49 protein-coding genes are annotated in these 51,559 nt (G+C 39.7%); 11 read left to right on the forward strand and 38 right to left on the reverse strand.

What is annotated here, in order from left to right; all coding sequences use genetic code 11:
• Positions 1-270: 270 nt before the first annotated feature.
• Positions 271-426 (forward strand): hypothetical protein, encoded by a 156-nt coding sequence (locus GHI45_RS11300; RefSeq protein WP_187230117.1) that lies wholly within the window; start codon positions 271-273, stop codon positions 424-426.
• A gap of 92 nt (positions 427-518) precedes the next feature.
• On the opposite strand, the gene GHI45_RS09510 is transcribed toward GHI45_RS11300, so the two are convergent.
• Positions 519-944 (reverse strand): universal stress protein, encoded by a 426-nt coding sequence (locus GHI45_RS09510; protein WP_147780552.1) that lies wholly within the window; start codon positions 942-944, stop codon positions 519-521.
• Positions 945-1,110: 166 nt separating this feature from the next.
• Between GHI45_RS09510 and GHI45_RS09515 the strand changes: the two genes are divergently transcribed.
• Complete coding sequence (locus GHI45_RS09515; RefSeq protein ID WP_147780551.1) at positions 1,111-1,818, forward strand: response regulator transcription factor; 708 nt, start codon at positions 1,111-1,113, stop codon at positions 1,816-1,818.
• Positions 1,805-3,370 carry a cell wall metabolism sensor histidine kinase WalK gene (locus GHI45_RS09520; RefSeq protein WP_147780550.1) on the forward strand — a complete coding sequence of 522 codons (1,566 nt, stop codon included), beginning with the start codon at positions 1,805-1,807 and terminating at the stop codon, positions 3,368-3,370. Before GHI45_RS09515 ends, GHI45_RS09520 begins: the two co-directional genes overlap by 14 nt.
• 32 nt (positions 3,371-3,402) lie before the next feature.
• Here GHI45_RS09520 and glmS read toward each other — a convergent pair whose 3' ends face one another.
• From glmS to parE, 10 genes are all read right to left on the reverse strand, one after another.
• Complete coding sequence (glmS, locus tag GHI45_RS09525; RefSeq protein ID WP_147780549.1) at positions 3,403-5,217, reverse strand: glutamine--fructose-6-phosphate transaminase (isomerizing); 1,815 nt, start codon at positions 5,215-5,217, stop codon at positions 3,403-3,405.
• A gap of 169 nt (positions 5,218-5,386) precedes the next feature.
• Positions 5,387-5,830 carry a divergent PAP2 family protein gene (locus GHI45_RS09530; RefSeq protein WP_147780548.1) on the reverse strand — a complete coding sequence of 148 codons (444 nt, stop codon included), beginning with the start codon at positions 5,828-5,830 and terminating at the stop codon, positions 5,387-5,389.
• Entirely contained in the window at positions 5,831-6,697 is an 867-nt protein-coding gene (locus tag GHI45_RS09535; protein WP_147780554.1) for an RluA family pseudouridine synthase, read from the reverse strand.
• Between the two features lie 226 nt (positions 6,698-6,923).
• The gene (gene lspA / locus GHI45_RS09540; protein WP_147780547.1) at positions 6,924-7,388 is read right to left on the reverse strand and encodes a signal peptidase II; all 465 of its coding nucleotides are present in this window, start codon (positions 7,386-7,388) and stop codon (positions 6,924-6,926) included.
• Positions 7,389-7,432: 44 nt separating this feature from the next.
• Positions 7,433-7,843, reverse strand: a complete 411-nt coding sequence (locus tag GHI45_RS09545) for a methylated-DNA--[protein]-cysteine S-methyltransferase (protein ID WP_147780546.1) — start codon at positions 7,841-7,843, stop codon at positions 7,433-7,435.
• A 1-nt stretch (position 7,844) separates the two neighbouring features.
• Positions 7,845-8,360, reverse strand: coding sequence for a methylated-DNA--[protein]-cysteine S-methyltransferase (locus tag GHI45_RS09550; protein ID WP_147780545.1), 516 nt, complete (start codon positions 8,358-8,360; stop codon positions 7,845-7,847).
• A gap of 105 nt (positions 8,361-8,465) precedes the next feature.
• A complete protein-coding gene (gene parC / locus GHI45_RS09555) occupies positions 8,466-10,937 on the reverse strand; it encodes a DNA topoisomerase IV subunit A (RefSeq protein ID WP_147780544.1) in 2,472 nt (823 codons plus the stop codon).
• An 80-nt stretch (positions 10,938-11,017) separates the two neighbouring features.
• Entirely contained in the window at positions 11,018-11,464 is a 447-nt protein-coding gene (locus GHI45_RS09560; RefSeq protein WP_147780543.1) for a GNAT family N-acetyltransferase, read from the reverse strand.
• A gap of 11 nt (positions 11,465-11,475) precedes the next feature.
• Entirely contained in the window at positions 11,476-12,300 is an 825-nt protein-coding gene (locus GHI45_RS09565; protein ID WP_147780542.1) for a PolC-type DNA polymerase III, read from the reverse strand.
• 304 nt (positions 12,301-12,604) lie between these two features.
• Positions 12,605-14,539, reverse strand: a complete 1,935-nt coding sequence (parE, locus tag GHI45_RS09570; RefSeq protein ID WP_147780541.1) for a DNA topoisomerase IV subunit B — start codon at positions 14,537-14,539, stop codon at positions 12,605-12,607.
• 215 nt (positions 14,540-14,754) lie between these two features.
• Between parE and plsY the strand changes: the two genes are divergently transcribed.
• The 5 genes from plsY to nrdF all read left to right on the forward strand — a co-directional run bounded on the left by plsY (position 14,755) and on the right by nrdF (position 19,756).
• Positions 14,755-15,393, forward strand: a complete 639-nt coding sequence (plsY, locus tag GHI45_RS09575) for a glycerol-3-phosphate 1-O-acyltransferase PlsY (RefSeq protein ID WP_147780540.1) — start codon at positions 14,755-14,757, stop codon at positions 15,391-15,393.
• 212 nt (positions 15,394-15,605) lie between these two features.
• Positions 15,606-15,824: a glutaredoxin-like protein NrdH gene (gene nrdH, locus GHI45_RS09580; RefSeq protein WP_147780539.1), complete on the forward strand. Its 219-nt coding sequence runs from the start codon at positions 15,606-15,608 to the stop codon at positions 15,822-15,824.
• A 3-nt stretch (positions 15,825-15,827) separates the two neighbouring features.
• Positions 15,828-16,268 carry a class Ib ribonucleoside-diphosphate reductase assembly flavoprotein NrdI gene (gene nrdI, locus GHI45_RS09585; protein ID WP_147780538.1) on the forward strand — a complete coding sequence of 147 codons (441 nt, stop codon included), beginning with the start codon at positions 15,828-15,830 and terminating at the stop codon, positions 16,266-16,268.
• 127 nt (positions 16,269-16,395) lie between these two features.
• The gene (gene nrdE / locus GHI45_RS09590) at positions 16,396-18,564 is read left to right on the forward strand and encodes a class 1b ribonucleoside-diphosphate reductase subunit alpha (protein ID WP_147780537.1); all 2,169 of its coding nucleotides are present in this window, start codon (positions 16,396-16,398) and stop codon (positions 18,562-18,564) included.
• Positions 18,565-18,778: 214 nt separating this feature from the next.
• Positions 18,779-19,756 (forward strand): class 1b ribonucleoside-diphosphate reductase subunit beta, encoded by a 978-nt coding sequence (nrdF, locus tag GHI45_RS09595; protein WP_147780536.1) that lies wholly within the window; start codon positions 18,779-18,781, stop codon positions 19,754-19,756.
• Positions 19,757-19,836: 80 nt separating this feature from the next.
• On the opposite strand, the gene ftsX is transcribed toward nrdF, so the two are convergent.
• From ftsX to queG, 5 genes are all read right to left on the reverse strand, one after another.
• Positions 19,837-20,769 carry a permease-like cell division protein FtsX gene (gene ftsX, locus GHI45_RS09600; protein ID WP_147780535.1) on the reverse strand — a complete coding sequence of 311 codons (933 nt, stop codon included), beginning with the start codon at positions 20,767-20,769 and terminating at the stop codon, positions 19,837-19,839.
• A complete protein-coding gene (gene ftsE / locus GHI45_RS09605; protein WP_147780534.1) occupies positions 20,762-21,454 on the reverse strand; it encodes a cell division ATP-binding protein FtsE in 693 nt (230 codons plus the stop codon). The genes ftsX and ftsE overlap by 8 nt, the downstream gene beginning before the upstream one ends.
• A 218-nt stretch (positions 21,455-21,672) precedes the next feature.
• Positions 21,673-22,773, reverse strand: coding sequence for a peptide chain release factor 2 (gene prfB / locus GHI45_RS09610; RefSeq protein ID WP_147780533.1), 1,101 nt, complete (start codon positions 22,771-22,773; stop codon positions 21,673-21,675).
• A gap of 60 nt (positions 22,774-22,833) precedes the next feature.
• The gene (locus GHI45_RS09615; RefSeq protein ID WP_147806228.1) at positions 22,834-23,142 is read right to left on the reverse strand and encodes a hypothetical protein; all 309 of its coding nucleotides are present in this window, start codon (positions 23,140-23,142) and stop codon (positions 22,834-22,836) included.
• Between the two features lie 50 nt (positions 23,143-23,192).
• Positions 23,193-24,248 (reverse strand): tRNA epoxyqueuosine(34) reductase QueG, encoded by a 1,056-nt coding sequence (queG, locus tag GHI45_RS09620; protein ID WP_147780531.1) that lies wholly within the window; start codon positions 24,246-24,248, stop codon positions 23,193-23,195.
• A gap of 169 nt (positions 24,249-24,417) precedes the next feature.
• Between queG and GHI45_RS09625 the strand changes: the two genes are divergently transcribed.
• Positions 24,418-25,308, forward strand: coding sequence for a phosphoesterase (locus GHI45_RS09625; RefSeq protein WP_147780530.1), 891 nt, complete (start codon positions 24,418-24,420; stop codon positions 25,306-25,308).
• Positions 25,309-25,436: 128 nt separating this feature from the next.
• Positions 25,437-25,967 carry a DUF402 domain-containing protein gene (locus tag GHI45_RS09630; RefSeq protein ID WP_147780529.1) on the forward strand — a complete coding sequence of 177 codons (531 nt, stop codon included), beginning with the start codon at positions 25,437-25,439 and terminating at the stop codon, positions 25,965-25,967.
• 31 nt (positions 25,968-25,998) lie between these two features.
• On the opposite strand, the gene GHI45_RS09635 is transcribed toward GHI45_RS09630, so the two are convergent.
• The 4 genes from GHI45_RS09635 to GHI45_RS09650 form a co-directional block, all read right to left on the reverse strand.
• Positions 25,999-27,069, reverse strand: a complete 1,071-nt coding sequence (locus tag GHI45_RS09635; protein ID WP_147780528.1) for a 6-phosphofructokinase — start codon at positions 27,067-27,069, stop codon at positions 25,999-26,001.
• Positions 27,070-27,079: 10 nt separating this feature from the next.
• On the reverse strand, positions 27,080-29,149 hold the full coding sequence (gene ppk1, locus GHI45_RS09640; RefSeq protein ID WP_147780527.1) for a polyphosphate kinase 1: 2,070 nt from the start codon (positions 29,147-29,149) through the stop codon (positions 27,080-27,082).
• Between the two features lie 139 nt (positions 29,150-29,288).
• Positions 29,289-30,983: an ABC transporter permease gene (locus GHI45_RS09645; protein ID WP_147780526.1), complete on the reverse strand. Its 1,695-nt coding sequence runs from the start codon at positions 30,981-30,983 to the stop codon at positions 29,289-29,291.
• A 50-nt stretch (positions 30,984-31,033) separates the two neighbouring features.
• Positions 31,034-31,933, reverse strand: coding sequence for an ABC transporter ATP-binding protein (locus tag GHI45_RS09650; RefSeq protein WP_147780525.1), 900 nt, complete (start codon positions 31,931-31,933; stop codon positions 31,034-31,036).
• A 206-nt stretch (positions 31,934-32,139) separates the two neighbouring features.
• On the opposite strand from GHI45_RS09650, the gene GHI45_RS09655 reads away from it, so the two are divergent.
• Positions 32,140-32,697, forward strand: coding sequence for a TetR/AcrR family transcriptional regulator (locus tag GHI45_RS09655; protein WP_147780524.1), 558 nt, complete (start codon positions 32,140-32,142; stop codon positions 32,695-32,697).
• A 39-nt stretch (positions 32,698-32,736) separates the two neighbouring features.
• Here the strand turns inward: GHI45_RS09655 and whiA are convergent, their stop codons facing one another.
• The 18 genes from whiA to GHI45_RS09740 all read right to left on the reverse strand — a co-directional run bounded on the left by whiA (position 32,737) and on the right by GHI45_RS09740 (position 51,320).
• The gene (gene whiA / locus GHI45_RS09660) at positions 32,737-33,660 is read right to left on the reverse strand and encodes a DNA-binding protein WhiA (RefSeq protein WP_147780523.1); all 924 of its coding nucleotides are present in this window, start codon (positions 33,658-33,660) and stop codon (positions 32,737-32,739) included.
• A 55-nt stretch (positions 33,661-33,715) separates the two neighbouring features.
• On the reverse strand, positions 33,716-34,699 hold the full coding sequence (gene yvcK, locus GHI45_RS09665; protein WP_147780522.1) for a YvcK family protein: 984 nt from the start codon (positions 34,697-34,699) through the stop codon (positions 33,716-33,718).
• The gene (rapZ, locus tag GHI45_RS09670) at positions 34,696-35,595 is read right to left on the reverse strand and encodes an RNase adapter RapZ (RefSeq protein ID WP_147780521.1); all 900 of its coding nucleotides are present in this window, start codon (positions 35,593-35,595) and stop codon (positions 34,696-34,698) included. Before rapZ ends, yvcK begins: the two co-directional genes overlap by 4 nt.
• A gap of 57 nt (positions 35,596-35,652) precedes the next feature.
• Entirely contained in the window at positions 35,653-37,023 is a 1,371-nt protein-coding gene (locus GHI45_RS09675; protein WP_147780520.1) for an RsmF rRNA methyltransferase first C-terminal domain-containing protein, read from the reverse strand.
• Positions 37,024-37,057: 34 nt separating this feature from the next.
• On the reverse strand, positions 37,058-38,509 hold the full coding sequence (gene cls / locus GHI45_RS09680; RefSeq protein ID WP_147780519.1) for a cardiolipin synthase: 1,452 nt from the start codon (positions 38,507-38,509) through the stop codon (positions 37,058-37,060).
• 114 nt (positions 38,510-38,623) lie between these two features.
• Positions 38,624-39,544: an ATP-binding cassette domain-containing protein gene (locus GHI45_RS11305; protein ID WP_147780518.1), complete on the reverse strand. Its 921-nt coding sequence runs from the start codon at positions 39,542-39,544 to the stop codon at positions 38,624-38,626.
• Entirely contained in the window at positions 39,545-40,612 is a 1,068-nt protein-coding gene (locus GHI45_RS11310) for an ABC transporter ATP-binding protein (RefSeq protein WP_147780517.1), read from the reverse strand. It lies immediately after the preceding gene.
• A gap of 9 nt (positions 40,613-40,621) precedes the next feature.
• On the reverse strand, positions 40,622-41,557 hold the full coding sequence (gene oppC, locus GHI45_RS09690) for an oligopeptide ABC transporter permease OppC (RefSeq protein WP_147780553.1): 936 nt from the start codon (positions 41,555-41,557) through the stop codon (positions 40,622-40,624).
• Positions 41,558-41,562: 5 nt separating this feature from the next.
• On the reverse strand, positions 41,563-43,056 hold the full coding sequence (locus GHI45_RS09695; protein WP_147780516.1) for an ABC transporter permease: 1,494 nt from the start codon (positions 43,054-43,056) through the stop codon (positions 41,563-41,565).
• Between the two features lie 84 nt (positions 43,057-43,140).
• Positions 43,141-45,147 (reverse strand): peptide ABC transporter substrate-binding protein, encoded by a 2,007-nt coding sequence (locus GHI45_RS09700; RefSeq protein ID WP_147780515.1) that lies wholly within the window; start codon positions 45,145-45,147, stop codon positions 43,141-43,143.
• A gap of 228 nt (positions 45,148-45,375) precedes the next feature.
• Positions 45,376-45,534: a hypothetical protein gene (locus tag GHI45_RS09705; protein ID WP_153497444.1), complete on the reverse strand. Its 159-nt coding sequence runs from the start codon at positions 45,532-45,534 to the stop codon at positions 45,376-45,378.
• A gap of 67 nt (positions 45,535-45,601) precedes the next feature.
• A complete protein-coding gene (locus tag GHI45_RS09710) occupies positions 45,602-45,793 on the reverse strand; it encodes a hypothetical protein (protein ID WP_147780514.1) in 192 nt (63 codons plus the stop codon).
• A 28-nt stretch (positions 45,794-45,821) separates the two neighbouring features.
• Positions 45,822-46,028 (reverse strand): hypothetical protein, encoded by a 207-nt coding sequence (locus GHI45_RS09715; RefSeq protein ID WP_147780513.1) that lies wholly within the window; start codon positions 46,026-46,028, stop codon positions 45,822-45,824.
• Entirely contained in the window at positions 46,015-46,257 is a 243-nt protein-coding gene (locus GHI45_RS09720; RefSeq protein WP_147780512.1) for a hypothetical protein, read from the reverse strand. The genes GHI45_RS09715 and GHI45_RS09720 overlap by 14 nt, the downstream gene beginning before the upstream one ends.
• A 96-nt stretch (positions 46,258-46,353) precedes the next feature.
• Positions 46,354-48,270 carry a fructose-specific PTS transporter subunit EIIC gene (locus GHI45_RS09725; protein ID WP_147780511.1) on the reverse strand — a complete coding sequence of 639 codons (1,917 nt, stop codon included), beginning with the start codon at positions 48,268-48,270 and terminating at the stop codon, positions 46,354-46,356.
• A gap of 18 nt (positions 48,271-48,288) precedes the next feature.
• Positions 48,289-49,206 carry a 1-phosphofructokinase gene (gene pfkB / locus GHI45_RS09730; protein ID WP_147780510.1) on the reverse strand — a complete coding sequence of 306 codons (918 nt, stop codon included), beginning with the start codon at positions 49,204-49,206 and terminating at the stop codon, positions 48,289-48,291.
• A 142-nt stretch (positions 49,207-49,348) separates the two neighbouring features.
• Complete coding sequence (locus GHI45_RS09735) at positions 49,349-50,032, reverse strand: DeoR/GlpR family DNA-binding transcription regulator (protein WP_153497445.1); 684 nt, start codon at positions 50,030-50,032, stop codon at positions 49,349-49,351.
• 142 nt (positions 50,033-50,174) lie between these two features.
• Positions 50,175-51,320: an amidohydrolase gene (locus tag GHI45_RS09740; RefSeq protein WP_147780508.1), complete on the reverse strand. Its 1,146-nt coding sequence runs from the start codon at positions 51,318-51,320 to the stop codon at positions 50,175-50,177.
• Positions 51,321-51,559: the final 239 nt, after the last annotated feature.

Genomic DNA, 51,559 nt, shown 5'->3' on the forward strand with positions numbered 1-51,559 from the left:
AAAAACGACTTCGAATGAAGTCGCTCGTATTGAAACTTGGATGAATCACTATCCAAGAAAAATGTTCAAGTATCAGACACCTTTTCAGATGTTACAGGGTGGCTAGATTAAATTTGCAATTTGCCTAGATATTTAAAATATAAAAATAAAAAAATTTTTTTCGAGAAATTATTATTGCATTTTCATATCATATGTGTTACTATATAGAGTAGGAATTTCGTGAACATCGTTATGGTCCTTTCGTCGAGTATATAAGAAAGGAGAATGCACATGACATTCACAAATAAAAATAAATTTTTCGAGTATAAAGTAAGCCTGAATACAGCAAATAATGTTTTCGAGGCTCAATTGGTTACTGACGCAAGTATTTTTGCGACAGGTGATTCTATTGAAGAAGCTGTTTATAACTTGGAAAAAATCGTATAAGGAGACTAGCATGAGCGCGCCTCAGATAGAATAAAGACATCTGCTTTATAAAAAGTAGATGCCTTTTTTATTGTCAGAGCTGACAGAATGCACTATTTAACAACCATCACGTTGCATGGCGCATGACTGACCACATAAGTACTGGTTGAGCCAAGTAAGAACCGATCCAATAAATTTTTACCGTTTGAACCAATCACAATCAAATCAATCTGATGTTCCAAAGCAAAATCAATGATTTCTTTTTTCGGAAGACCTGTGTAAGCATGATATTCTACGGGGACTTCGCCAGCAACAAGCTCTTTCACTTTGTCATGAATGGCTTTGGCTTCTGCCTCTAGATTTTCGATAAAGAGTGGCATGGCATAAGGCGTTCCACTCAAGCGGGTTTCGTCTTTGACGTGCAAAACAAAGAGTGAAGTTTGGTTTCTTTTGGCAATGGCAACTGCTTCTTGCACTGCTGCTTCAGATTGCTTTGACTGGTCAACGGCAACTAAAATTTTTTTATAAATTTCTCTCATTGTAAGCGCCTCCTTTACTGATATTATATCTTTTTTACGTTTTATTTTCAAGCGAAATCTTTGGACAATCATTTGATTTTTTCAAGAATTGTAAACAAAATGTAAATAGATTAAAAATGCCTAAACAAATTGAGGTGAACGGGCATTTTTTTGATATAATAAAGCTATGAAAAGAATTTTAATTGCTGATGATGATCGGTCAATTTTGACCCTTCTCTCCTTTAATTTCAGACAAGATGATTTTGAAGTCATGACAGCAGCAAATGGGAAGCAAGCTTTGGATATTGCCAAGAAAAATCCATTTGATTTGATCTTGCTTGATTTGATGATGCCAGAATATAACGGCATTGAAGTCACTGAAATTTTACGAAAAAAAGAAAACTATACGCCCATTTTGATTTTAACCGCTCGAGATGATGATGAAGTAAAACTCCGTGGTTTTCAAGCGGGTTCTGACGAATATCTTGATAAATCCACACCCATGAAAGAAATTTTGGTACGCGCAAACGCCTTAATTCGTCGCTCTCAAATGTACAATAAAGTTGCCAACATTGACAACTCACAAGAAATGAAAAGCGAAGTCAATTACCAAAACGGCGAATTGTTGGTCGATTTTCAAAATAAAGAAATTCATTTCAAAGGTCAGCCATTGGATTTGACCAAGCGAGAATTTGAGATTTTGGAATTGCTCATCCACCGAAAAAATGAGGTTGTTTCACGCGCCGAGTTGTTGAAACACTTTTGGGGGATTTCAGATGCTGCAGAGACGCGAACCATTGATGTCTTGATTTCAAAAATAAGAAAAAAATTGGACAACCAATACATTAAAACTAAACGAGGATTTGGGTACACTTTTAAGGATGAAGAAAATTAAATTACGCAATGTTTTAATCTTGAGCATGGTTTATGTTGTTGGCCTTGTGACCTTAATCTTATTGGTCAACCAACACCTTTTGGACAGTGACACCAATCGTGCATTGGACAATTCAAACCAGGTGCAACTCTTTTTAGAAAAGCATCCTGATGCTGCGCTACCAGGTGCTTACAAACTTCTAGACAAATCTGTTGTCAGCTCTGACACCAAAAAAATTGCTGAAGGTGCTGCTTATTCCAGGCAGTTGACCGGTAGTGATATCAGAGTGACTTCTCCTATCTATCTTGACGGACAAATTCAGTCCTATTTGCAAGTCACGCAAGAACGAACACAGACTGTCTTTATTGACACAGCCATGTTTATTTTTGGCTTACTGATTTATTTGGCGATTGCTTTTATCAGCATTGGACGGCAACGTCGAAACTACATTTTTACGCAAAATACCATCGCAAAAATCAAGAATATTGAACGCAGCCCTTTGACCCAAAGTTATTTGATTGGTGAGGACACCGACAAAATCAGTGTGGCGCTCAATAGTCTTGGCGAAAGCATTCAGAGGCAATTATTATCTCACTCTGAAAAGAAAGAAAATCTTTATGAATTTATCGAGTTCTTCTCTTTTCCGATTTTTGTTTTCAATGGAAAAGGCAGTATCAGACGTACCAATGCTGCTTTCAAAAATGATTTTGCGGACACGCAGAATTTAGATATTTTTAGTCCTTATTCCGAATTTTTACAATTTCTGGTTGATAAAATGTTGCACCCAGACATTCAAGAAAAAGTTTTCTTTTTCGAGGCCCTTTCTGCCTATTATCAAATCCGAATTACCCCGCTGCCTGAGCTTGACAATCGATTTATCGTAACCATGATGGACATTACCCGTTATCAAAAAACGCTTGACGCTCACAATGCCTTTATCGCTAACGTGTCTCATGAACTTAAAACACCATTGATTTCAATCAAAGGCTTTGCCGAATTGCTCGAAAATGGGCAACTTGACCCGAACGAAGCACACGATTTTGCAGCCATTATCAATAAGGAAACAACACGCTTGACCAATTTGGTTCAAGATACCCTTCTTTTGACCAAACAAAATCATCGGATTGAAAAGAAAAAAATGGATCCCGCCCGTACCATTCAAGAAATCATCGAGCGTTCCTTGCCACAAATCCGAGAAAAAAATCTCCAGTTGGATACCCAAATTTCTTCCTTCACATTCAAATCCAACCAAGGCATGCTGCATAGTATTTTTGAAAATCTGATAGAAAATGCCATTAAATACACGCAAGACAATGGGAAAATCTTTGTCAGCTTGGACAATGTCCGTGGACGCTTGATATTCTCCGTTGCGGATAATGGTTTTGGACTGACAGAAATTCAAAAGGAACGCATTTTTGACCGCTTCTATCGTGTTGATGAAAGCAGATCAGAAGTGCCTGGAACAGGACTTGGCCTTGCCATTGTCAAGAAAAACGTTGAAGATCTCGGCGGTATCGTTGATGTGGTTAGTATTCTTGGGAAAGGAACAACCTTTACCGTCAGCATAAAATAAAAAAGAACTTTCAAATTGAAAGTTCTTTTTGTTTATTCAACAGTAACTGCTTTTGCCAAATTTCGTGGTTTGTCCACATCAAGTCCTCTTTGGAATGATGTTTCGTATGCCAAGAGTTGTGTTGGCACAACCATTGAAATGGCTGACAGGTAAGGATGAACGGCATTGACAATGAGGTCGTCGTCAGCTCTGGCAGCTCCTTCTTCAGCGATGACAATGGCAGAGGCACCGCGCGCCACCGTTTCCATAACATTCCCACGTGTATGAAGGGCAACTTTTTCATTATTTGAAATCAAAGCAATGACTGGCGTTCCTTTTTCAATCAAAGAAATGGTACCATGTTTCAATTCGCCTGCTGCAAAGCCTTCGCATTGGACATAGGAAATTTCTTTTAATTTTAGACTGGCTTCCATGGCAACATAATAATCTTGTTTGCGTCCGATATAAAAAGCGTTGCGTGTCGTCAACAGATTTTCTTTGACAAGCGCTGCTATTTTTTCTTTCTCAGAAAGACTTGCTTCGATGGATTGTGCCACAAGTGACAATTCTTTGACCAAATCAAAGGCTTCAGAAAGTGGGTTATGGTCTGCTTGTCCAACAGCTTGAGCAAGAAAGGCAAGGGTCGCAATTTGTCCAGTATATGCCTTTGTTGAAGCGACAGCAATTTCAGGGCCTGCTCCGATAAGCATGGTGTACGTCGCTTCGCGTGACAAAGTTGAACCTGGCACATTTGTAACTGTCAAACTTGGATAAGCCAACTCATTGACTTTGACCAAGACTTGACGTGAGTCTGCCGTTTCACCAGATTGTGAAATGAAAATGAAGAATGGCTTTTTGCTCAAGAGTGGCATATCATAGCCCCATTCGGACGCTACGCCAACTTCAACCGGAGTATTGGTCAAATCCTCCAGCATTTTCTTTGCACCAAGTCCAGCATGATATGAAGTTCCAGCCGCAATGATATAAATGAGGTCAGCTGCTTGAACCGCGCTTGTAATGGCAGAATCAACAAGAATTTTTCCATTTTCATCCGTATATGTGGAAATAAGACGACGCATCACTGTTGGTTGTTCATCAATTTCTTTGAGCATATAGAAAGGATAAGTTCCTTTTCCAATATCCGACAAGTCAAGCTCTGCTGTGTATGAACCACGTTCAATGACTTTCCCTGCATAATCGGTAACTGTCACGCTCTCCTTTTTGAGAATGACCAATTCTTTATCGTGAATTTCCATGAATTCAGAAGTTTCGCGAATCATGGCCATGGCATCAGAACATACCATGTTGTAACCATCGCCAAGACCAATCAACAATGGTGATTTGTTTTTTGCCACATAGAGTGTCTCCGCATCTTCAGCATCCATCAGAGCGAAGGCGTATGATCCTTCGATAAGTTCAAGTGCTTTTTTAAAGGCTGAAAGTGTATCAAGACCATCAACTTCGGCAAATTTGGCAATCAAATGCACCGCAATTTCAGTATCGGTTTGACCTTTGAAGCTATCGTTTGCCAAATATTCGTCATGCAATTCTACGAAATTTTCGATGACCCCGTTATGTACCAAGACAAAACGTCCTGAAGTTGATGTATGTGGATGGGCATTGTCTTCTGTTGGTTTACCATGTGTTGCCCAACGGGTATGACCAATGCCAGCCGTTCCTGCAACATCAATGCCGATTTTTTCACGTAAGGCTGAAATACGTCCGACAGATTTAATCAAACTTGCTTTTTTTCCAGTGGTTACAAAAATTCCTGCTGAATCATAACCACGATATTCCAATTTTTCAAGTCCTTGCATTAAAATATCTGTTGCGTTCCGTGAACCAACAACACCAACGATACCACACATATGTCTTCTCCTTTTATACCATTTTTAAATATTGGTATAGTTCAATTTTATTTTGTTTTTTAACTACAAATAGCATTATACAACCATTGTTTTGATTTGTCAATTATAAAAGAATGAATTGGTATAACCAGTTTTTGCGCACAAAAAAACATTTCTTGCGAAATGTTTTCTAGTTCATGACTAAGGCCACTACAACACCGAGTATAAACCCACCAATCACTTGAACGGGAGTATGTCCCAAAAGTTCTTTGAGGTTTTTGTCTAATTTGACCCCCGTATTTTCTATATTTTCCAGCATGACATTGATGACATGAGCTTGCTGTCCCGCCTGACGGCGAATGCCCTGCGCGTCATACATGACGATAAAGGCAAGCACCGTTGCAATCGCAAAATAAGGCGAATAGAAATGATAACGTAAGCCAATCGCAACCGCTAGTGAAACCACAATGGACGTGTGCGAACTTGGCATTCCACCAGTCGCTGTCAAAAGTTGCCAGTTAATACGATGCGTTTTAAAACAATCAATCAGGATTTTAATGGCTTGAGCCAATGCCCAAGCCACTATTGCAGTCCATAAGACACGATTTTGACTAATTTCTGTAAAGAAAATCATTTAATTTCTCAATCTTTCGAGTGTTTTTTGAAAAATCTCAGGAAGCTCAGCTTTAAATTCCAGCCATTCTCCTGTTTTTGGATGTTCAAATCCAAGTGTTTCTGCGTGTAAAAATTGTCCTTTATTGGGAACCAAAGTGTTCTTCGGCCCATAAAGTGGGTCTCCCGCAACAGGATGACCAATGTAAGCCATATGAACACGGATTTGATGCGTCCGTCCTGTTTCCAATTCGAGCGCAAGCAAAGTATATCCCGCGAAACGTTCCACCACTTCAAAATGTGTTACTGCAGGCTTTCCGTCAGCGATGACCGCTTGTTTTTTACGGTCTTTTGGATTTCTTCCAATTGGTGCTTCAATAATCCCACGATCATTTGGCATTTCCCCATGCACAATCGCCAAATAGCGCCGTTTATTGGTTTTTGCCTTTAATTGTGCTGCAAGACTTTCATGCGCCTGATCATTTTTGGCAATCATCAAAAGGCCAGATGTATCTTTATCGATACGGTGAACAATACCTGGACGAATGGTGCCATTGATGCCACTCAAATCATCAATGTGATACATGAGTGCATTGACCAAAGTGCCATCTGCATGGCCTGCAGCAGGGTGAACCACCATGCCTTGAGGCTTATTGATAACCGCAACATCAGCATCTTGATAAACAATTTCAAGTGGAATGTCTTCTGCTTTAATTTCTAACACTTCAGCTTCCGGCACTTCAAATTCAATCCGATCACCTGTTTTAGCCTTGTATTTTGCTTTTTTCACTTGACCATTGACAAGTACTTTCCCGTCTCGGATCAATTCGGTCAAGAGCGTTCTTGACAAGTCCGTTTGAGTGGCTAGCGCTTTATCCAGCCTTTGCATGTTATTTTCTTCATTGATGGTAACTAACAAATTACTTTTCCTTATCTTCTATACTGCACAAACTAAAAAATAGTTCGCTTTTTAGTTCGTCTGCTATCGCATCTCTCCATATTCGCTTACCGCTCCACGAGCGTCAACGATAAATTAACGAAAAAATCTGAACAATTTTATAGTTAGTCTAATCTCATTGGAGAGCTTTCTTCTTGTCAGAGCTGACAAGAAATAATTATTTCTGTTCTTCTGCGTCCGTTTTATCCGTCAAAATAGCGATGAAAAGAATGACGAAACCGACTGATAAAAGGGCATCAGCGATATTGAAAATCGGGAAATTCATAAAATCAGTCTGGAACATATCGACCACATAACCTTGACGAAGGCGGTCAATAAAATTTCCCAAGGCACCTGAAACAATCAAGGTCAAGCCCCAGAAATACCAGTTTTGATCTGCTCTTTTCCATAAAAAATAGCAAGCAACAGCAACAACAATGGGCGTTAAAATCAAGAAGAACCATTGTTGGCCCTCAAATGATGACCAAGCAGCACCATTGTTTCTCAAATAAGTCAATGACAAAATAGAGGGCAAAAATGAACGCACTTGTCCCAGTGGAATATTGGTTACAACCCAGTTTTTAAAAAGTTGGTCAGCGATGACACCGACAACAATCAATACATCCGAAATAATTTTTTTCATAACTTTTATTATAACATTTTTTTGTCCAATTGAATGATTTATTCTTACAAATCGAGCCAGATCTGCCCTTGTTCAAAATCTAGGATTTTTTGTTTAATATCCTGCCTTCGATCTTGTCCCATAAAGCCACCTAGACTCCCATCTTTTCGGGTTACTCGGTGGCAAGGCAAAATCACTGGGAGTGGATTTTTTGCCAGTGCCTGTCCGACAGCTTGTTGCGCTTTTGGACTGCCTACTCTTTCTGCCATTTCCTGATATGAAATGGTTGTCCCAACTGGAATTTTGCGTAATTCTAACCAAACCTTTTGTTGAAAAGCTGTCCCGCCTGTCAAGACAAAAGCGTCACTTGGAAGGACCTTAAGTGCTTCATAAGTCGTTGGTTCGTGTGTCTGGTCAAAAAAAACTTCAATAATTTTTCCAGCTTCATTTCTTTCTACTGATAACTCTAGTTTCATCTTATTTACCCTCATTTTTCATAAATAGGGCTTCTTCATGTGCCAACAGCCATTCTTTTCGCCAAAGACCGCCCGCATAATTGGCCAGTTTTCCGTCAGCTCTGACAAGCCTGTGACAAGGGATGATAATAGCCAACTGATTTTTTGCGTTAGCACTTCCAACCGCTCGGCTGGCCTTTGGTTTGTTTAGTCGTTTGGCAATGTACTGATAGGTGCTGCGATTGCCAAACGGAATTTGACTCACGGCTTGCCAAACAGCGTTTTGAAACGGTGTCCCCGTAAGATAATAAGGCACCGTAAAATCAAAACTTTCTCCATCAAAATAGGCTGTTAATTCTTTTTCCAATTGACGAGAAATTTGAGTTTGTCCAGCTTTTATCTGGCAATTTTCGTCAGCTCTGACCGTCTCAAGCGCTACCGCGTCAGCAAAGTCAAGCCGAAAAAGGGCTGCTTCGTCCGACAGACAAACAAGTTGTCCAATCGGGCTGTTAAAATAAGTTTCAATCCAGATTTTCATTGCTTGTTTCCCCTCAATTAGCTGTTCTTTCTCAGATTTTAGCATTTTCAGGCTGATTTTGAAAGAAATAAGTGACAAAAAAATCAGACCAGGTCTGATTTTTAATTAGATAAGCTGTGCTGATGCCACTTGTTCGATGGTGTCTGAAATTGGATGGCCATTGCTTGTCCGTTCGGATAAACTCAAGCTCATCAAATCCACATCAATTTGTTCATCTGCTGTTGTCAAAACTGACAATATTTGATGGTCTGACGTTTCTTCAACCACTGGTTCAGTAAACAAATCAACCGTTTCTGTCAGCGCTGACAGATCTGCCGTCGTCTGATGAACTAACCCTGCAGCAAAGACCGTGTGATTATTATTCTTCAATGTTCGTAAGACTTGAAGGCCACGATTGGCACGAGACGTTGCAGGGATGTCTGCTGTCGCTACCCGTTTGATGAAACCACGTTGCGTCAAGAGATACCAACTGTTCGAGCTGACAAAGAAGGCCGCAGTCACCAGGTCACCATCTTTAAGATTGATGGCTTTGACCCCTGCTGCTTTCGCACCGAGAACAGGCACATCGTCCAGATTAAAGCGCAAAGCATAACCATGTTGGCTAATCAACATCAAATCATTAAATTGAACAGGTTCAATCATAATGACCGCATCATCATCACCTTTGATTTTCATAAATACTGTTGATTTTGAGCGATAAGTCCGCCAAGGACTAAAGCTTGCCAGTTCAACTTGTTTGATTTGACCTTTTTTGGTCACAACAAGCAAGTTTTCATCTTTAAAGTCGTCCACAATTTTAACGGCTAAAATTTCTTCATTGCTAGCAAAATTATTTAAAGATTGTGACAAATGCTCGCCCAAATCCTTCCATCTTGCGTCAGTCAGTTCATGGATTGGACGATAAATGGCGTTACCAAGTGTCGTGAAAATTAACAAATGCTGCGTTGTTTTCGCCGTTTGATAGAACAAAAGTTCATCGTCGTCTCGTTTTCCGATTTCTTCAAGATTTGAAGAAGCAAAGGAACGAGGCGATGTCCGCTTGATATAGCCAGCCTTGGTCACAGAAACAACTGTTTCTTCTTCCAAGATGAGTTCGTGCGCTTCGATTTCGATGGTTTCAACATCGGCTTGTAATTCTGTCCGACGTGGTCTGCCAAATTTCTTCTTGACATCACGGAGCTCACGCTTCATAACATTGAACAGTGTTTTTTCGTCATTGATGACCGCTTTTAGTTCCAAGATTTGTTCATTTAGGCCATCACGCTCATTTTCAAGAGTGACAATGTCCGTATTGGTCAACCGATAAAGTTGCAAGGTAACGATTGCTTCTGCTTGTTCTTCTGTGAAGCCAAAACTTACCTTGATGTTATCTTTAGCATCAGATTTATTTTCCGAAGCCCGAATGGTTGCGACAACTTCGTCCAAAATCGACACCATGCGTATCAGCCCAACAACAATATGCAGACGTTTTTCGGCTTTCGCCAAATCAAATTTAGACCGCTTGACAATAACGTCTTCACGGTGTTTGATATAGCCCTTCAAAATTGGAAGCACGCCAACTTGACGCGGCATCATTTTATCAATAGCAACCATGTTAAAGTTGTAGTTGACCTGCAAATCAGTATTTTTGTATAGGTAATTCAAGACTAACTGACTGTCTGCTTCTTTTTTCAACTCAATCGCAATACGTAAACCTTCACGGTCTGATTCATCACGCACTTCTGATATTCCTGGAACTTTGGCATTGACTCTGACATCGTCAATCTTCTTGACCATGTTTGCCTTGTTGATTTCGTAAGGAATTTCCGTCACAATCAATTGTTGACGGCCACCTTTCATTGATTCAACGCTGACACGTGAACGTACAACCACACGTCCCTTACCCGTTTGATAGGCTTTTTTGATTTCTTCTTTCCCTTGAATAATGGCACCTGTTGGAAAATCAGGGCCAGGTAAGAATTCCATAATTTTTTCAAGACTTGCATCTTCATGGTCAATCATGTAAATGGTCGCGTCAATGACTTCACCCAAATTGTGAGTTGGAATATCCGTGGCATAACCTGCTGAAATCCCTGTAGAGCCATTGACCAATAAATTTGGAAAACTAGCTGGTAAAACCGTTGGTTCCTTTTCCGTATCATCGAAATTCCAAGCTGTTGAGACTGTTTCTTTCTCAATATCAGAAAGCATATAGCCAGCGATTTCAGCCAAACGTGCTTCGGTATAACGCATGGCAGCTGGACTATCGCCGTCCATTGATCCATTATTCCCGTGCATCTCAATCAAAGGCTCTCCCATTTTCCAGTCTTGTGACAGACGGATCATGGCTTCATAAATGGAGCTGTCACCGTGCGGGTGGAAATTCCCCATGACATTTCCGACCGATTTGGCAGACTTCCGATAAGCCTTCTCAAATGTGTTGCCGTCCTTATTCATAGAATAGAGGATACGTCGCTGAACAGGTTTCAAACCATCACGGATATCAGGTAAGGCGCGTTCTTGAATGATATATTTCGAGTAACGACCAAAGCGATCTCCCATAATGTCTTCTAAAGGTAATTTTTGTATATTTGACATAGGTCTCTTTCTTTATGGTAGCTCTAAAAACGCAACTTTCGAAAAATTCAGTTTTTAGAGCTTCCTTTAATTATTTCTGTTTACAAGTCCAATTCCATCTGAATATGCTCAATCTCATCTTCCAAAAAAATGTCTGAAATTTGCTTAAAACCAAGTTTTTCATAAAAAACCTTGGCATAATATTGTGCTTCAATTTTGACTTTCTTTTCTTCTTGCATTTTTAAAACACGTAGTGCTTCTTCAAGCAAGACTTGTCCCAAACCTTGTTTGCGGGCAAATGGGGCTGTAATGACACGTCCAATACTTGCCGCGTCATCAAAACTCACACCTTTTTGCAAGAGACGACATTCGGCCAATATTTGCCCTGCCTCATCTTCTAGCCACAAATGCTGAGCCGCTTGGTCCTTATCATCTAAATCTTGATAAAGACAGCTTTGCTCAAGAACGAAAACTTCTTGTCGCAAACGCAAAAGTTGATAGAGTTGCTCAGGACTTAATTCATGAAATGTTTTTAACTTAAATTCCATTGTCCCTCCCACTATTCTGTCATCTCTGACATGAAATTCTTCTTTTGCATTTGCACGAGAAAATCGGAATGAATATTCACTTTATCCTCGTTAAACAAAGTCAAACACAAGCTAAAGCCCGTTGAATATTCTTGATTGATGGCAATCCCAATCACATCGTAAACTTGCCATTTTTTGTCTTGGTCCAGCTTATAATAAACCAAGGCCTTCGTCACAGGTAGTCCAAGTTTTCGCCGAACTTCTTCTGTGATGCCCTCATCTTCCAATCGTGTAAACAATGAGAGTTGTTCATCTGAATTTTCTGAAAGGGAAAGCGTCGTTTTAGGGTGTTCAATCTCTTGTAAGTGCTGATAGAGCAGAACGGTCACCAAACAATCGTTTAAGGCATCATGACTTCTGACAGAAATCCCCAAAAAGTCTTTCAGATTTTCCAGTTTATAGGATTTTGCTTTCAAAAGGCGACGGGCTTCTGTCAGGGTATCATAAACCTCAAAACGTTCGACTTCTCGAATGCCACAATCAATAATGGCTTGATAGAGAAAGCCGACATCAAATGGTGCATTGTGAGCTACTAAAAGTGCCCCTTTAATGAAAGCCAAAAAATCTGGTAATACATCTTCAATGACCGGTTTGTTCAGTAAATCACGGGCATAAATCCCTGTCAGCGCTGATATTTCAGATGATACATAAGACCGTTGCGGTTTAATCAACTGGTTAAATCGTCCAATTTCCTGGTGACTTTCGTCACATCTGATGGCGCCAATCTGAATGATTTCATTTTTTTGAGCAGAGAAACCTGTCGTTTCAAAGTCAAAAACAACATATTCTTTTGTCATTGATTTCCTTTGTTATACTAGTTAACCTCTAAACGATTTTTATGTCGTTTAGTAGATTAACTGCAAATATACTGCCTTGCGTGTGCCTTTTGCTCTTGTTGCTTTAGCAACTAAGCAAACGGACAAATTTTTTGTACGCAAGAAGTGGTTTGCGTTTTGCTCTCGCGACTTTAGTCGCTAAGCAAACCGACAAATCTTTTATGCGTAAGACGCAAACTTTGCGACTGCGACTAACGAACTTGTTCGTGTAGCGAGCGTCGACAGCGCAGCAACTTCTAAAAAGTATTTTAGAAGTTAAACAGTATTAAAATATTGAATCTTCTTCCAGCGTAAATTTGACATTGTTTTCAATCCATTTACGGCGAGGTTCAACCTTATCTCCCATCAATACGGCCACGCGTTTTTCAGCTTGCGCCACATCATCAATGGTCACTTGAATCAATGTTCTCGTTTCAGGGTTCATGGTTGTTTCCCAGAGTTGGTCAGCATTCATTTCCCCCAACCCTTTATAACGTTGTAAATTGGCATTACGACCAAAATGTTTACGCATTTCTTGAAGTTCACCATCTGTCCAAGCGTATTCAATTTTTTCTTTCTTGCCTTTTCCTTCATTCATTTTATAAAGTGGAGGAAGGGCAATGTAAACATGACCTGCTTCGACCAATGGCTTCATGTAACGATAGAAGAAGGTCAAAAGCAAGACTTGAATGTGTGACCCATCGTCATCGGCATCGGTCATGATAATGATTTTGTCATAATTGCGGTCTTCAAGCGTGAAATCAGCTCCGACACCCGCACCAATCGTATAAATCATGGTATTGATCTCTTCATTTTTCAAAATGTCTTGCATTTTGGCTTTTTCAGTGTTGATGACTTTCCCACGCAAAGGCAAAATGGCTTGGAATTTACGGTCACGCCCTTGTTTTGCAGACCCACCGGCAGAATCCCCTTCGACCAAATAAAGTTCATTTTTGTTTGGGTTTTTCGTTTGCGCAGGTGTTAATTTCCCCGACAAAAGTCCCTTGTCTTTTTTCGATTTTTTCCCTGAACGTGAATCATCTCTAGCTTTACGCGCGGCTTCACGCGCTTCACGTGCTTTAATGGCTTTACGGATCAAATTTTGTGCCATGTCGCCATTTTCAAGCAGATAAAAAGTTAACTTTTCAGAAACGATAGAATCAACGACTGGACGCGCCAAAGGAGACCCTAATTTATCTTTTGTTTGTCCTTCAAACTGCAAAAATTCTTCAGGAACAAGCAAAGAAAGAACCGCTGTTAATCCTTCACGGTAATCTGATCCTTCAAGATTTTTATCTTTATCTTTTAAGAGACCTGTTCGTCTTGCATAATCATTCATGGCTTTTGTCAGAGCTGACTTCAAACCAGCTTCATGCGTTCCGCCATCTTTCGTACGGACATTATTGACAAAAGACAGGATATTTTCAGAATAACCATCATTATATTGAAGAGCAACTTCAAGTTCAAATCCATCTTGACTACCGTCAAAATCAAGCACAGGTGTCAAAGTATCTTTATCTTCATTCAAGTAGGCAACGAAATCCTGCACACCATTTTCATAATGAAAAGCTGCGGCTTCTTCTGTCCGTTCATCTTCTAAACTTAGCGTAACATCTTTTAACAAAAAGGCCGACTCATTCAATCGCTCATAGATGGTTTGATATTTGAAATCAACTGTTGAAAAAATCGTAGCGTCCGGTTTAAAAGTTACTTTGGTACCTGTTTTTGATTTGGCTGCTTTTCCAACTTTTTCAAGGCCAGTTGCGGGGTGTCCGCCATTGATAAAACGTTGACGATAAACAGTACCATCACGTGTGACTTCAACTTCAAGCCATTCAGACAAGGCATTAACTACAGAAGAACCTACACCATGTAAGCCTCCTGAAGTTTTATAGCCCCCTTGTCCAAATTTACCACCTGCATGTAGGATTGTAAAAATGACTTCGATGGTTGGTTTGCCAGACTTGTGCATTCCGACAGGCATACCACGTCCTTCATCTTCAACTGTCAATGAGCCGTCTTTATTTATTTTTACTGTAATTTTTGAGCCGAAGCCAGACAAGGCTTCATCGACTGCATTATCAACAATTTCCCAGACCAAATGATGCAAACCTGTTCCATCTGTTGAGCCAATATACATGCCAGGACGTTTTCTTACGGCATCCAATCCTTCAAGGATTTGAATGGCACTATCATCATAATTATTTATATCTACAACCATTTAGTTCTCCATAGATCTTTTAATCCCGCCTAAACGCTTCAGCGACAGACGGAAGAAAAAATTTATCATCCTTACTATTTTAACCTGTTCTAAAAGGTTTGTCAAAGCTGACAGAAGAATAAATGAAAAATTTTTTTTATTTGTGCTATAATTAGACCATAAAATAACCGAATTTCAGGCGACTGATTTTCTTTCATCAAAATTAAGGACACACAATGACACTTGTACTTCTGCTCATCGTTTCCTACCTGCTGGGTGCTATCCCAGCTGGGCTTTGGATTGGTAAATTCTTCTTTCATAAAAACTTGCATGACTATGGCTCAGGCAACACCGGAACGACGAATACTTTTCGTATTCTTGGCGTCAAAGCCGGTATCGTAGTTTTCTGTTTCGACTTGCTCAAGGGAACATTCGCTGTACTGCTTCCAGTAATTTTTCATGTGCATCAGCTTCCCATTCTGGTCTTTGGTCTCTTGGCCGTTATTGGTCATACCTTCTCAATCTTTGACCATTTCAAAGGCGGAAAAGCGGTGGCGACTTCGGCGGGTGTTCTTCTGGAATACAATCCCCTCTTTCTCTTGATGCTTTTGGTCATTTTTATCATCATGCTCTATCTCTTTAGTATGATCAGTCTGGCAAGTATCACGGCTGCCCTTGTGGCATTACTTGGTGTGCTCATTTTCCCTGCCTTTCATTTTATTATTCATCAATACGATCTTATTTTTACGCTCATTGTTTTGGCACTGGCAACAATAATTATTGTGCGGCACAAATCAAATATCAGCCGCATCAAAAAACGCGAAGAAAGTCTTGTACCATGGGGCTTAAACCTAAGTCACCAACACAAGATATAGTGTTTTAAATAAACTACGATATAAAAAAGCACAAGATATAGTAAAAAAACCTTGACTTAGGTTTTTTTTTATACTAAAATTAAGATACAATTTATTTTACAGATGAAAAAAAGCTTTACTCCTATTTTAACCTTCGAGTGAAGCTTTCAGCAGTTTCGCTCACATTCATCATCTTTTTAGAATAAATCACATTTTTTATTTTGGAGGAAATAATGGTTACAGTCTACTCAAAAAATAATTGCATGCAATGCAAAATGGTCAAAAAATGGTTAAATGAACACGAAGTTAAATTCGACGAAATTAACATTGATGAAAAACCTGAATTTATTCAAACCGTGTTGGATATGGGCTTCCGTGCCGCACCCGTTGTTCAAAAAGACGAAATCACTTTTTCAGGTTTCCGTCCTTCTGAACTCGCAAAATTGGTCTAATGTATGAAAGTTGTTTATTTTAGCCTGACCGGTCAAACCCGGCATTTCATAAATAAACTCCACAATGTCACAGCCATTGAAATCACTGCTGATGCACCTGACATTGAACTTACAGAGCCATTTTTGTTGATTACACCAAGCTATGCTGAGGAAACACCAACAGCTCGCTCTAGTCAAGATGTGGTTGATCCCGTCTTTGAATTTATGGACTGGGGCTTAAACGCTGCGTTTTGTCAGGGGATTATTGGAACAGGCAACAAGAATTTTGCAGGCATATACATCTATACTGCAAAAGAATTATCCGCCAAATATCAAATTCCAATTCTCTATGATTTTGAATTCAATGGCACACCAACCGATGTTGCTTTTGTCGAAAATATCATTCAAAAGCTTGATGCTGGCGCAAAAATTAAAGTAAATCCTTCTTCAGCAGCTGACAAATAAGTCTCTAATGATGAAAGTGATACAGTATAAAACGATTGATTTTCTCTAGGAGGGCAATATTTTTTGCTCTCCTAGTCTATTTTTTACTAGACTTAGAAAATTATTTCACATAGATAGAAAGGCAAATATGTCCTTAAAAGATCTCAAAGACATCACTTATTTCGAGTTAAACAACGAAATAAACATTCCCGTCAATGGCTCAATTCCACTTGCAAAAGATAAAGACGCCATCAAAGCCTTCTTCAATGAAAATGTTATTCCTAACAGTTTCAGAGCTGAAACTTACATGGAAAAAATTGAATGGCTTCTTGAAAATGACTATTTGGAAGACAGTTTCATCAAAAAATATGAACCTGAATTCATTACAGAATTGCGCAAGGCTTTGAGTGCCTTTAACTTCCGTTTTGATTCATTCATGGCTGCCTATAAATTTTATAACCAATATGCCATGAAAAATAACGATGGTAGTCTTTACCTTGAAGATTTTGAAGACCGCGTTTTGATGAATGCCCTCTATATGGCAGACGGAAATCAAAAATTAGCACATGATTTGGCTTTCGCAATGGTCAACCGCCGTTATCAACCCGCTACTCCTACTTTCTTAAATGCTGGTCGTAAACGTCGTGGTGAATTTGTTTCGTGTTTCCTTTTGCAAATGTCTGACGACATGAATTCGATTGGACGCACCATCAACTCTGCCTTGCAACTGTCTAAAAATGGTGGTGGCGTTGGCTTAAACATGTCTAATCTGCGTGGTGCAAGTTCACCAATCAAAGGTTATGACGGAGTGGCTGCCGGTGTTGTCCCAGTCATGAAATTGTTTGAAGATGCCTTCTCTTATGCCAATCAACTTGGCCAACGTCAAGGCGCTGGTGTTGCTTACTTGTCAATTTTCCACCCTGACATCATGGAATTTTTATCTACGAAAAAGGAAAATGCTGATGAAAAAATTCGTGTTAAAACATTGTCACTGGGCGTAACTGTTCCTGATAAGTTTTACGAATTGGTCAAAAAAGGTGAACCAATGTACACCTTTGAACCTTACTATGTTGAACGTTTTTACAAACGTCCTTTCGTTGAAGTAGATATCACAGCCGAATACGACAACATGGTCGCAAATCCATACATTCGTAAGAAAAAACTCGATGCACGTACTGTTGAGCAAGAACTTTCAAAACTCCAACAAGAATCAGGCTATCCTTATGTTATCAATATTGATACGGCCAATAAAGCAAACCCTGTTGACGGTATCATTTCGATGTCAAATCTCTGTTCTGAGATTTTGCAAGTTCAAACGCCTTCTGAATTGAATGACGATCAATCTTACAAAGTTTTGGGGACGGACGTCGCTTGTAATTTGGGCTCAACCAACATCATGAACATGATGACTTCAGCAGATGCTTTTGGCCTTTCGATTGAAGCAATGGTTCGTGCACTGTCATTCATTTCTGAAACAAGTAATTTGGATACTGTACCAACTGTCCGCAAAGGAAATGGGGAAATGCACGCGATTGGCCTTGGAGCAATGGGCTTGCACAGCTTCCTTGCCAAAAATCACATTCATTATGATTCACATGAAGCGGTTGAATTCACAAGTGTGTATTTCATGCTTTTGAACTATTATACTTTGAAAGCTTCTAACAAATTGGCAAAAGAAAAGGCAACAAGTTTTGCTGGTTTCGAACGTTCAAGCTATGCTGACGGCACTTACTTTGACAAATATTTGACACATGACTATTTCGCTGCTGTATCGGATAAAATCAAGGCTTTATTTGGCGATATTGATGTGCCAACGCTTAAAGACTGGGCTGATTTAAAAGCGTCAGTAATGACAGACGGTGTTTACAACTCTTATCGTATGGCTGTTGCACCAAATGGCTCAATCTCATACATCAACGACTGTTCTTCTTCTATTCATCCGATTGTCAATCGTATCGAAGAACGCCAAGAAAAGAAAGTTGGGAAGATTTACTATCCAGCTGCTGGCTTAGCAACAGATACCATTCCTTATTACAAGTCTGCTTATGACACAGATATGCGTGCCGTCATTGACGTTTATGCAGCTGCTACAGAGCATGTCGATCAAGGCTTGTCATTGACCCTATTCATGCGTTCAACCTTGCCAGAAGGCTTGTATGAATGGAAAATGTCAACCAATAAGATGACCACGCGTGACCTTTCAATTTTGCGTAATTATGCCTTCAAAAAAGGAATTAAGACCATCTACTATATCCGTACATTTACTGATGATGAAGATGAAGTAGGCGCAAATCAATGTGAAAGCTGTGTCGTCTAATATAAGACAATCACTGCCGCTAAAGCAAGATGATTGTACGGAAGTCGCTAGAGCGAACTTCCTGCTTGTCTTATTCGTAAAAAATTTCCGAATCATCGGCGTCAATTTTTTACGTCATCATCCTGTCATTGCTGACAATACTTTCTGTCAGCGCTGACAGTCGCTATATTTCATGCCAATGAAAAGCGAACAGCTTACGATAAAGGATAAAAATATGAATTACGATACTAAACGCGATGCAAAAAATTATGCCGCAATCAACTGGAATTCGATTGAAGATTCCATTGACAAATACACTTGGGAAAAATTGACCAGCCAATTTTGGTTGGATACTCGTGTCCCTGTTTCAAACGACTTGGACGATTGGCGCAATAAATTGACAGACCTTGAACGTCATACTTATAGCAAAGTATTTGCTGGCTTGACCCTGCTTGATACTCTCCAATCGCAAGATGGCAATGTGGCCATGCTTGATGACGCACGGACCATGCAAGAACGTGCCTGTTTCAACAATATCATCTTCATGGAATCAGTGCATGCCAAATCTTACTCAACCGTCTTTTCAACTTTGCTTTCAAAATCTGAAATCGACGACTTGTTTGAATGGGTTGATAACAACGAATACATGCAGAAAAAAGCTGAAATCGTTAATCACTACTACCAAGATGGTAGCCCACTTCAGAAAAAGGTTGCTTCTGTTTTTCTTGAAAGCTTCCTCTTCTACTCTGGTTTCTACACACCATTGTGGTACCTTGGAAACAACAAGATGATTAACGCTGCTGAAATCATCAAATTGATTTTACGTGACGAATCTGTGCATGGAACTTATATTGGTTACAAATTCCAACTTGGTTTCAATGAACTTTCTGAAGACGAACAAGCTGAGATGCGCAACTGGATGTACGACCTCTTGTACGAACTTTATGAAAATGAAGAAAAGTACGCCGCACTCCTTTATGACGAAATCGGCTGGACCGAAGAAGTAAAAACTTTCTTACGTTACAATGCCAACAAAGCACTCATGAATCTTGGACAAGATCCATTGTTCCCTGATACTGCTGCGGATGTCAATCCTGTTGTCATGAACGGTATTTCAACTTCTTCATCAAATCATGACTTCTTCTCACAAGTTGGTAACAGCTACCTGCTCGGTGAAGTTGAATCAATGTCTGATGATGACTACAACATCTAATCTTAAAACCCTTGTCAGCTCTGACAAGGGTTTTTATTAACAACAAAAAAAGCTCAATCTGAGCTTTTTATTATTTACAATTAAACTTTAAGGAAACGTCGCATTGAAAGCAAGGCCCCAAATGAACCAATCAGTACACCAATGACAACCATAATTCCGACGATTTGCGGAATAAAGACATCTGGTGCAATCATAGAAAGTTGTTGTGTTTGAAGTGTCGGCATGAAGGATACGAAGGCAATCTTATAAACCCAAGCGATTAAGAAACTTGGAAGAATCGCACCTAAGAGTCCAACCCAAGCTCCCTCAAGGAAGAATGGCCAGCGAATGTAATTATTTTTTGCTCCCACCAGACGCATGATTTGAATCTCACGTTGGCGAGACATAATGGTAATACGAATGGTATTCTGAATCAGGAATATGGCTACAAGCAGCAAGAGAATAGCTAAACCAATTCCCCAATACTTAATAGCATCGGCAAATGCAAAAATCTTATTGGCATCGGCGCCACCATAGCTGACACGGTTAATACCTGAAATCTTTTCAATTTTTTGAGCTAAAGGTTTCACTTGTGAAGAAGAATCCGCCTCTATAATATAGGCATCATAAAGTGGGTTCGAATCTTTATTGAAGAGTTTAAAACTTGGCATTGATTTAATCAAATTAGCCAACTGTTCGTCGCGATCAGAGAAAACAATACTCTTGATATTTGATTGCTTTTCAATTTGATCATAAACCTTTTTATAATCAGGGTTGGTTATTTTTTTAGCGGCATTCTTAGGATCTGTGATTTGTTGAGATTGGTCATGAATGTCCAAATCTGTATATGCAACGATACGGACATTATTTTCAATCCCTGTCACCAAATTTGAAACGTTCAAAATAACAGATAAGAAGGCACCCACTAAGACAAGTGTAATCATGACTGATGAAGTTGCTGCAACGGTCATCCAACCATTACGCTTCAAGTTTTTCAATGATTCACCAATGTGTTTGAAGAAAGATCTAATCATCGTAGCCGTAGTCTCCTTCCTCTTGGTCACGGACGATACGTCCGTTTTCAATCGCAATAACACGGTGTTTCAGCGTATTTACGATTTGACTATTATGTGTTGCCATCAAAATGGTCGTACCTTGAAGATTGATTTTTTCAAGCAAATTCATGATTTCCCACGAGTTTTCAGGATCCAAGTTCCCTGTTGGTTCATCAGCAATCAGCACTTTTGGTGCATTAGCAATCGATCTCGCAATCGCCACACGTTGCTGTTCACCACCAGAAAGCTCATTCGGAAATGAACGGATTTTGTGCTTCAAGCCCACCAAATCAAGAACTTCGTTCACACGTTTCTTGATTTCGCGTGGATTTTTACCAATAACTTCCATGGCATATGCGATATTTTCAAAAACTGTCTTTTTAGGTAAAAGTTTGTAGTCTTGGAAAACGACACCGACGGAACGGCGCAACATCGGCACATCCTTATTCTTCAATTTTGCTAAATCATATTTTGCGACATAACCTGAACCCTTATCGATTTTGAGTTCTCGATAAAGTAACTTGATAAAGGTTGATTTACCAGCTCCTGATGGGCCAACAATATAAGTAAATTCACCAGGCTCGATCTCGAGCGAAATGTTACGTAAAGCTGTTGTTCCATTGGAATATTTTTTGGTTACATTGCTTAGTTTTATAATACTCATTGGTACCTTTCCTATGCAATAAGATTTGACTAGAAAACTAATCAAAAATAGTTGTCTTATAAATTCGATATGAACCTATGCGAAACTCCGTACTTCTATGAATACGGACTCTCTTATTATAACAAAAATCAGTCGATTTTATAAGTCGCTTTGTATCTTGCGTTTCGATAAGATAACAAAACAATTAATCAATGATTTCTTTACACGCATTCATTCAATTACAAAGTTTTCCAACGCAAGTAGGCATTTATAAAGCCATCCAAATCGCCGTCCATGACATTATCAATTTGACCTGTTTCAAAACCAGTTCTGGTATCTTTAACAAGTTGATATGGCATAAAGACATACGAACGAATTTGACTTCCCCAAGTAATTTCAGATTGATCACCACGCAAGGCGTCAACTTCTTCTTGTTTTTTGTCCATTTCAAGTTGAATCAATTTAGATTTCAACATGTTCAACGCAATTTCATCGTTTCCGTATTGTGTACGGTCAATGGTTGATTGAACAACAATTCCTGTTGGAATATGGGTATAACGCACCCCTGTTGTTACTTTATTGACGTTTTGTCCACCAGCTCCGCCGGCATGGAACACATCACGTTTCAAATCAGACTTGCTGATATTAACTTCGATTGATTTGTCAAGTTCAGGCATGACATCGATGGAAGTAAATGAAGTATGACGACGGTTGGCTGAGTCAAATGGAGAGATACGAACCAAACGGTGAACCCCTTTTTCCCCGCGCAAAAAGCCGTAAGCATTATGACCGTTAAAACGAATTGTCACTGATTTGAGTCCTGCGACATCACCATCTTGGTAATCCAAGATTTCAACCTTGTAGCCATGTGCTTCACCCCAACGGGTGTACATCCGCATGAGCATGCTGCCCCAGTCTTGCGCTTCTGTTCCCCCTGATCCAGGGTGGATTTCAACGATGGCATTCATGTGGTCATAAGGTTGATTGAGCAAAATTTCAAGCTCATAGGTTTCAATTACTTTTGCAAGTTCTACGACGTTCGCTTCAAGTTCTTCCTGCATTTCTTCGTCAGGTTCTTCTTGTAGCATTTCGTGCATGGCTTCGGCTTCTTCATATAAGTCAGACATGTGCATGAAATTGTCGTATTTGGCTTTTAAAATATTGGATTCGTCAATCACTTTTTGTGCTGCTGTTGAGTCATTCCAAAAGTTTGGATCAGCCATATCATTGTCAAAGAGGGCAATTTCTTCCTCGAGTCGATCGAGATCAAGAGCATTGCGAAAATCTTCGACTTTTTGATGATGTGCTTCCAATTTATTTCTAATTTCTGATAGTTCCATAAGCTCCATTTTATCATATTTTGTCGGAAAATGACAGTAGGACTTTTTAGTTTCCTTTCGCTATCTGCTTTGTTTACGGATTTGACTTGTCAGTACAAAAAGCACATTCCCAAGACCAAAAGGAAATAAACACCAGAATAGATTTCTTTTCTTATAGCCGTAACTCAAAACCGTCACGACGAGTAGAACCAAGCCGATACCATTGAGCAAGTTCACCAAAGGCGTTCCATAACCGGCACTCGAAAACGGTGGATAGGGCCTTCTGCTATCATACCAACCAATAATCCATGGGACCTGTCCCATCGCCCCAAATATCCAGTAAATAAAGCTCAAAAGAACATTCAGTAACAGCAAAAATTTCTTTAACATCCGAATCCCTCACTTTTATTTTCTTATTCAAGTCATATAAAATAGCCGATTTATCTACGAGGTCTAATTCTAGTTTTTCCGTTTTCTAGTTTGTCAATGGCCCATTCGGCAGCGTCAACCATATAATCTCTCACATCATTTTCTGCTATTTCATGGAGTTTGGGTAGGGCTGATTTGTCATTTGCATTTGCTAACGCGTAAACAGCGTTGCGTTGCAAGGGGTTTTTCCCGCGCCATGACCCTGCCATTGTCCCAAATTTGTTTACAAATTGCTTATTTGATAAATCAAGCAAGGGCAATAATTCTGGATTGGTTAATTCCGCGTCTGGTTCCATTTCGGGATGAAAATGACTGTTAATTCCTTTATTATAAGGACAAACCATCTGGCAAATGTCGCAGCCGTAGATGACGGTTTTAATTTTTTCACGGTATTCAACAGGCATTTTTCCTTTGGCTTGCGTTTGAAAACTCAGGCATTTTTGAGCATTAAGTCTGCCGTCACCTAAAAGGGCCGTTGTCGGACAAAAATCGACACAGCGGGTGCATTCGCCACAACCATAATCAACAGGCTGGTCAGGTTCGATTTCCAAATCAGTCACCAGTTCGCCCAAAAACATCCAGGAGCCATATTCTTTACTTATCAAAAGACCATTTTTTCCGATAAATCCGAGACCTGCCCGACTTGCAACGGCCACATCAACCAACGCGCCCGTATCAACCATGGCCTTGTAGTTGTATTCTCCCGCAATTCTTTCTATTCCCTGAGCCAAAGCCTCAAGTTTACGTCCTAAAACATAATGATAATCCTCTCCCCAAGAACCGCGCGAAAATTGCCCGCGGCGATAATCCGGTTTTTCGGGCTTTTCAAGCGCTTTATTGGGATAAGCAATCGCAATGGAAATGATGGTCTTGGCGTTTTCCACCGCTAACTTCGGGTGCAGGCGTTCATCAAGGTTTTGATGCTCAAAACCGCTCGTATGGCCTGCTTCTTTTTGCTCAATGAGCGACTTTCTCAAGTATTCAAAATTATCGGCTGTTGTGAAACCAATTTTTTGGATATTCAATTCTTGAGCAAGCGTTTGAATGGCTTCTTTTATAGTTTTCATCTCTCTATTTTAACAAAAAATACCTTTAATTTTAAGGGGGTTGATTTTTCCTTCTTGACTTTTTGTATGTTTTAGAATATCTTTATTATAGCAGATTTAGGAAGCGTTTGCACTGGGGGTGTCGTTCCATTATCTTGAAATAAAATCATGAAACTGTTAGAATTTGACCATGACAAATAAAACAAAATTGGCGGTCATCTCTGACATTCACATGGATGTCAATGATTTTTCTCAAGAAGAATTAGAAATATTTAATCATTTACTCATTGACCAAGACATTCGTCATTTGCATTTTGCAGGTGACATGTCAAACGACTTAAAAAAAATTACCCTGCCTTATTTTGAAGAGCTGTCAGCACGGACAGGGATTTCGGTTACTTATAATCTGGGAAATCATGACATGGTTGGGCTGACGGAGGCTGAAATCATTGAAAATGACTGGCAAATCCAATGGTTCGGAGATACTGCTTTTTTGAGCTTTGCTGGTTGGTATGATTATTCTTTGATCAGACAAAACATGCCAGTAGAAAAATTAGAAAACTTTAAAAAGAATTTTTATTTTGACCGAAAAATTCATCGGCGTGAAAACGACCGAATAACCACAGAGAAAATTTTAACCCGTCTTGAGCAGGTGCTACTTGAGCTTTCTTCGGCAAAACGGGTCATTATCAGCATGCATTTTGTGCCACACGCTCAATTTATCATCAATACCAGATATGAAAAATTTGAGAAATTCAATGCTTTTTTGGGCTCAGCTCATTTTCATGAACTTTTCACGCATTTTCCAAATGTAACCGATGTGGTTTTTGGTCACATTCATCATCATTTTGACGCTGTCAAACGTGACAACATTTCCTATCACGCGCACCCCTTGGGCTATCCTTATGAGTGGCAAATGGTGTCTTCATTTTTTGACGCTTTTCCTGACTACCGAATTCCAGAAATGGCACATCTGCGAAAACGTTACAAAAACATCCGTCAATCAGACGATTGGCTGTCTTATCGGAAGGCACATTTGGCTGAAGAATTCTTGTCAGCACTGACAATTTTTGAGTTTTAGAATGAAGTCAAAAATCGAAATAAATTTTTCTAAGAAAATGGAAAAAGTTGTCATTTTGAACTATTAAAATCTTAAAAAAAGTGGTACAATGATAAGCGAGAACTTTGAATTGAGAAAGTGAGATAGCCTTGAAAATTCCTAAAGAAGGCGACTTCATCACGATTCAAAGCTATAAACATGATGGCAGTCTCCATCGCACTTGGCGTGACACGATGGTGCTGAAAACAAATGAAAATTCAATCATTGGCGTAAACGATCACACTTTAGTCACTGAGTCAGACGACCGTCGTTGGGTGACCCGTGAACCTGCGATTGTTTACTTCCACAAAAAGTTTTGGTTTAACATCATTGCTATGATTCGTGAGGAAGGCGTCAGCTATTATTGTAATCTAGCGAGCCCTTTCGTCTTGGATAACGAAGCCTTGAAGTACATTGATTATGATTTGGACATCAAAGTATTTAAAGACGGCGAGAAGAAACTTCTTGACGTCGAGGAATACGAACGTCATCGTAAGCAAATGCACTACTCCAAAGAAATTGACCATGTTTTAAAAGAAAATGTCAAAATCCTTGTTGATTGGATCAACAATGAAAAAGGCCCCTTTTCAAAAGAATATGTCGACATTTGGTACAATCGTTATCATCAACTAAAAAAATAGCCCTTTGGCTATTTTTTCTTTTTTCTTCATTTTAATCCCCAAATGAAATGCCAATGCTACGTGCAGCAAGAACTTTTTGGTTGTCGGCAGTGACTGGCTTTGCTTTACCAGCAATTGCTTTGAGTTGATTGTGGGTAATTTTTCCTTTCATCTTAGCTACAGTTACGCCAAAAACATCATCTACAACTAAATCTGCGGCATAAGCTCCCAGTTGGAGCGTATAATTGCGGTCGTAAGCATTGGCCGTTCCGCCACGGAGGGCATGCCCCGGCATTGCTGTTCTCACTTGAATACCGAGTTCGCTTTCTATTTCGTGAGCAAGCTTCTCAGAAATCGTTCGAAACCCTGCCGCCTGTCGCGTTTGAAGTCGTTCTTTATTTTTTAATTTTTTCTCATCTTTCGAAAATGCGCCTTCACTGACCACCACTAAGGCATAATTTTTCTTTTTCAAAATGGCCTGTAAATCTGCGGTCATTTTATCGACAGAATAAGGGAATTCTGGCAGGATAATCATATCCGCACCACTCGCAAGCCCAGTCGATAGGGCCAACCAGCCCACTTTATTTCCCATGATTTCAATAATAAAGACACGCGAATGAGAGGCTGCCGTCGTTCGAATGCGTTCGATATAATCCACGCCGACCTGAGTTGCAGTATTGTAGCCGAAGGTTTCATCCGTTCCAAAAATATCATTGTCAATCGTTTTAGGAAGCGCCACGATGTTGACACCTCGTTCAGCCAGTAAATTAGCCACTTTGTGCGTGCCATTGCCCCCTAAAACAACAAGGGCGTCTAATTGGAGTAAAGCCACATTTTTGACCATTTTATCGGCTTTAGAGCTGCCGTTTTCATCTTTAATATCTATCGTTTTGAAAGACTGACGAATGGAGCCCAAAAAAGTCCCCCCTTCTTCAATCAGCCCCTCAAAATCGGCTTCGACAAGCTCACGAACTCGTCCCTCAATCAAACCTGTGTAACCGTCTAAAATCCCGACCAATTGCAGATTGTCAATCTTACCATAAAGGCTTTTTGCCAGTGCATAAATGGCTGGATTGAGTCCAGCACAATCGCCACCACTTGTTAAAATTCCAATGCGTCTCATTGTTTCTCCTTTATTTGCTTTGACCTGCTTGTGCAAGCTCTGACAGGATTTCTTGACTGTCTATCAGTTTTTCTTTTTTGCCAGCCTTGACGCTGACGTATTTGCCATTTGATTTTTGAATGCGTGCATTGACGTTATCTTTCAAACACAAGTCCAAAATGTTTTGAATTTTGATTTGATTGGCTTTGTCATAAATCGGTGCTGCTGCTTCCACGCGCCCCGTCAAATTTCTGGTCATCAAGTCCGCTGACGAAATATAATATTTTACAGGTCTGTCAGCACTGCCAAAAGCAAAAATACGGGAATGTTCAAGATAACGGCCAACGATTGATCTGACTTTGATGTTGTCGGTCTGCCCTTTGACACCTGGGATTAGACAACAAATGCCTCGAATAATCAAATCAATTTTGACACCGGCTTGAGAAGCTTCAATCAGCTTATTCATCATGGGTTTTTCTGTCAAGGAGTTCATTTTCATGACAATCCGCGCGGGTTTTCCGTGATGTGCAAACTCGATTTCTTCATCAATCAGTTCGATCAGCTTTGGTTTCATCAAAAGTGGCGAAACCAAAAGACTTTGGCTTTGTTGAACAAATGACCCTGCAGCAATGTTGTCAAAGACATTTTTAACATCGTCAGTAATGACCTTGTCAGCGGTCATCAATGCCAAGTCTGTATAAAAACGGGCTGTTGTTTCGTTAAAATTCCCCGTACCAACCAGAGCAATTTTTCGCTGGTCTGATAACTCAATCAAAAGTAATTTTGAATGCACCTTGTAGCCTGGCAGGCCATAGATAACGTTAATTCCAGCTTTTTGAAGTTTTTCTGACAGGTCAATATTGTTCTCCTCATCAAAACGAGCCCGTAACTCGATAACAACCGTTACTTTCTTCCCTTTTTTGCTGGCAGCAATCAATCCTGACACAATTTTTGATTGTCTTGAGGCACGATACAAGGTCATCGAAATCTGCGTGACCCGCTCATCTTTGGCTGCTTGATTGAGTAAGTTAATCATTGGCGTCATACTCTCAAACGGATAGGAACTCAAATAATCTTTTTCTAATAATGAAGCAATCAAATCAAGTGACGGATCTGAAAATCGTTTGATTTTAGCAGGTTTAACCGGTGTAAAAAGTGCTTTTTTACGCATTTTTTTACTCATCATCTCCTCGATTTCTGACAAATGATCAAACTCAAGGGGGCTGTCATATTCAAAAAATTGGGTTTTTCTTAAGGCAAAATTGTGTGCCAAATAATTGAGCATTTTTGGCGTATTACTGCCATTATATTTGACCATGACGGGCGCTCTAAAATTCCGCACCTCGATAATTTTAGACATGGTTTCTGAAAAATCCGGATCGTAGTCATAAAGGCCGTCGCTCTCATCAATATCAGCATTTCGAACCACAGAAAAGACAACTTTGCCCTCTACGCTGAATTTATGGAAAATCCGATTGGCATAGCGGAAAATCAAGTCCTCAATCAACATATAACGTCTGGGATCGCTTGGAATTCGAACGATTTTGTCAACGTCTTTTGGAATGGGCAAAAAGCCAAAACGGGTATTGCCTCTTTTTGTTTTCAGAGTGACACCTAAAACCAGGCGTTCGTTTTCAAAAAAAGGTAACGGATGATTTTTCTCGACAATAAATGGTGTCAAATGTGGTGCAACTTTGTATTTGAAAACATTTCTAAGAAAAGCTTCATCTTTTTCAGATATTTTCTCATCTTCTTCAATCTGAGAGACACCCAATGTTTTCAGTTGCTTGCTGACTTCATCATAAGCACGATCAAATCTCGGAATTAAACGTTTGGTTTTTCTCAAGACCGTTCGAAAGAGACTCGTAATCTCTGCTTTGGTCTGGCTAGCGACAACACCGTCGTCCAAAATCAGCTGATCATTCAATCTGCCGACACGCACCCGGTAAAATTCGTCTAAATTATTCATGTAAATGGACAAGAAACGCAAACGCTCAAAAGTCGGAAGTTGCTCTTTTTCGGCTTCTTCAAGTACACGTTCATTAAATTGTAACCACGATAATTCGCGGTTGGTAAACACATTGATTTTTTCGTCTGACATTGCCTTTTCCTTATCTTATTTTTCTACTTAAATTCTAACACAAATTTAATCTTTATCATACCAATCCCACACAATTTTCTGAAAAAAATGCAAAAATATTTGGAATTAAAAAAACTGTCAGTTCTGACAGTTTTATTTTTTATCCACTAATCATATCGCGGCGACGATAGCCGATGAAACCAACGATAACCAGAATGATAGCAAGGGCTAAAACCAGCCACACGTTATTCCAAATGGCAACCGTTTTGGCAGTGATTTGAATATCATAAGTATAGCCTGAACTGCTATGTTTCAAGACTTTTGATGTGGTCTGCGTCACCTTTGACAGATTGTGATAAACATCTAAATTCATGAGTGTCGCTGGGAATTTCAGCATATTACCGATTTCACCTACAAAAAATGTGAAACCAACGTAAGCCCAAATCATGCTGGTAAAGCGTGGGACAAATGCAATCATAAGTCCAAGAACGGACAGGATGAAACAATTTCCGACAATCGAAATCATCCCTGCCGACAAAAGACTCGCAAGTGAAAGCGCCGATTTACTGTTCATTTGTACCAGATAAATGCCTAAAATGCCAGCAAATTGGGCAATTACGCCTAAAATCCAGGCTTGTGCTGTATAAGTAGCATATACTTTCAAGCGACTCAATGGGAAGGAATAAAGTTGTTCCTGCCGATTTTTCCGTTCTTCAGAAGCCAAACGTTGCAAGGAAGTAATGGCAAAACAGACGGAAATCATCGAAATCACCAGAAAGACAGTGGTCAAAAATTGTTGCGTCATCAGATTTCCAGTCGCATGGACACTAATGCCCATGGCTTGAGTCATATAATTGTTTGAACCTGCTGAACTAATCAAATTGCCGATTTGGCCAATCATGGAGCCGTAGGTAATCCCCATGACAAAGACACCAATCAACCAGCCAATGACTGCAACGCGTTGTTGACGAAAGACAAAGCCAGGAAAAGTCTTGTGCAAGAAGCCAGCGTGTGCTTTCCCTGTTGATTCAGGTAAGTAACCTGCGGAAACATCCCGACCGAGTTCGAGTAAGTAGGCAATGACGAGGAGAATGACCGCCAAAAGTAAGGTTAAAAACACCGGAAGCCAATTATCTTTGACATAAACATCCGTCAAATAAGACCAGCTCAAAGGATTGAACCAACTTAAATGAACCGCTTTGATGTCCGAATACATGCGTAAAATATAAAATCCACCAAGAATACCAATGCTTGCCCCTTTGGCAGCACCTGCCTCAGGAAAAATATTCATCAGCAAGAGGGCAAGCATGCCCCAAAGAAAGCCCTGTGCACCAATGCTTGCGGCGAAAAGGAAATCACTCGAAATGGGCATATGAGGTACATTTTGTGCAGCGATTGTTCCTGCCAGTGCCAATGTAATCACCACATGAAGCAGGAATAACTCGATGACAACGGCAGTCGTGTTGGCAAGTTTACCGATTTGAAAGCTCCGCAATAACTCTGCGATGCCTTCATCTTCATCTTTCCGTGTTCGATTGACCACATAAACGATGGAAATAATGGCAAAGACAACAACAGTCATCAAAGGCATAATGCCACCAAATGCGGTCGCTGCATTAAAGGCCGTTGCTGATTTGACAGATGTTGGGCCAAAAAGGGCGACCAAGGCTGGATTTTGAAAGAGCGTAAACATACTTGCAGCCGTTGTCGAATGCGCTGGCATTGCTGCTTCAAATTTTCCAGCACCTGAAGCGGCGTAAAGCAAAACGCCCAAAACCCACCACAAATATTTAAATTTATCACGTTTAAACAATGATTTCATCATCATTAACGTGTGATTAAAAGGTTTATTCATTTTATTTACCTATCCTCTTAAAGTTGAAAAGCGTGAATAAGGCGACATGATTAGCCCCGTCCTTGTGAGTAATGGTGCATGAAAAGTTCTTCCAATGTCTGAGGATTGGAGTCAATTTTGACCACATCATAAGCTGTCAGCTCTGACAGAACCATTTGGATCTTGTCAGAATCTGCTTGAAAGGCAATCTTTAATGGATTATGTTCGTCAACATTAAGGTCATAAATATAGGCTTGATTGGCAAGGGCAGTCGCTTCTTTTCTGGTCTCAACTTTAAATTCATAGCGGGTCAAATGGCGCATTTCTTCAAGTGAGCCATATTCGACGATTTCACCTGCTGCAATAATCGCAATCCGATCGCATAAGCGCTCAACTTCAGATAAAATGTGGCTTGACAGCAAAATGGCTTTACCCTCAGCTTTGAGTCGTGCAACTTCATCTTGGAAAACCGCCTCCATCAATGGATCAAGGCCAGATGTTGGTTCGTCAAAGATATAAAGTTCTGCCTTACTGGCTAATGCCGCAATCAAGGCCACTTTCTGACGGTTTCCTTTGGAGTAAGAACGGGCTTTTTTCTTAGGGTCAAATTCAAATTTTTTGATAAGTTCATCCCGTTTTTCAGCGTCAAAAGCACCGTGCATTTTTAAAAATAAATCAATAATTTCGCCACCAGTCAAATTGGGCCACAGATAAACATCGCCAGGCACATAAGCCAAATCTTTATGAATATCAATGCTGTCTGTCCAGACATCTTTACCAAAAATCTTTGCCGTGCCACTGCTTGCCTTAATCAAGCCGAGCAGGGTGCGAATGGTTGTCGATTTTCCCGCACCATTTGGACCAACATAACCTAAAACTTCGCCGCTATTTAACTCAAAACTTACGTTTTTAAGGGCTTGAAATTTGCCAAATTGTTTTTGAAGCTGGCTAACTTCAACAATTTTTGCCATGCTATTTTCCTCCACTGACGGATTTGCGCCAGTCTCTCTTTTTTAACAAATTGATTTAAACCAACTGAGAAGCCGTTGATAATAGGGTTTGTAATGATAATTGAACTATTTATCCTTTATCAGTTCATATTGTACTCTTTTATTTGAATTAGTTCAAATAAAAAGTTATAATTTTTACAGAGATAAAAAAATGAAGGAAGTCAAAAATGAATCAAACAGAACAAAAGAAGGCAGCCATTTTACAGACGACCTTTCAGCTCCTCAATGAAAAAGAAATTAAGGACATAACCGTTGATGAAATTGCCCAAAAAGCATCTGTTTCTAAAGTCACTTTATTCAAATATTTCCAAAATAAAAATCATCTGATGAATTTGGTCATTTTGAAAGCCTTTGAACACATGACCAGTGACATTGAGCAGATCATAAAAAGCGAATTGAATTTCGATGCCACTTATCAAGCTATCAATCAAATGAAACTGGCCCAGCTCCAACGGTATAGCAAGACATTTTCCAATAATCTAATGACACAATACGCTGAAAGTCCTGATTTTTATGACCAAGACACCTTGAGTTTACAAGCACAAGTTTATCAAGACCTGTTTGAAAAAGGTCAAAAAGAAGGAAAAATTTCTTTAGATTTTTCTCATCAAGATTTCATGTTTATCATCAGTCTTTTTAACGAAGGCATGAAGGCATTTAACGCAGATGTCCTATTTTCTCAGTCTGATTTAATCAGTCGCTTCTTCATCAATGGCCTAAAATAAGCTATCAGCGCTGACAAAAAAATCCACTTGCGTGGATTTTTATTTTTCTTCTTGGGCATTTTTTAAGTTGTTTGCTTGCTCAATGATTTTTCGCAAGCGATGATTAACGCCTGATTTTCCAAGCGGTGGCTCCAGCATTTCGCCAAGTTCTTTAATGGTCGCTTCTGGATTTTCAAAACGTAAACGGGCGATTTCTGTCAGTTGTGGCGACAGTTGCACCATTTCTTTTTTTTCATACAAAAAACGAATGGCTTCAATCGCTTCTTGTGCAGCCAGAACTGTTTTATTGATATTGGCTGATTCAAAATTTGATTGACGATTGGCCAAACCGCGCATTTCTCTTATCATTTTGGCGTCTTCAAATTTTAGCCTTGCCTGCATGGCACCAATCAAAGTTAGAAAGTCCATGATTTCTTCAGCTTTTGATAAATACAAAATGTAGCGATTTTTACGCTCAATGATTTTAGCATTCAGCCCAAAATTATGGAAAATTTCTTGCAAATCCTCCGCATGCTCCTGATAAACATTGGCAATGGACAGCTGATACTCGCCTTTTTCCGGGTTGTGCAAGGAACCACTCGATAAAAAAGCACCTCTCAAATAATCACGTTGAATGAGCGGGTCATTTTTTACAAATAATGGCACGCCATTGTCCAACAACAATGAATCTGCCAGAGATAATTCATCCAACAAGTCATTCACATTGTCCTCAATAAAAACGGTATAGACGCGATTTTTAGACAGGGTTGTTTTTTGGTGGACATGAATTTCTGCTCGAATTTCAAACAAATCCAGCAACATTTGATAAATGCATTTGGCTGTCCCAGCATTTTCTGTCGTAATCGAAAGGGTCAATTTGCCAAAAATACTAATTGATCCATTCATTCTGACCAAGGCCAACAAGGCACCTGTGGTCGAAAAATTAGCTGTCAATTCCTTTTTGACATCACTTGTGAAACTCATGTTTGACTCTTTCTATAGTGTATTAACTCGTCATTTAGACTTGCTTATTAAATGATCAAAGGCTAACTTCTGATTTATTGGCAATGGCTACAATCTCTCTTGCCACGGCTTCGCCGTCATGGAAAGCGCCGCCATCACGCAATTTTAGGAAATTATTTGAAATAATATTTACTTTTTGTTCTTGTAATGCCTTAAAATCATGCTCAACTTGAACCAAATATTCATCAAATTTATTGGTGTTCATGTATTCAGCAGGAACTTTTTCTGAGTTGACTAGAACTGTATCGATAATATTTGTCCCGATATGCTCGTGCAAAACACGCACGTGATCCGCATCGGTGGAATGTTCCGTTTCACCCCGTTGGGTCATGATATTGCAGACATAAACAATGCGTGCAGGTGTCTTCCAGAGGGCTTCACAGATTTCAGGAATGACAATATTTGGCAAAATCGATGTGAACAATGATCCAGGACCGAGCACAATGGTATCAGCTTCCATGATAGATTTGACCACATTTCGTGACGCAACAGGCTCTTGCCCTGTGTCAGTCTCGGTCAAATAAACATGGTCAATCTGCCCTGTATAATCCGCAATGTGACTCTCTCCAGCGACTTCATGCCCATCTTTAAAGACAGCGTGCAAGGTCAAAGTCATGTCAGAGGCAGGATAGATTTTTCCATCAACATGGAAGAATTGCGCTAAGGTTTGAATGGCACGGTAGGTTGACCCTTGCATTTCAGCGACCGCTGCAATAATCAAATTGCCCAGCGGATGCCCTGCAAATTCGCCGTCAGATTTGTCAAAACGGTATTGTAAAATATTTTCATTGAATTTTGGCATGTCAGACATGGCAATCAAGACATTGCGCAAGTCTCCTGGTGGTGCAATGTTAACTGCTGAACGAATTCGTCCAGAAGACCCCCCATCATCAGCAACGGTTACAATCGCTGTCAAATCTACATTTTCTTTTCTGAGTGCCTTTAAAACGACGGGAATCCCAGTCCCGCCACCTATGACAACTATTTTTGGTCTGCTCATGAACGATTCACCGTTTCTTTCCTACGATCTTTATCTCGATGACTGACATTAACATGCCAATCCTTTCCTAATTCTTTTGATAAGCGTTCCGCAAAAGCAACAGAGCGGTGCTGTCCACCTGTACAACCAAAAGCAATGGTCAAAACGGACTTGCCTTCTTTTTGATAGGCAGGAATAATCGGTTTCAACATGGCAGTCAAATTCGTATAAAATGCTTCTGAAGCCTCATTGTCCATGACATAGTGATAAACAGCCTCATTAGTTCCATTTTGATTACGTAGTTCAGGCAAATAATAAGGATTTGGTAAAAAACGCACGTCAAAAACCAAATCAGCATCTAATGGCAATCCGTATTTGAAGCCAAAAGACATCACTTCAATCCGAAAAGTATTTGTCGTTTGTGTCGAAAAGTTTTGCAAAATCTGCGACCGCAAATTACGAGGTGTTAGCTCTGACGTATCAATGACCAAGTCTGACAGGTTCTTCAAATCAGTCAAAATCTCACGTTCCATCGTAATCCCGTCAAGGACGCGTCCATCGATTGCCAACGGATGACTTCTTCTTGTTTCCTTATAGCGAGCAACCAATTCTAAATCATTGGCATCGAGAAAGACCAATTTGAAATCAATGGTTGGCAAATCAGTTAGCTCTGTGATAATGCTGCGGAGGTGTTCAAAAAAGACCCGCGACCGCATATCAATGACCATGGCCAACTTGTCAATTTTATTTTCTTGATTGCTATCTTGCGTACTGAGCAAGTCAACAAATTTTTCAATCAATGTTGGGGGCATATTATCTACTGTGAAGTAGCCCATGTCCTCAAAAGACTGAATGGCAACCGTTTTTCCGGCGCCTGACATTCCTGTAATAATCACGATACTAAGCTTTTTATCCATGTGAATGTCCTTTCTTTTCATCTCAATATTTTAAGGAAAAATTTTTCCTTAATGGAGTCAATTTTTATAACGCAGCCCTTTTGGAAAATAATTTTTGACCGTTCCAGAAACAACCTTGGCAAAGCCCAAACCATTTCCGTCAAGGGTCAACTGCGTCCAACCTGCTTGGTCAGTACTGACAGCAAGCGTTTCGCCAGCCACATATTTATTAAAGTCCTCCAGACTGATGTCAAGCGTTTGCTTGACTTCTTCTGGGTGCAATGCCAGTCCCAAAGCATAACTTGGCTCGAAACGATTTTTCTTGAATTCTCCCAGATAAAGTCCGTCACGCGCAATTTTAAGCTGTGACAAATCAGGCAAACCTGCTGGCAAAAGATAAAGATGTTCGCCGAAAACTTGCATCAACTGGCTATCAAAAGTAAGCTTAAGATTTTTCTTTTCAAATTCTTGCCATAATTTCATTTGTTCCTGAGAAATGGCATTGGTTTTCTTATTTTTTCCGTTTTTCTTCTTTGATTTTGTTGCCTTATGAGCTGAAAGCAAGGGGCTGTCAGCACTGACAGCATGATTTCTGAGTTTGGCAATAAATTGACCTTCCCCGTCAAAGTTTTGAGGCCAACAACGCACAACTTCTGGCATTTCAATGCCCCCACTCAACCCATTTTCATGCGGCATAGGCAAAAGTTCAAGCGTCGGATAGTTGTCCAACATGTACCGGACATTGTCCTCATCTTCTTCTTTTGACCACGTGCAAGTCGAATAAACCAACTCGCCGTCAGGCGCCAGCATCTTGAGCGCATTGTCGATAATCTCCCTTTGAAGCTCGGCACATTTGGCAGGGTAAGTGCTGTCCCAATACTGCGTAGCGGCTGGGTCTTTACGAAACATGCCTTCGCCAGAACATGGGGCATCAAGCACGATGACATCAAAGAAACCTGCAAATACTTTAGCCAAATGCGCACTGTCTTCTTTTGTGACAACCACATTTCGCGCACCGAAACTCTCAATGTTTTCAACTAAAATCTTACTGCGTTTATCGGAAATCTCATTTGAAACCAGCAATCCTTGATTTTCAAGTCGGCTCAATAATTGCGTGGACTTGCCACCAGGCGCGGCACACAAATCAAGGACTTTCATTCCTGGCTGGATATCGGCTAAACTGCCCACCATTTGAGCAGCAGGCTCTTGGGAATAAACAAGCCCCATGACATGAGCCGCTGATTTTCCTGAAATCTTTCCATAATAGCCAAAAGGACTATTTGGAATTGCTTTGTCATGGTTTTTCTTAGAAAATTCTAAGCAATTTTTTAAAGGATTGATACGGTAAGCACTGACAGCAGGGCTGTCAAAGCTGACCAAAAATTTTTCAAACTCTTCTTTGCCTAGAACTTTCTCATATTTTTCTTTAAATTCTAAGGGTAAATTCATGTGACCTTCTAAAAAATAATAATATTCTTATTTATCAAAGCATTGGACTGATTAAACGGGCCAATCCTTCTTTAAATCGAATGAAAATCGAACGTTCTTCATAACGCTCCATGGTCAGTGGTTTACTGACTTCAAGGTCGTTCATGAAGTTTTGACGGAGTTTTTGAGCAAAATCGTAGTCATAAACGACCACATTGGCTTCAAAACAGAGTTGCAGACTTCGATAATCAAAATTTGCTGATCCAACAGAGGCGTATTCGCCGTCGATGATCAGATTTTTGGCATGGACAAAGCCATTTTCATAAGTATAAACTTTGGCACCGTATTTGAGCAAATCAGCAGCGTTAAAATAAGTCGCCCAATAAACCAACATGTGATCTGGTTTATTTGGGATCATCAATTTCACTTGAACGCCTGATAAAAGGGCCAATTTCAGTGTTTCATGCAAGGCATCTGACGGAATATAATAAGGGGTTTGAATAATGATTTCACGTTCTGCACCAGAAATCATTTTCATATAAGTCAATTTAATTTGTTCCTTGGCTTCATCTGGCCCTGAGGTGACAAACTGGGTCATGGCGTGGCCTTCATTGAGGGCAGGTGGAAAATAAGGCGCTCCGTCCTTGATTTCAAAATGGTGTTGCGAATTCCAGTCCAAGATAAAGCGATGTTGCAAGGAATAGACAATGTCGCCAGTTAAACGCAAGTGATTGTCTCTCCAATACCCAAACTTTTTAGTAATGGTCGCATATTCATCTCCGACATTGAAACCACCTGTATAACCAATGACACCATCAATCACAACGATTTTACGGTGCAAGCGATAATTAGTACGTGGGTTAATCAAAGGCATGATGAGTGGGAAAAATTGTGCCACATAACCACCAAGCGCAATCAATTCTGAGAAATATTTGATTTTTGTTCGGTTTGATCCCCAAGCATCATAAAGCACGCGGACTTCAACGCCACGTTTTCTGGCTTCAATCAACGCCGCATAAATTTCTTTTCCAAGATTGTCCATACGGAAAATGTAATATTCCATGTGGATAGAATGCTTGGCATTTTTGATGTCTTCCAAAAGGGCATCAAATTTTTCACGCCCGTCATCAAAAATTTTAATTTTTGTATTGGTTGAGATGATTGATTTTTCTTCCCGATAAAGCATGTTCATCAACTGCCCAATGGCATGGTTTTTCCGCATTTTTTGGATAAACTCAGGATTGCTATATGCTTTATTGGCACTGGTTAGCTGACGCTCAAAGCCAATCTGAAATTGCTTGCGGTCTTTAAAAATTCGATAATGAGAAATCCCACGCCCGATTAGCAAGTATAAAATAAAGCCAAAGATTGGTAAAATATTGACCACAAATAACCACGACCATGTCGCTGCAGTGCTTTTTCTTTCCCTAAAAATAATGACGAACGATAAGATGAAATTCAGCGAAAAAATCACAATTTCAAATATTGCCAATAAACTTAAATTCAAACGAACTCCCCCTGTTTTATGTCTCTTCCTATTATATCAAAAAAAAAGCCCCTTTTCTTAGATAATCATTAAAAGTTCCTCAGAAATAAAAAATAGGACACAAGGTCCTATTTTTTATTTTCGATAGCGTTCAAGTTCTGCTTGATTGGCTCTGACAAAATGGCCGGGTGTCAGTTCCACAAATTGTGGCGGATCCATTTCATAATCATGTTGCGTTGGATCATAGACAATCAATGCCTTGTTTTTTTCCAAACTTGGATCTGGGATTGGCACTGCTGACAGCAAAGACTTGGTGTACGGATGTATCGGATTGGCAAATAATTCTTCTGTTTCCGCCAACTCCACGATATGCCCCTTATAAATCACGGCAATCCGGTCCGAAATGTAACGGACAACCGACAAATCATGAGCCACAAATAAATAAGTAACCTGATCTTCGATTTGAAATTTCTTCAAGAGATTAAGCACTTGCGCCCGAATGGAAACGTCTAATGCTGAAATCGGTTCGTCAGCAATGACAAGTTTCGGGTTCATGACCAAAGCGCGTGCAATCCCTATCCGTTGGCGTTGACCGCCAGAAAATTCATGCGGGTAACGCGACAGATGTTCCGGCAATAAGCCAACTTCTTTGATGATGGCTTCGACTTTTCGCTTGCGGTTAGCTTCATCTTTGAAAAGTTTGAAATTATAAAGCCCTTCTGAAATGATATAATCAACGGTTGCGCGGTCATTGAGCGATGCGGCAGGGTCTTGAAAGACCATTTGGATTTCACGTGTGACTTTTTCCTTTGTCTTCTTTGACAATTTGCCACTGATTTCTAGTCCGTCAAAGTCAATTTCGCCAGCGCTGACAGGATTGATGCCGATAACAGCACGTCCAATCGTTGTTTTTCCTGAGCCTGATTCACCAACGAGCGAAAATGTTTCGCCTTTGTAAATCTCAAAGTTGGCATCTTCTACTGCCACAAATTTTTTCTTGCCAGAGCCAAAAGAAATCTCTAAATCTTTGACCGACAATAAAACCTCTTTTGTCATTTAGACTTCCTCCAAGTTTTGTTTTTTGACAAGATTTTTCATTTTTTCATGTAAATTTTGAATGATTTCAGGTTTTTCAACCTTTGGCGCACGTTCGTCAAGCAGCCATGTTTTTGCCCAATGCCAGTCATTGACCTGATATTTTGGCGGTGCCAACTGATAATCAATTTTCATTGCAAATGGATTTCTCGGAGCAAACGCATCGCCCTTGATTTCTTTAAACAATGATGGTGGCGTTCCAGGAATGGAAAAGAGGGCTTCTCCTTTTTGTCCCAGTTGAGGCAAGGATGACAAGAGACTCCACGTGTATGGATGTTTAGGGTTAAAGAAGATGTCTTCCACTCGCCCATACTCAATGATTTCCCCTGCATACATCACAGCAACCTTATCGGCAATATTGGCAACAACGCCCAAATCATGCGTGATAAAGATAGTCGTAAATTGGTATTCTTCTTGCAGACTACGAATCAAGTCCAAAATCTGTGCTTGAATGGTAACATCAAGTGCCGTGGTCGGCTCATCACAAATTAAAATTTTTGGTTTGCATGCCAAAGCAATAGCAATGACAATCCGTTGCCGCATACCTCCAGAATACTCGAAAGGATAGTCAGAAAAGCGTTTTTCAGCTTCTGGAATTCCTACTTTTTTCATGAGGTCAATCGCATGTTTTTTCGCTTCTTCACCCTTAATGTGTTGATGTTTCTCAATCACTTCGACGATTTGTTTGCCAATAGTCAAGATTGGATTGAGCGAAGTCATTGGGTCTTGAAAGATTGTTGCAATCTCGGAACCACGGATTTTTGACCAGTCATTATTACTTTTGATTTGCGCCAAATCAAGCCCATTATATAAGATTGAACCTGAGGAAATTTGTCCATTTTCTTCTAACATTCCTGTAAATGTTTTAGTAAAAACAGACTTACCAGAACCAGATTCCCCAACGATGGCTAATACTTCGCCTTCGTATAAATCGATTGAAATATCACGAATTGCGGTCAACAAGCGATTTCTGACATGAAATTGAACAGAAACATTTTTTGCTTCAATAATTTTTTTATTTTCTGTCATTTTTTCTCCTTACAAATGTGTTTTCGGATCTGAGGCATCTGCCAATGCTTGCCCAACCAAGAACAAAGCCATGGTAATCAAGACAAAGATAAAGACAGGAATCCAGAACAGATAAGAGTCCGTCGTCATGTTTGTCGAGTATTGCGAAATCATTCGCCCTAAAGAAGGCGTATCGGCTGACAAACCAATTCCTAAGAAACTCAAGAAAACTTCGTAAGAGATGAAACTTGGCAAGGTTGTTGATGCCATGGTCATAATGACAGAGACCATGAAAGGAAGTGTGTTTTTCGTTACGAGGCGCCAGGTTTTTGTGCCGAGCGTTCTTGAGGCCAAGTTATACTCGCGGTCTCGAATAATCATGACCTGTACCCGAATGAAATAGGCAGTTCCCAACCAAGAGGTTGCGCACATGGCAAAGAGCAGGTTCCAAAAACCATTTCCGAAAGCAAAAGACAAGACCATTACCACTAAAATCAATGGCACGTTGCTAAAGATATTGTAAACTTCAAGCATGAAGCGGTCAATGCGTGGCGAATTCCCCCAAATCGCACCAACAACAACACCGAGTACCGTTGTAATCACCGTCGCCAAAAATCCAATCAAGATTGAGGTTCTTGCCCCTGCCCAAACAGCGTCAAACAAACTTTGACCGTTCGAATCCGTTCCGAACCAATATTTCAAACTTGGTGGATTATATCTGGCAGCAAAGTCATTGATATTTCCTGTATTCATGAAACTATAGCCTGAAAACATGGGCTGAATAAAGCTCATCAGTACAATCACCAACATGATAATCAACATGACAATGGTTAATTTAGAGCTAAAAAATTTCTTGAATACTGAACGCCAGTATGAATAAACAGGAGCGTCAATCCGTTCAGAAGCCAGTTGATCCACTTGGACCAAATCAAACATTTCAGGTGTTAATTCTTCAATATTATTCATTTTCATCATTTTTCACCTCGTTTCTTCACGGTAAGATTGATTCGTGGGTCAATTACGGTCATCAACAAATCTCCTACAATCAAGGCAATGACAGCCGTTAAGGTGAAAATAAAGGTTAAGCCGACAACCATGGCATTATTATGTGACAAAAGCGCTGCTGGTAAAAGTTTTCCCATACCAGGAACATTGAAGATGGTTTCAGTAATGGTTGCACCACCGATAGAGGCGATGATTGATACTGGGATTCCTTGAACAATCGGGATCATGGCATTTTTCATGATGTGACCATTTGAGATTTCACGCTCAGTCAAGCCCTTAGCTCTCGCAAAACGAACATAATCACTCAAAGACTGGTCAATCATGAAGCGTCGAATCCATTGAATGGTACCGCCAATCGAAATCGCTGATAAAATAAAGACTGGAAGAACATAGGACAATGGATTTTGCGCTCCTAAATCAGGGAACAAGGTTGGAAGTCCAATGCTACCACCGATAAATTGTAAGAAATAAACAAAAGCAAGACTCGGCAGGGCAATAGACAAGATGATGAAGGCATTTCCTAAGCCGTCAATCCAAGTGCCTTTTTTACGGGCAAACAAAATCGACAAGGGAATTCCTAAGCCATAAGTGATGATCAAAGCAAGCGTCCCAATCAAAAATGATGTGGTAAGCATGGATGGATCAGCATAATTGTTTTCTGTTAGCGAATAGGGATCAGAGCCAAATTTCGCTTTGGTTGGTGCATCTGTCTTACTTGGACTGCGGTATTGTGCCGTATGAATATTGGCAGATGACAACATTTTTCCTTCTGGGAAGTTGACTTGAGACAAGACTGCTTCACCTTGGCCTTGTTCAATGACCTTCAAGACTTCTTGTCCATCATAACTTGGGAAAGATTGGCCCAGATACAAGTGGACGATGTTTTGATGAATGTATGGGAAATGTTTGTCGGTATAAATTTGATATTTATATTTTGTTCCACTTCCGATGAGTGCAAAGCCGCCTTTCGTATTCATGCTGTAGCCACGTTTGAGGTCTGGATTTGATTTGTCTTGCACATGCCAGATGTTATCAATCTGAATCATTTGTCCATAAAATCTTCCGACCCGCTCATAAAGTGGAATTTCACGCACGGCATAATAAGCTTTACTCTTTGGCATTTGCTTAATTGTCCAGCCACCACCTGCTTTTTTGGCCCATTTTTCAAGGCTTGTTTTGTTTTCATCTGTCAGCTCTGACGACGCTTCAAAACCGCTCTTGTCAGCTTTGGCAATCAGTTCACGCGTATTCAAATACTGAATGTAACCCATTTTGTCGTAGATGGTATTTTCATAATCTGTCCGTTTGTCAGGGACTGATGCAATTTTGTTGTAGTTGGCATCGTTATTGAAAACCATGTGACGAGGAATGAGTGTATAGACCAACATATAAGTTAACGTTGTTACCATAAAGACTGAAAATAACCCACGCAGGATACGTCCAAGTGTATATTTTAACATATTGAATCCTCTACCTATTTTTACTTCTAAAACAACTCAAATGCCTCCAAGAGGGAGAGGAGGCATCTGAATTATACAAATCAATTAGTCTTTTGCTTCATCAAGCGTTGTTGCTTTTTCGTTAGCTTTCTTAAATTTGGCATAAGCTTCGTCGTATTGTTTTTGGTCAACGACTTTATTTTGAAGTTTTGTATATTTGTAACGTGTTGTTGTTACACCATTCATAACTCCGGCTTGTCCATAAGCTGTAGAGAAAGGAACCACTTTAGAAAGTTTTGGAAGTCCACCGTCCGCTTGAACTGGGATTTGTACAAAACTATTCAAGAGATGTGCTTCTGCTTTCGCATACGCTGTGTATCGTTTGTCTAAATCTTTTGTATCAGTGTATTTGGCTGCATCGTCAAGCAATGTGTCATACTTATCGAGTCCAACTGCTTTAATTGCAGCTGTTTGTGCAGCACTTGATTTTTCAGTTTCAGTTCCTGTCAAACCAAGCGTTTGAAGCATATCACCATGACGGCTATCATAGATATTCAGATAGGTAGATGGATCGACATAGTCTGGTCCCCAACCTGAAGCTGTTGAAATATCAAAGTCAGATTGAGCACCTGATGTAGCCATGTAAGTCCCTGCATAGTATGAATCTTGGTCTGTCAGGTAAAGGTCAATCACAACATTGTCTTTTCCAAGTGTTGATTCGATTGATTCTTTCAATGATTTTGCTTCGTTGATCAAAAGAGTTGAACTTTGATCTTGTGGAAGATCCAAATGGATTGGGAATTGAACGCCTTCTTTTTCAAGTGCTGTTTTGGCCTTGTCAAATTCAGCCTTGGCAATTGTTGTGTTATAAGTACTGTTATTACCAGTCGTAATGTCTGTATCTTTCCATACAGATGAATCAAGACTGTCCAATTCAGATTTAACAGTATCTCCATAAGGTTTGCCGTCAATATTGACAAAGTTTGTTGGTACCAAGCTGTTACGGACTTTATTTTCCGCTCCATCTTTACCTGAAACTTGTGCCAAGTAGTCCACTCGGTTAAGTGAATAACTGATTGCTGCACGGAAATCACGGTTAAGAATGGCTTTCTTCGTTGATTCTTTTTCTTTGCTTTCTGTTTTCTTCGTCATCTTGTAAGATTGACGGTTCAAGTTGAAAGTGATGTTATAAGTTGAAGAACCTGTCAAACTAAAGTTGACATCATCTTTATATGATTTTTCGACATCTTTGTAAGATGAATCATTTGGATAGACAGTGGCTTCAGTATAAACATCTTTGTCAAATTGTTTAAAGAGGTTTCCAGGTTGTGAGCCGTCATAATAATTCAACTTGATGTTCTTGATATGCACGTTCTTTTTGTCCCAATATGAAGGGTTGGCTTTCATTTCGATGACTGATTTTGAAGTGAAGTTTGAAAGTGTGAATGGCCCGCTATATAGCAAGTTATCTGGTGAGGAAACTTTACCAAAATCTTCGCCCTTACTTTCCAAGAAATCAGAGTTGATTGGGAATAAAATTGAATAAGCTGTGAGAGAATTCCAGTATGAAGCTGCTTCATTCAAATGATATGAAACTGTACCAGCTTCATCATCTGCTGTAATACCAACTTTTGAAAAATCTTTTGTCTTACCATTCACATAATCATCTAAACCTTCGATCAAAGGTTGAACCAAGTAAAGCATGGTTGATTTTGTATCAACCGCGTGTTTCATCCCTGTCACAAAGTCAGAAGCCTTAATCGGTGCATAGGTTGAGCCATCTGCTTGCACCCAGTTAATGCCACTGCGCAATTTGTAAGTATAGGTTTTTCCGTCATCACTGACAGACCATGATTTGGCAAGCGCACCCACGTAATTTCCGTCAGGGTCATTTTCCATCAAACCGTCTTGGAAGTTTGAGTAAATTCCTGAATTGACGCTTTGGTTTGTTGACACATAGTCAAAAGTTGTTGGGTCTGTCGAATAGACATAAGTATAATTGGTTGGTGCATCTTCAGTTTTTTCTGTCGATGATTTACTTCCACAAGCGGTCAAAAGCACCGCCGCAGAAAGAACAGCAGCCGAAATTCCAAAAATTTTAGCTTTTTTCATTAAATTCCTCCAAAAAGTTCGTCTCATTTAGTAAGTTCATATTAAATTGTCTGAAAATTACTATTTTTTATATTCTATACAAAATTTTTATAAAAATCAAGCATAAAATAATAAATTTATTAAATTTTTTAATAAATTTATTATTTTATAACAATTCGCACATTTCTTTCTATAAAAGGTCCTATTTTTGGACAAAAAAAAGACCTTGTCAATGCTGACAAAAGCCTTTTATGCTGTATAACTTGCGATTTTTTCAACGATGTCACTAGATTTTATTTCATAAGTTTCATCAAACTTATCCTCTGCATAAAAATTATCATCATCATGTACAATCAGTATCGTGACAATTTTATTATTCTTTAATTTTACTACATCTAATTCTTTCATGTGTTATCCTTATCCGAGACCAACTGTATAAGAAACTTGATTACTAGCAATCATTTATTTTTCAATCTTATAAATTCAATTTACCATTTTTTAAATTGGTTAGATTTTTTTCAATGTCACTAAATGGAACAGTTGGCAAAATCAAATCATCATCGTCAGTCGCTTCAAACATAAAATTTTTATCATCAAAAATTTCAACGACCCAGCCTTTTTGACCATTTTTAAGCTCGACATAATCATATTGTTTTATTTTCATCATTTGCCTCCGTGTGCAATTCTAACAAAGCTTAAATCAATTCTATTTTTTTAATTTCATTAGGATAGAACACAACAGGCTGCCCTTGTAGTTTCCCTGACTCTGGTGTGATACAAATATATTCGCCTTCGTCATCATTATCAGCACTGGTAGTATAGTCTGAAACTCTACCAATCCAAATTTTATTTTCGATGCTAACGATTTTGACTCTCTTTGCAAGATAATCAACAATTTCCATTGGTTTTCTCCTCCAATTTTCTCATGATATATTCGAGTGATTCTTTTTCGCTGAGTTGGTCAAACATATTAAATTTATAATCGTAAGGCATAAGATAATCGTTAATATTTATATCAGCTGGTTTCCAAGTTTTGTCTTGAAAATCAAACATATCACAAATACGATTTTGAAAGTCGAAATTGATGATTTTTCCTTCGTTCAATTTATCTTTAAGTTTATAATATCCCATTTTTATCCCCCAGCTTAGTATATCATATCTCACGCACTTTTTGTATTTTATTTAAAACAAAAAAAGAACAGGAAACCTGTTCTTTCTATTTTTTTCTTATGCTTTAACTTTTTTCAATGCACCAAACAAGACGCCTGAGATTACTGCTCCGATAAGGATAAAGAGCAGATAGAGGAATGGGTTGTTTGTCAAGGCAAGAACGAAAATTCCGCCGTGAGGTGCCATCAATTTGATATTGGCAAGTCCTGTCAATCCACCAGCAACGGCAGCACCAACAAAGAATGATGGGATTGCACGTGCAGGGTCAGCAGCAGCAAATGGAATTGAACCTTCTGTGATAAATGACAAGCCCATAACGATATTTGTCAAACCTGAGTTACGTTCTTCTTTGGTAAATTTATTTTTGAACAAGAGTACAGCAACAGTTGTTGCAAGTGGTGGAACCATCCCACCAGCCATAACGCTGGCCATGATTACTGATCCACCTGTTGCAACTGTTGAAGCAAGTGTTCCTGTCGCAAAGATGTAGGCAGCTTTATTGATTGGGCCACCAAGGTCAATGGCCATCATTCCACCAACAACAATACCAAGAAGGAGTGCTGATGATCCTGACAAGCTGTTCAAGAAATTGCTCAATGCAACGTTGACGCTTGCCATTGGAATATTGATGAACAACATGATAAATCCGGTAATGGCTGTCCCAAGCAATGGGTAAAGTAAGATTGCTTTGATTCCTTCTAAAGAATTTGGCAATTTAGAAAAGGCTTTGCGAAGCAAGAGAATGACACCACCAGCAATGAACCCACCGACCAATGCACCCAAGAAACCTGAAGGAATCATTTTAGCAGCATCTAATTTTCCAAAAGCCATTCCGCTTGAAGCCATTGAACCAGCTACGAAACCTGCTACAAGCCCCGGACGGTCAGCGATTGAATTCGCAATATAACCTGACAGGACTGGGAGCATGAAGGCAAATGCTGCACCCCCGATGTTTTTAAAGTAAGCTGCAATAGGGTGATAGACCCCAAGATTTGCCAACTGGTCATGAGGGACACCAAGGGATTGGTCAATCAAGAAGGCAAGTGCAATCAAAATCCCACCACCAACAACGAATGGCAACATTGCAGAAACGCCACCCATCAAATGTTTGTAAAATGCTTTTCCGAGTCCTTGTTTTTCGCCGCTGTCATCGCTGACAACTGCTTGACCATTTCCTTTATAAACTGGCGCTGTTTCTGACAAAGCCGCGTTAATCAAATCTTCTGGATGACGAATGCCTTCAGCAACAGGTTTTGAAATCAAGTGTTTTCCTGCGAAACGTGGCATGTCCACTTTCTTATCTGCTGCAATGATAACACCATCCGCTTTTTCAATATCAGCAGCCGTTAATTTGTTGCCAACACCTTTAGCACCGTTTGTTTCAACTTTGATGGCGATACCCATTTTTGCAGCTGTCTTTTTGAGAGATTCTTCTGCCATATAAGTATGTGCAATCCCTGTTGTACAAGCAGTAACAGCTACCAAGAACTTGTCAGAGCTGACAGGGAGTTCGATTTCATCTTCTTCTTTTTTGATGAACAAATTAGAAATTTCATCAGCTGATCTTGCAGCCAAAAGTTTGTCTTTGAAGCCGTCTTGCAACAAGAATTTTGACAATTCAGCAAGGGCAGCCAAATGCGTGTCGTTTGCCCCTTCTGGTGCCGCAATCATAAAGAAGACTTGTGCTGGCTGACCATCAAGTGAGGCATAATCAACACCTGCTTGACTTCGTGCAAACAAGACAACCGCTTCTTTGACTGCACCATTTTTTGAGTGAGGCATGGCAATTCCATCGCCAAGACCTGTTGACGTTTGTGCTTCACGCGCCAAAATCCCAGCTTTAAACGTTGCAAAATCAGTGACAAAACCTGTTTCAACTAATTGATTAACCATTTCATCAATGGCAGCTTCTTTTGTTGTTGATTTTAGATCTAAAATCATAACTTTTTTGTTTAATAAATCTTTGATTTCCAAGAGAAATCCTCCTTATTGTTAATTTATTTTTTCAATTTTTATTTGGTCGAAGCATGACGTAAGAAAGGCTTCTGTTGGCATGTCATCTGAGAAAACTTTTGCTGTTCCACAAGCCACTCCTTGCTTGAAGGACTTGAGTGGATCTTGTGATTTAGACCATTCAGCGATAAATCCTGCCACTGTCGAGTCACCAGCACCAACTGAATTTTTGATGGTGTTTTTCACAGGTGCGGCAAAATAAACATCTTCCTTGCTAAAGAGTAAAGCCCCGTCGCCCGCCATTGACACCATGACATTTTTTGCGCCCATCTCAAGTAATTTTTTACCATAAGGAATGATCTCTTTCATCTCATTGAATGTGACATCAAAAATGGCTTCTAACTCTTCGCGGTTAGGCTTAACAACCAATGGTTTTTGCGCCAATGTGCGAAGCAACTTTTGACCGTCCACATCAATGGCGAAATTAGCACCTTTGGAAACAATTTTTTCAATCAATACTTCATAAAAGGTATCACCTAAACTTTTTGGTGCCGTTCCTGCCAAGGCAACAATATCGTTAGCTTGCAAGAGGTCAAATTTTGCTAAAAAGCGTTCAATGTCTTCTGCGGTCAAGTCCGGTCCAGCAGCATCAAGACTGGTTTCTGAAGCGGCTGTCTTAAGTTTGACATTGACACGAGATTGGCCTTGAATTTCTGTGAAATCTGTTTGAATCCCTTGGGTAATCAGACTATCTTTGATGGCTTGTCCTGTAAAACCGCCGATAAAGCCTAACGCTGTATTTTCCGTTTTTAACAAGGACAACATTCTACTTTCCATAATGCCTTTGCCACCCGGTGTCATTCGCGTGACTTTCGTCCGATTGACATCCCCGATTTCGACTCTGTCATAAGCCATAAAATAATCAAGGGCTGGGTTCAATGTTACTGTGTAAATCATTCATCTTCTCCTATACTGCACTAACTAAAAAACAGTTTGCTTTTTAGTTAGGCTGCTCGCGCAGCTTTCCTTATTCGCTCACCGCTCCAAGGGCAGTCATTTGCAGACTAACTAATAAAATCTTAACGATTTTAAAGTTAGCCTAGTATATTTCGTCTGTGATAATTTCAATTTCTTCCGCTGATGCAAAACAAACAAAGCTGCGTTGGCCAATTTTACTTTTATCAATCAACAAATAAGAACTGTCCGCTTGTAAAATCGCTGTCCGCTTGACTGCCGCTTCTTCCGTATCTGGTGTCATGGCTCCATTTTCTGGGTCGTAACCATTGGCGCCGATAAAAGCAACATTGAAGCGATAATTTTTCAACTGATTGATTGCCTGTCCACCGATAACTGAGTCAGTACTTTTTTTGATGAGTCCACCTAAAATATATACCCTAATCTGCTCGTTAATCAATAATGAGGCGTGTGTCACCGAATTGGTAACCACCGTTACTTTCATCTTTAAACCATTTAGCTCGGCAATCAAAGCACCTGTTGAGGTCCCCGCATCCAAATAAATGGTATCGCCATTGGCAATTTTTTTGAGGGCCTTTTTGGCAATGTTTTGCTTTTCTTGAACGTTTTTGGTAGATTTTTCAAAATAAGACAACTCATCGGAAAAATCCTGAATGAGTTCTGCACCGCCATGAATTCTTCTTAGGCGTTGTTCTTCTTCCAATTCATTCAAATCCCGTCGTATTGTTGACGCAGAGGACTCTGTCAGCTCTTGCAATTCTTCTAATGTTGCCCTTTGCTTCTGGTTGAGAAATTCTAAAATAATCATTTTTCGGTCATTTGCTAAAATTGTAATCGCCTCCTTGAAATCACTTACATTTTAATTATACACTTTTATTTTTCAAAATCAACCAAAAACTATCATTTTTTATCAAAAAAAAATAACTTGTTAAAAGTTATTTTCGTTTCTTTTATTTTTTGAGATAATCAAGCGCTGCAAATGCTGTATGCACATAATATTCCACAGCCACACTAAGCGCTTCGTCTTTTAGGGTCATATCTGCGAAATGTAGCCCTGAGGCACCAACTTCGTTTGAGCCGATAAAGGCAAAAACCGATGGAGCTTGTCTTCGGTAAGAAGCAAAATCTTCACCCGCACTTGATGGTTCTGTAACAATCGTCGCTTCATGCCATTTTTTCGTCATATCAAAGAGATGAGCAGTCAGCTCTGGATCATTATAGGTTGCATCAGATCCCATAATCCAATGAATGTCAGCTCTGACACCAAAGGCGCGCGCTGTATTTTCAACCACTTCGATGAAGCGCTGTTTCGTCAAGGCCGTTATTTTTTCGTCAAAAGTTCGAATGGTCCCTTCAAAACGCGCTGTGTCTGGCAAAACATTCCAAGTATTTCCTGCTTCAACATGCGTGACAGAAAGGACCGCAGCTTCAAGCGGTGGCACGTTGCGTGAAACAATCTGTTGGAGATTTTGCACGATTGCTGAAGTCGCAAGGATTGGGTCAATTCCCTCATGAGGATAGGCAGCATGACTTCCTTGACCAATAATGGTTACATCAAATTGCTCAACCGCAGCCATCACACCCTTTTCTCTCAACCCAATCACACCGGCTGGAAGCGTAGGCATGTTGTGATAGCCAAAGAAAGCATCAACATCAGAAACAAGTCCCGCTGCTAAAACATCACGTGCCCCTGTCCCTAACTCTTCTGCAGGTTGAAAAATAAGTTTGACCGTCCCTTGAAGTTCCTGCTCACGACTTTTTAGAATTTTGGCAGCACCTAAGAGACTGGTCATGTGCATATCATGGCCACACGCATGCATGACTCCCTCATTTTCAGAGGAAAAATCAAGTTTGGTCTTTTCTAAAATAGGCAAAGCATCAATGTCAGCACGTAAGGCAATGACCGGTTTTCCTGAGCCAATTTGTGCAACAAATCCAGTTTTCAAAGTTTCGCTTGGCAAAATCTCAATTCCTAAAGCCTCAATTTTTTCACGCAGAAAGGCCGTTGTGGCAAATTCTTGCTCGGACAATTCAGGATTTTGGTGAATATGATGACGAATCGCAATCAAATCTTCAATTTCATTTTTTTCTAACATACTTTATTTCTCATTCTAATTTTGATCTATCCTGTACCAACTATAAAAATTAGTTAAGCTACATATCTTTCTAGTATAACAAATATTTGCTTATTTGATGATTTATTTTTTTAAGGTAAATTGTAAAATTAGTTTAGCCACCTTGAAGTAAGCAAAACGCATCTGAATTTCTTATACTTGAATTGGGAAACACAAGTAGGAAGAGGATTCAGATGCAAGACCATTATAACACACGAAAT

Source organism: Lactococcus sp. dk101, from assembly GCF_009601055.1.
In the GTDB taxonomy this organism is placed as follows: domain Bacteria; phylum Bacillota; class Bacilli; order Lactobacillales; family Streptococcaceae; genus Lactococcus.

What these genes read in the sequence shown, in the direction of transcription:
- GHI45_RS09735 (WP_153497445.1), bottom strand. Translation starts at nt 50,032, where the DNA reads ATGATTATTTTAGAATTTCTCAACCAGAAGCAAAGGGCAACATTAGAA.
- oppC (WP_147780553.1), bottom strand. Translation starts at nt 41,557, where the DNA reads ATGAATAATATTGAAGAATTAACACCTGAAATGTTTGATTTGGTCCAA.
- GHI45_RS09520 (WP_147780550.1), top strand. Translation starts at nt 1,805, where the DNA reads ATGAAGAAAATTAAATTACGCAATGTTTTAATCTTGAGCATGGTTTAT.
- GHI45_RS09515 (WP_147780551.1), top strand. Translation starts at nt 1,111, where the DNA reads ATGAAAAGAATTTTAATTGCTGATGATGATCGGTCAATTTTGACCCTT.
- queG (WP_147780531.1), bottom strand. Translation starts at nt 24,248, where the DNA reads ATGAAAACTATAAAAGAAGCCATTCAAACGCTTGCTCAAGAATTGAAT.
- GHI45_RS11300 (WP_187230117.1), top strand. Translation starts at nt 271, where the DNA reads ATGACATTCACAAATAAAAATAAATTTTTCGAGTATAAAGTAAGCCTG.
- GHI45_RS09535 (WP_147780554.1), bottom strand. Translation starts at nt 6,697, where the DNA reads ATGCAAAGGCTGGATAAAGCGCTAGCCACTCAAACGGACTTGTCAAGA.
- nrdE (WP_147780537.1), top strand. Translation starts at nt 16,396, where the DNA reads ATGTCCTTAAAAGATCTCAAAGACATCACTTATTTCGAGTTAAACAAC.
- rapZ (WP_147780521.1), bottom strand. Translation starts at nt 35,595, where the DNA reads ATGGATAAAAAGCTTAGTATCGTGATTATTACAGGAATGTCAGGCGCC.
- nrdF (WP_147780536.1), top strand. Translation starts at nt 18,779, where the DNA reads ATGAATTACGATACTAAACGCGATGCAAAAAATTATGCCGCAATCAAC.
- pfkB (WP_147780510.1), bottom strand. Translation starts at nt 49,206, where the DNA reads ATGATTTACACAGTAACATTGAACCCAGCCCTTGATTATTTTATGGCT.
- ftsE (WP_147780534.1), bottom strand. Translation starts at nt 21,454, where the DNA reads ATGAGTATTATAAAACTAAGCAATGTAACCAAAAAATATTCCAATGGA.
- parE (WP_147780541.1), bottom strand. Translation starts at nt 14,539, where the DNA reads ATGGTTGTAGATATAAATAATTATGATGATAGTGCCATTCAAATCCTT.
- GHI45_RS09625 (WP_147780530.1), top strand. Translation starts at nt 24,418, where the DNA reads ATGACAAATAAAACAAAATTGGCGGTCATCTCTGACATTCACATGGAT.
- ppk1 (WP_147780527.1), bottom strand. Translation starts at nt 29,149, where the DNA reads ATGTCAGACGAAAAAATCAATGTGTTTACCAACCGCGAATTATCGTGG.
- plsY (WP_147780540.1), top strand. Translation starts at nt 14,755, where the DNA reads ATGACACTTGTACTTCTGCTCATCGTTTCCTACCTGCTGGGTGCTATC.
- parC (WP_147780544.1), bottom strand. Translation starts at nt 10,937, where the DNA reads ATGTCAAATATACAAAAATTACCTTTAGAAGACATTATGGGAGATCGC.
- GHI45_RS09705 (WP_153497444.1), bottom strand. Translation starts at nt 45,534, where the DNA reads ATGAAAGAATTAGATGTAGTAAAATTAAAGAATAATAAAATTGTCACG.
- glmS (WP_147780549.1), bottom strand. Translation starts at nt 5,217, where the DNA reads ATGTGTGGTATCGTTGGTGTTGTTGGTTCACGGAACGCAACAGATATT.
- GHI45_RS09615 (WP_147806228.1), bottom strand. Translation starts at nt 23,142, where the DNA reads ATGTTAAAGAAATTTTTGCTGTTACTGAATGTTCTTTTGAGCTTTATT.
- GHI45_RS09560 (WP_147780543.1), bottom strand. Translation starts at nt 11,464, where the DNA reads ATGGAATTTAAGTTAAAAACATTTCATGAATTAAGTCCTGAGCAACTC.
- GHI45_RS09675 (WP_147780520.1), bottom strand. Translation starts at nt 37,023, where the DNA reads ATGAATTTACCCTTAGAATTTAAAGAAAAATATGAGAAAGTTCTAGGC.
- GHI45_RS09700 (WP_147780515.1), bottom strand. Translation starts at nt 45,147, where the DNA reads ATGAAAAAAGCTAAAATTTTTGGAATTTCGGCTGCTGTTCTTTCTGCG.
- whiA (WP_147780523.1), bottom strand. Translation starts at nt 33,660, where the DNA reads ATGAGTTTCACAAGTGATGTCAAAAAGGAATTGACAGCTAATTTTTCG.
- nrdI (WP_147780538.1), top strand. Translation starts at nt 15,828, where the DNA reads ATGAAAGTTGTTTATTTTAGCCTGACCGGTCAAACCCGGCATTTCATA.
- GHI45_RS09550 (WP_147780545.1), bottom strand. Translation starts at nt 8,360, where the DNA reads ATGAAAATCTGGATTGAAACTTATTTTAACAGCCCGATTGGACAACTT.
- nrdH (WP_147780539.1), top strand. Translation starts at nt 15,606, where the DNA reads ATGGTTACAGTCTACTCAAAAAATAATTGCATGCAATGCAAAATGGTC.
- GHI45_RS09510 (WP_147780552.1), bottom strand. Translation starts at nt 944, where the DNA reads ATGAGAGAAATTTATAAAAAAATTTTAGTTGCCGTTGACCAGTCAAAG.
- GHI45_RS09545 (WP_147780546.1), bottom strand. Translation starts at nt 7,843, where the DNA reads ATGAAACTAGAGTTATCAGTAGAAAGAAATGAAGCTGGAAAAATTATT.
- GHI45_RS09740 (WP_147780508.1), bottom strand. Translation starts at nt 51,320, where the DNA reads ATGTTAGAAAAAAATGAAATTGAAGATTTGATTGCGATTCGTCATCAT.
- GHI45_RS09715 (WP_147780513.1), bottom strand. Translation starts at nt 46,028, where the DNA reads ATGGAAATTGTTGATTATCTTGCAAAGAGAGTCAAAATCGTTAGCATC.
- GHI45_RS09530 (WP_147780548.1), bottom strand. Translation starts at nt 5,830, where the DNA reads ATGATTTTCTTTACAGAAATTAGTCAAAATCGTGTCTTATGGACTGCA.
- yvcK (WP_147780522.1), bottom strand. Translation starts at nt 34,699, where the DNA reads ATGAGCAGACCAAAAATAGTTGTCATAGGTGGCGGGACTGGGATTCCC.
- GHI45_RS09710 (WP_147780514.1), bottom strand. Translation starts at nt 45,793, where the DNA reads ATGATGAAAATAAAACAATATGATTATGTCGAGCTTAAAAATGGTCAA.
- lspA (WP_147780547.1), bottom strand. Translation starts at nt 7,388, where the DNA reads ATGAAAAAAATTATTTCGGATGTATTGATTGTTGTCGGTGTCATCGCT.
- GHI45_RS09565 (WP_147780542.1), bottom strand. Translation starts at nt 12,300, where the DNA reads ATGACAAAAGAATATGTTGTTTTTGACTTTGAAACGACAGGTTTCTCT.
- GHI45_RS09720 (WP_147780512.1), bottom strand. Translation starts at nt 46,257, where the DNA reads ATGGGATATTATAAACTTAAAGATAAATTGAACGAAGGAAAAATCATC.
- ftsX (WP_147780535.1), bottom strand. Translation starts at nt 20,769, where the DNA reads ATGATTAGATCTTTCTTCAAACACATTGGTGAATCATTGAAAAACTTG.
- GHI45_RS09655 (WP_147780524.1), top strand. Translation starts at nt 32,140, where the DNA reads ATGAATCAAACAGAACAAAAGAAGGCAGCCATTTTACAGACGACCTTT.
- GHI45_RS09635 (WP_147780528.1), bottom strand. Translation starts at nt 27,069, where the DNA reads ATGAGACGCATTGGAATTTTAACAAGTGGTGGCGATTGTGCTGGACTC.
- GHI45_RS11310 (WP_147780517.1), bottom strand. Translation starts at nt 40,612, where the DNA reads ATGACAGAAAATAAAAAAATTATTGAAGCAAAAAATGTTTCTGTTCAA.
- GHI45_RS09695 (WP_147780516.1), bottom strand. Translation starts at nt 43,056, where the DNA reads ATGTTAAAATATACACTTGGACGTATCCTGCGTGGGTTATTTTCAGTC.
- GHI45_RS09645 (WP_147780526.1), bottom strand. Translation starts at nt 30,983, where the DNA reads ATGAATAAACCTTTTAATCACACGTTAATGATGATGAAATCATTGTTT.
- prfB (WP_147780533.1), bottom strand. Translation starts at nt 22,773, where the DNA reads ATGGAACTATCAGAAATTAGAAATAAATTGGAAGCACATCATCAAAAA.
- GHI45_RS11305 (WP_147780518.1), bottom strand. Translation starts at nt 39,544, where the DNA reads ATGACAAAAGAGGTTTTATTGTCGGTCAAAGATTTAGAGATTTCTTTT.
- GHI45_RS09650 (WP_147780525.1), bottom strand. Translation starts at nt 31,933, where the DNA reads ATGGCAAAAATTGTTGAAGTTAGCCAGCTTCAAAAACAATTTGGCAAA.